This is a genomic window from Stutzerimonas stutzeri KOS6, from assembly GCF_000307775.2.
Classification (GTDB): domain Bacteria; phylum Pseudomonadota; class Gammaproteobacteria; order Pseudomonadales; family Pseudomonadaceae; genus Stutzerimonas; species Stutzerimonas stutzeri_B.
Genome location: NZ_KK020676.1, coordinates 209,945 through 266,157 on the forward strand (window position 1 = coordinate 209,945; position 56,213 = coordinate 266,157).

A 56,213-nucleotide genomic window follows, 5' to 3' on the forward strand; every position below is an offset into this window, starting at 1 on the left:
CCGACTTCAAACCTCGAAAGCTCGACGGATGGCCGGTTCCGGGCGAATGAATTCGCCCCTACGGGCAACGTCAGACGCGGGTGCTGTGGGGCCAACTCGTTCGCCGACTTCAAACCTCGAAAGCTCGACGGATGGCCGGTTCCGGGCGAATGAATTCGCCCCTACGGGCATCGCCAGGCGCGGGTGCTGTCGGGGCCAACTCGTTCGCCGACTTCAAACCTCGAAAGCTCGATGGATGGCCGGTTCTGGGCGAATAAATTCGCCCCTACGGGCACGGCCGGGCGCTGACGCCGTAGGGGCGAACTTGTTCGCCCGTTTGCAAACCTGGAAAACCGGCCCTTGCGTGCTCTTCGCCTCAGCGCGGTCGCACCCCATCGAGAATCAGCGCCTGCAGGCTCTTGAGCGTCTCGTCGAAAAACGCCGGGTCGTCCAGGGTCCTGCCGGCGACGGCCTCGACCTGCACGCGGAAGTCGGCGTAGTGCTGGGTAGTGGCCCAGAGTGAAAAAATCAGGTGATGCGGCTCGACCGGGGCCAGCTTGCCGGCATCGATCCAGGCCTGGATCACCGCGACCTTGTTCTCGACGAGCTCACGCAAAGGCTGCTCCAGCTCACCCAGCAGCAGCGGCGCGCCCTGCATGATCTCCATGCAGAACAGCCGCGACTCGGCGGGATGGTCGCGGGACAGTTCGAGCTTCTCGCGCAGGTACTCGCCGATCGCCTCGATCGGATCCTGATCGACTGAAAACGCCTGCAACGGCCGCAGCCAGACTTCCAGCAGCTGCCGCAGGACGTTGACGTAGAGCTCTTCCTTGCTGCCGAAGTAGTAAAGCAGGTTGGTCTTGGAGACATCCGCCTGAGTCGCCACCTGATCGAGGCTGGTGCCATGCAGGCCGAAGCGGGAGAACAGCTCCAGCGCGGCCTGGAGGATGCTGGCACGCTTGCTCTCGATCATGCGCAAACGGCGGTTCTGCGCGCTGGCGCTGGGCTCGCGGACAGTGCCCTTCTGGCGGGGCGTCTTGCTGGCGGTCAAGCGTTTGCGGGGTGCTACGGGAGGCTGGTCTGTCACGGGATTACCGGCGGGGCACGAACGAGTCGCTACTTTAACGCGACGAGCACGCTGCGCACGAGCGGCGCCTGTCGATGGGCGGACGGCGCGCCATGGCTGCACGATCTTCGTGCGCCACGCACAAACCAGGTGCTCCGATTCGGACCATTTGGTCCATTTAAAATCACAAAATACATCCATCTCTTTGATTGCAAAGTGAAATCCTTTTCTGGCCTGCATCCTGCTAAAGCATCGCTGACCCTGCCCGTCATGTTCGGGCAGCGCTTTCTAGCCATTGCGTACTGAGGTGCTTCCCATGGATGTTGGTGTTTTCATTCCGATCGGCAACAACGGCTGGCTCATTTCCGAGAACGCGCCGCAATACATGCCGACCTTCGAGCTGAACAAGGCCATCGTGCAGAAGGCCGAGGGCTACGGCTTCGATTTCGCGCTGTCGATGATCAAGCTGCGCGGCTTCGGTGGTAAGACCGAGTTCTGGGAGCACAACCTGGAGTCCTTCACGCTGATGGCGGGTCTGGCCGCCGTGACCAGCAAGATCCAGCTGTTCGCCACCGCCGCCACCCTGACCCTGCCGCCCGCCATCGTCGCGCGCATGGCCTCGACCATCGATTCGATCTCCAACGGGCGCTTCGGCGTGAATCTCGTCACCGGCTGGCAGAAGCCGGAATACACGCAGATGGGCATGTGGCCGGGCGACGAATTCTTCGCCACCCGTTATCAGTATCTCGGTGAGTATGCCCAGGTGCTGCGTGACCTCTGGGCCAACGGCCGCAGCGACTTCAAGGGCGAACACTTCCAGATGGAAGACTGCCGCGTCAGCCCTAAACCCCAGGCGGACATGAAGATCATCTGCGCCGGCTCCAGCGACGCCGGGATGGCCTTTTCGGCGCAGTACGCCGACTACAACTTCTGCTTCGGCAAAGGCGTGAATACCCCCACCGCCTTCGCCCCGGCCGCCGAACGGCTGCAGGCCGCGTGCGCCACGACCGGCCGCAACGTCACCTCCTGCGTGCTGTTCATGGTGATCGCCGACGAGACCGACGAAGCCGCCCGCGCCAGGTGGGAGCATTACAAGGCCGGGGCGGACGAGGAAGCCATCGCCTGGCTCGGTGAACAGGGCGCCGCGGACAAGGGTTCCGACAGCAATATCCGGCAGATGGCCGATCCGACTTCGGCGGTGAACATCAACATGGGCACGCTGGTCGGCTCCTACGCCAACGTGGCCAGGATGCTCGACGAAATCGCCACGGTGCCCGGCATGCAGGGCGTGATGCTGACCTTCGACGACTTCCTCGAGGGCGTCGAGGCATTCGGGCAGAAGATCCAGCCGCTGATGCACAGCCGCCGCCATGTCAGCGCACTGAAGGAGTCGGCCTGATGAGCGTCGTCGAACAGATTTCGGGCTACGCCATGGGCGCAACCGATGAGCCTGTGCAACTGCCGGCGCGTCCCGAACCGCTGCTGATGAAGGCCAGCGAAACCGCGCTGATCGTGGTGGACATGCAGAACGCCTACGCGACCCTTGGCGGCTATCTGGACCTGGCAGGCTTCGACGTCTCGGCGACGAAGCCGGTGATCGAGAAGATCCGCCAGGCACTGGCTGCCGCGCGGGCCGCAGGAATTCAGGTGATATTCCTGCAGAACGGCTGGGACAACGAGTACGTCGAGGCCGGCGGCCCGGGCTCGCCCAACTGGCACAAGTCCAATGCGCTGAAGACCATGCGCAAGCGCCCGGAACTGGCCGGCACGCTGCTGGCCAAGGGCGGCTGGGATTACGCGCTGGTGGACGAACTGGCGCCGCAGCCCGGCGACATCCTGGTACCCAAGCCCCGCTACAGCGGCTTCTTCAATTCGCAGCTGGACAGCACTCTGCGCGCCCGCGGCATCCGCAACCTGGTGTTCACCGGCATCGCCACCAACGTGTGCGTGGAATCGACGCTGCGCGATGGCTTCCACCTGGAGTACTTCGGTGTGGTGCTGGCCGATGCCACGCACCAGGCCGGGCCGGAGTTCGCCCAGCAGGCCGCGCTGTACAACATCGAGACGTTCTTCGGCTGGGTCACCAGCGTCGACGCCTTCTGCCAGAGCTTCGCGACCGCGCCCAGCGTGGCGGTCGCCAGCTGATTACCCCAAGTGCCCGACCGCGGCGCCCGCAGAGGCGCCCGCCGGGCTCGCCTGAATGCCTTGCAAGGAATCAACCACATGCCCAAGCAATCCATCATCCCCGCCGGCTCCGGCAAACCGCTTGCACCTTATGTCCCGGGCTCCATGGCCGATGGCGTGATCTACGTCTCCGGTACCCTGCCCTTCGACAAGGACAACAACGTGGTCCACGTCGGCGATGCCGCCGCGCAGACCCGCCATGTGCTGGAAACCATCAAGGGCGTCGTCGAGGCCGCCGGCGGCAGCATGGACGACGTCACCTTCAACATGATCATGCTCACCGACTGGGCCAACTACGCCAAGGTCAACGAGGTGTACGCCGAATACTTCCCCGGCGAGAAGCCGGCGCGCTACTGCATCCAGTGCGGCCTGGTGAAGCCGGATGCGCTGATCGAGATCGCCAGCATCGCCCACGTCGGCAATTAGCGCCTGCAGGAGCGGGCCGGCCGGCTGCGCCTGCGGAGCGCCGGCTCGCACCTCGACCCCGCGGAGGGAATGACATGCACTACGAACTTCATGGCCGCATGGAGCCGGACGCCCCGACCCTGGTGCTCAGCTCCGGGCTCGGCGGCGCCGGTGCCTTCTGGACGCCGCAGCTCGCGGCGCTGACAGTGGATTATCGGGTGCTGGTCTACGATCAGAAGGGCACCAACCGCAGCCCGGCGAACCTGCCGGCGGGCTATTCAATCGAGTCCATGGCAGTCGAACTGCTGGAGCTGCTGGATACCCTGGGCATTCGCCGCTGCCATTTCATCGGCCATGCCCTCGGTGGGCTGGTGGGACTGCAGATCGCCCTGCTGCGGCCGCAACTGCTGCAGAGCCTGGTGCCGATCAATGCCTGGAGCAGCCCCAACCCGCACAGTGCGCGCTGCTTCGCGGTGCGGATGAACCTGCTGCGCGACAGCGGCCCGGCTGCCTACGTGCAGGCGCAATCGCTGTTCCTCTACCCCGCCGACTGGATTGCCGCCAACAGCGAACGGCTGGCACGCGACGACGCCCATGCGCTGGCGCATTTCCCGCCGAACATGAACCTTATGCGACGCATCGAGGCGCTGCTGGCCTTCGATATCGAGGCCGAGCTGCCGCGCATCACCACCCCGACCCTGCTGATCGCCAACCGCGACGACATGCTGGTGCCCTGGCAACGCTCGCAGCACCTGGCCGAGCAACTGCCTGATGCCCGTCTGGCCCTGCTGGATTACGGTGGCCACGCCTCCAGCGTCAGCGACAGCGAACCCTTCAATCGAATCCTGCTGGAGCACCTGGCGCGCATGAGCGACCAGGCGGCAACGGCAGCCTGAGGAACCGAACATGAGTCAACCACTCGACCCGCAAGCGCTGGCCAGGCTGTTCGCCGAGGCGCGCACCCACAGCGCCTGGCTCGACCAGCCGGTGCCGGACGCCCTGCTGCAACAGCTTTATGACCACGTATGCCTCGGCCCGACCGCGGTGAACAGCTGCCCGGCGCGCTTCGTCTTCGTGCGCAGCGCCGAGGGCAAGCAGAAGCTCGCGCCCTGTCTGTCCAAGGGCAACCTCGACAAGACCATGGCTGCACCGGTCACGGTGATCGTCGCCTATGACGAGGATTTCCCGGAAACCCTGCCGGAGCTGTTTCCCTTCGCCGACGCGCGCAGCTGGTACGCCGGCCAGCCAGCACTGATCACCGAGAATGCCTTGCGCAACAGCTCGTTGCAGGCCGGCTACCTGATTCTCGCCGCCCGCGCTCTAGGGCTCGATTGCGGGCCGATGTCCGGCTTCGACGGCAAGGCGCTGGACGAAGCCTTCTTCGCCGGTACCCCCTGGAAATCCAACCTGCTGATCAACCTCGGCTACGGCGACGCCAGCAAGCTGCGTGACCGCCTGCCGCGCCTGCCCTTCGACCGGGCCTGCGTCCTCGCCTGATGGAGAACCGACCATGCAACTGGCTCAATGCGAAACCGCAAGTGCATTCAGCGCCCCGCTGATCCGCCAGGACTACCGCGACGCCATGGCGCGCCTGGCTGCGGCAGTCAACATCATCACCACCGACGGCCTCGCCGGCCGTGCCGGCTTCACCGCCACTGCGGTGTGCAGCGTCACCGACGAACCGCCGACGCTGCTGGTCTGCCTGAACCGCAGCGCATCGGCGCATCCCATCGTCACCGCCAACGGGCAGCTATGCGTGAACACCCTGGCCGGCGCGCAGCGGGACTTGTCCAACCTGTTCGGCGGCAAGACGCCCATGGCCGAGCGCTTCGCCGCGGCCCAGTGGAGTACCGGCATCACCGGCTCGCCGCTGCTCGAAGGTGCGGCAGTGTCCTTCGATTGCCGCATCAGCCACAGCGCCAGCGTCGGTACCCACGACATCCTCTATTGCGAGGTGCTCGCCGTGTACCGCCGCGACAGCGCCGATGCATTGGTCTACTTCGGCCGCAACTACCACGGGCTTCCCGGCACCGTCTGATCGTCCTGCTGCGCCCCGCCACCCGAGCCCGCTGCGCGATCCGCGCCGCGGGCTTTTGCTTCGCGACATGAATGACGCGCTTAACTGTCCGCCGTTTCAACGCGCAAACGACGCTTGTATTACACCGCAATTGTTATGTTATAACTCACACATTATTCCGACACGTATCTTACGATGACCGAAGCCGAACTTCTCGCCCAACCCGCCGAGGCGTACATGAACGCCGATCAGCAGGTCTTCTTCCGCGACCTCCTGCTGCACCAGCGTGCCGAGCTGCAGGCGCGCATCGAGGAGGAATTCCAGGCTCTGCGCGAACAGGAGCCGAGCAGCGATCCCGCCGACATCGGCAGCGCCGAAGAACAGCGCCACTGGCAGCTGCGCGTGCTGGAGCGGGAGAAAAAGCTGCTCGACAAGATCGACGCCGCGCTGGACGCCATCGCCCGCGGAGAATACGGCTGGTGCGCCGAAACCGGCGAACCCATCGGCCTGCAGCGCCTGCTGTTGCGCCCCACCACGACGCTGTCCATCGAGGCGAAGCAACGCCAGGAACAGCGCGAAAAACACCAACGATCCGCCTGAGAGACCGCCATGAACCGCCTCCCCGTTACCGTCCTGTCCGGCTTCCTCGGCGCCGGCAAGAGCACCCTGCTCAATCACATCCTGAGGAACCGCGAAGGCCGCCGCGTGGCTGTGATCGTCAACGATATGAGCGAGATCAACATCGACGGCAACGAGGTGCAGCGCGGCGTCAGCCTCAATCGTGCCGAGGAGAAACTGGTGGAGATGAGCAACGGCTGCATCTGCTGCACCCTGCGCGAAGACCTGCTCGAGGAAGTCGGCAAGCTCGCCCGCGAAGGCCGCTTCGACTACCTGCTGATCGAGTCCACCGGCATTTCCGAACCGCTGCCGGTGGCCGAAACCTTCACCTTCCGCGATGAGCAGGGCCAGAGCCTGGCCGATCTGGCGCGGCTGGACAGCATGGTCACGGTGGTCGACGGGGTGAACTTCCTGCGCGACTTCCACGAAGCCGAGAGCCTGGCCAGCCACGGCGAAACCCTCGGCGAGGACGACGAGCGCTCGGTCACCGAGCTGCTGATCGAACAGGTGGAGTTCGCCGATGTCATCCTGATCAGCAAGATCGACCTGATTTCCGCCGCCGAACGCGAGGAGCTGAGCGCCATCCTCGGCCGGCTCAACACCCACGCCGAGATCCTGCCGATGAGCATGGGTCAGGTACCGCTCGAGCGAATCCTCGACACCGGCCGTTTCGATTTCGAACGCGCCGCCCAGGCGCCGGGCTGGCTCAAGGAAATGCGCGGTGAGCATGTGCCGGAAACCGAGGAATACGGCATCGCCTCCACCGCCTACCTGGCGCGCCGGCCGTTCCACCCGCAGCGTTTCTACAACTTCCTCAACCGCGAGTGGAGCAATGGCCGCCTGCTGCGCTCCAAGGGCTTTTTCTGGCTCGCTACCCGCCCCGAAGAAGCTGGCAGCTGGTCACAGGCCGGCGGGCTGATGCGCTACGACTACGCCGGGCGCTGGTGGCACTTCACCCCGGAATCGGCCTGGCCGAGCGACAGCGAAAGCCGCGCGGCGATCGTCGAAAAATCCCGCGGCGAGTTCGGTGATTGCCGCCAGGAGCTGGTCTTCATCGGGCAGAACATCGACTTCGACCGGTTGCGCCGCGAGCTGGATGCCTGCCTGCTGAACGACAGCGAATGGGCCGTGGGCGTCAACGGCTGGCAGCGTCTGCCGGACCCGTTCGGCCCCTGGCACGAGCAGGTCGCCTGATGCTGGCGCAGCGGATCGTCCCCCCACAGCCGCGCCAGCTGCTGGGCGACTCCCCGGCGATACTTGGCGAAGCGCTGAACGACGGCATCAACCTCACGGTGTGGCAGCGCCAGCTGCCGCTGCATATTGCCGAATTCGCCGAGACACTTTTGGCTCTGGGCGAGCCGCTGGCCGAGTCACTGACGCTCGAAGCGACCGGCGAGGGTGAGCTGCAGCTGTCGACCCTGGCGTCGGCTTATCGCGGCCTTGCCGGGCATGCCGGTTTCGTCGCCGATGTCGCCTGGCTGGCGAAGGCCTTCGCCTGCTTGCTTGATGCGCGGCGCATCGGTCTGCGCCTGCGCCTGCTGGAAAAGCCCATGTGTCCGCGCTTTCACGTCGATCACGTGCCGTTAAGGCTTATCACTACCTATGTCGGCGCAGGCAGCGAATGGCTTCCCGAGGACGCCATGCAGCGTCGGCGCCTGGGTGATCCGGCAGCCGAACCGAGCGATCCGGACGCTATCGAGCGGCTTGCAGCCGGCGACGTTGCCTTGTTCAAGGGGGAAAAATGGCTGGGTAACGAAGGCGCCGGGATCATTCACCGTTCGCCGCAGGCGACCAGCACCGAGCGCCGCCTGATCCTGACGCTGGACTGGCTGGCGTGAGGCAGAAGGGCCGGCAGCCGCAGCTGCGACCCTTCGCATCGACACCCGGTCAGGCCGCCATCTTCTCGCACTCTTCAGCACACTTGCGGCAGGCCTCGGCGCAGGCCTGGCAATGGTCGTGCTGGTGCTGGCCGCACTCCGCGGCACAGTCGCGACAGACCTGCGCGCAGAGCTTGCAGAAGGCTTTGGCATAGGCACTGTCGCGGGTCATCAGTATGGCTGCGATCGCGCACATATCGGCGCAGTCACGATCGAGCTCGATGCAGCGCGCCATCATTTTCAGGTCTTCTTCGCGCAGGCACGCCGCCGCGCAGGTTTCACAGACCAGGGCGCAATTGGAACAGGCCTGGATGCATGACTGGTAACTGGAATTGAGCATGGGACTTCCTCCACCTGGTGAGCCGTCGGAATGGGGCCTCGCGACTGGTGCCGGCTCTTGCGCGAGCGCCCATAAAGGTATGGGCGCCGGAAGGTCGGTCTAAGTTCAGTCCATTCGCCGGATGCCTCTTTCTAGTCACGCGCGGCGCAGCGGGGTCGGTGCCGTTACAATGGCCGACTCCATCACTGATGCCTCGTCTGCCATGCCCTTCACCCTGTCCGCGCCCTGCGAGTTGCTTGAAGTCATCAGCAAAAGCCGCTTTCTGGTCAAGGCTGCACCGGTGCAAACCCCGGAAGAAGCGCAGGCATTCATCCAGGCGGCTAGCGATCCCGCCGCCACGCACAACTGCTGGGCCTGGAAGATCGGCAACCAGTACCGTTTCAGCGACGACGGCGAGCCCGGCGGCACGGCGGGGCGGCCGATGCTCACAGCCATCGAGGGCCAGGACTTCGATCGCGTGGCGGTGCTGGTGATCCGCTGGTTCGGCGGTATCAAGCTCGGTACTGGCGGCCTGGCACGAGCCTATGGCGGTACCACCGCAAAATGCCTGCAAGCCGGGGAACGTAGCGAACTGGTATCCCGTTCGCGTTGCCGATGCCATTGCCGCTTCGCCGAACTGGCCTTGTTCAAGGCGCGGTTAGCGGAATTCGAAGCCTTGCTCGAGGCCGAGCGCTTCGATGCCGAAGGCGCGACCCTGGACATCGCTCTGCCCGCCAACCGGCTACAGACACTCGCGCAACTGCTGGCTGACATCAGCCGCGGGCGCAGCGTGCTCGAAGCTCTGGACGACTGACGGCTGCCATTGCCCACAATTACTGTGGATGCCGCTGTGGATAACGTTGGGACGACATGCTGCGAAGCCGATGCCACGGGCTCCGGAGAAAACTGCACAATTTTTGACCAATTCACCACCCAAGCCCAATGAAGGTGCGTTAAACACTTGAATTGCTGCGCTTTTTCACTGCCCGTAGCGCGACCCGAGCAGGCCGAGACGCATATTTTGCACGACACGAAGTTATGCCCGGTTAACGTGGAGAACTTTGTGGATAAGGTTGGGAACAACCACGCCGTGGCCCGTAGATGCTGGGCTGCAGACCACTGGTCAAATAATCGCCAGCGCAACCGAAATCTCATCACCCGGTCATACGACTGTCATTCTCGGCTGCTATGCCAGACGAACTGGCCCACCTGGCATATCGGTTGCTCCAACCCGTCGATAGAATGCCCGCACATCCGGACGACGAGAATTTCGCAATGCACGACTGGCTCAACAATCTACCCAAGGCCGAACTCCACCTGCACCTGGAGGGCTCGCTCGAACCCGAACTGATGTTCCGCCTCGCCGAGCGCAACAGCATCGCCCTGCCCTGGAACGACGTCGAGGCACTGCGCAGCGCCTACAACTTCGGCAACCTGCAGGAGTTTCTCGATCTCTACTACCGCGGTGCCGACGTGCTGCGCACCGAGCAGGACTTCTACGACCTGACCTGGGCCTACCTGCAGAAGTGCGAAGAGCAGAACGTGGTACACACCGAGCCCTTCTTCGACCCGCAGACCCACACCGACCGTGGCGTGCCTTTCGAGGCGGCGCTCAACGGCATCAGCGCGGCACTGGCCGACGGCCGGGAACTGCTGGGCATCAGCAGCGGGCTGATCCTGAGCTTCCTGCGTCACCTGCCGGAAGAGGACGCCTTCAGGACGCTGGAGCAGGCGCTGCCCTATCGCAACGCCTTTTTCGCGGTCGGGCTGGACAGTTCCGAAGTCGGCCATCCGCCGAGCAAGTTCCAGCGCGTGTTCGACAAGGCCCGCGCCGAGGGCCTGCTGACAGTGGCCCACGCTGGCGAGGAAGGCCCGCCGGAATACATCTGGCAAGCGCTGGACCTGCTCAAGGTCAGCCGCATCGATCACGGCGTACGCGCCGCCGAGGACCCGAAGCTGATCGCCCGGCTGATCGAGGAGCAGATCCCACTGACGGTATGCCCACTGTCCAACACCAAGCTCAAGGTGTTCGACGACATGCGCCAGCACAACATCCTCGGCCTGCTGGAACAAGGGGTGAAGGTCACGGTGAACTCCGATGACCCGGCTTACTTCGGCGGCTACGTGACGGAGAACTTCGTCGCGCTGCACGAGAGCCTGGGCATGACCGAGGACCAGGCCCGCCGCCTGGCACAGAACAGCCTGGACGCCCGACTGGCCTACTGAGCACCCACCGTCCGGTGCCATGGGGCGCTGGGCATGCGACACCATGGCTCGCTCCACGGGCCATGGCAGCACCTAGACTGTGCAACGCCCGACATCATGAGGAGAGCGCCATGAACATTCTCGTCCGCCCCCTTACTACCTTCCCCGACAGTGCCTGGCAGGTATGCCTGGACAAGCACCCTGTCACCTTCCGCAGCGAAGCCGAGGCCAAGGCCTTCGTCGAAACCCTGCGCAAGCGCCTGCGCGCGCCGCATCCGCTACCGCTGAGCGCCTGAGTCGCAAGTCACTCGGTGCTGGCACGCGCCGTACCATAGGCGACGATCATCGCCAGCAGACCGCACAGGCTCATGATCGCAGCCAGCGGTATCGCGGTACCGTTGTGCAAGGCCCCCACCGCCGAGGCGGCGATCGCCGCGATGGTGAACTGCATGCTACCGAGCAAGGCCGACGCGCTGCCGGCATTGGCACGCTGGTCGGCCATGGCGCAGGCCGTGGCGTTGGGCAACAGGCAGCCGAGGCAGGACACGCCGCAGAACAGCGGGATCAGCAGCGGCCAAAGCGCCTCGGGCTGCGCCGCCGCCACCGCCAGCAGCGCCAGCGCGCTGGCGAAGAAGACCCCCACCCAGCGCCGCACCCAGAACTCCGGCCCGCGCCAGCGCACCAGCCGCACGTTCACTTGCGCCATCAAGATGAAACCCGCCGCATTGATGCCGAACAACCAGCCGAAGTGCTCGGGCGGCACGCCGTACAGCTCGATGAAGACGAACGGCGAGCCGGTGATGTAGGCGAACATGCCGGCCATGCACAGCGCGCCGGTCAGCACGTGGCCGATGAAGAAGCGATCACGGAACAGCCGCAGGTACTGCCCGAGCGCACCGGCCATCGGCTGGCGCGCCAGCCCCGCCGGATAGGTTTCAGGCAGCCAGAGCGTCACCGCTATCAGACAGATGGCGCTGAACAGCGTCAGCAGGAGAAAGATCGACGGCCAACCGAACGCGGCCAGCAGCGCGCCGCCAGCCACCGGCGCGAGGATTGGCGCCAGGCCCATGACCAGCATCAGCTGCGAAAATACCTTGGCGCTGGTCATCGGGTCGCACAGGTCGCGCACCACGGCACGCGCCATCACCATGCCGGCACAGCCACCCAGCGCCTGCACGAAGCGAATGCCGACCAGCCAGTCCATCGACGGCGCGAAGGCGCTGGCCAGCGACGCCAGAGTGAACAGGACCACACCGATCAGCAATGGCCCGCGCCGCCCGTAACGATCTGCCAGTGGTCCATAGATCAGCTGGCCAATGGCCAACCCGACGAAATAGGCGGCCAGCGAAAGCTGAACGTGATCCACACTGGTATCGAACGCCTCCGCCAGCTTGGGAAAGGCCGGCAGGTACATGTCGATGGCCAGGGGGCCGAACGCGCTGAGCGCGCCCAGAATGAGCAGAATTCGCAGAGACATCAGAAGCTCGCTAGCAGGGACCAAGAAGTGGCGCCGAGGTCATTGAGTGGACATCGACCTCGCCAGAGGATTTGCGCCGAAGTGCAAGATGCTGTTACATACACCGCCGATTGTAAACACGCATCGCGACGAGATGCGCCGTTACACGGCCGCCCTCCATCGCTGCTGGACGCCCGAAGCAGCCGCTATCTGCCTGAATCTGCCCATGCGCCGAACCAAAGAAGAAGCCGAGAAGACCCGTATCGCCATCCTCGCCTCTGCCGAGCGACTGTTTCTGGACAAGGGGGTGGCCCACACCAGCCTCGACCAGATCGCCCGAGACGCTGGCGTGACGCGCGGGGCCGTGTACTGGCATTTTCAGAACAAGGCGCACCTGTTCCACGAGATGCTCAACCAGATTCGTCTGCCGCCCGAACAAATGAACGAACGGCTGTGCAGCTGCGATCAAGAGCAGTCGCTGGAGGCGCTGATCGCCTTGCGCAACCTGATGGTCGAGGCCATCAGCACGTTGGCCAGCAACGAGCAGAGGCGCCGGATATTCACCATCCTGCTGCACAAATGCGAATTCACCGAAGAACTGCGCGAAGCCGAAGAGCGTCACCACGCATTCATCAACCAGTTCATCGATCTGTGCGAAAGCCTGCTGCGCAACGCGTCTGTCTGCCTGCGCCCGGGCGTCACGCCGCGCCTCGCCGCGCTGTCGCTGCACGCCCTGGTGGTGGGATTGTTCACCGACTGGACGCGCGACACCGAACTGTTCGCCCCGGAAGCCGACACCAAGGCGCTGATCGACCCGCTGTTCCGCGGACTGGTCCGCGACTGGCCGGACGATCCCGACCAGCCTGCCGCGTGAGCCATCAGCTCACCTGATAACCCTCTTCGCTGATCGCCTCGCGAATCGCCTGCTCGCTGGCGCTGCTCTGCACCCGCACCGTTCCGGCCGCCAAGTCCACCTGCACCTGCGCCTGCGGGTCCAGCGCCCGGATGGCCTGGGTGACCGCACGCTCGCAGTGGCTGCAGGTCATTCCGCTCACCTTGAATACTTGCATCGTCGCTCTCCTCGTCTGGTGGAGGCGCCGATTCTCGGGCTTGCCACCCGGGCAAGGTCAAGGCACCCGCTGTCGCAGGTCATGGTGTTGACCTTGCCATAGGGTTAAGGTCGATCCTGCAGCCATCGCAATCCGAGGAGTCACTGCCATGTCCAGCGCCACCCATACGCTGCCGGTCAGCGGTATGACCTGCGCCAGCTGCGCCGGCCGCGTCGAGCGCGCTCTGCTCAAGGTGCCCGGTGTCGCCGCAGCCAGCGTCAATCTCGCCAACGAACAGGTGCGTATCGAAGGCGATGATCTGGGCGTGGCGACGCTGATCGAGGCCGTGGTAAAGGCCGGCTACGGCGTACCGCTGCAGAGCATCGAGCTGAACATCGAGGGCATGACCTGCGCCAGCTGCGTCGGCCGGGTCGAGCGCGCCCTGCTCAAGGTGCCCGGCGTGCGCAACGCGGCGGTGAACCTGGCCAGCGAGCGCGCGCATGTCGAAACGATCGGCACGCCGGACCCCGGTGTGCTGATCCAGGCAGTCGAGGCCGCCGGCTACAAGGCGAGCGCCGGCGACCAGCAGCGCCCCGCACAGGATGCCGAACGACGCCTGCAGCGCGAACGCTGGGCGGTGATCGCGGCCCTGCTGCTGGCCGCCCCGCTGGTGCTGCCGATGTTCGCCGAGCTGTTCGGCGGCCACTGGATGCTGCCGGCGTGGATTCAGTTCCTGCTCGCCACGCCGGTGCAATTCATTCTCGGCGCGCGCTTCTACGTCGCCGGCTGGAAGGCGGTGCGCGCCGGTGCCGGCAACATGGACCTGTTGGTCGCCATCGGCACCAGCGCCGGTTACGGCCTGAGCCTCTATCAATGGTGGGCGACGCCGGCCGGGCAGATGCCGCACCTGTATTTCGAGGCCTCGGCGGTGGTGATTGCCCTGGTGCTGCTGGGCAAGTACCTGGAGAGCCGCGCCAAGCGCCAGACCAGCGCGGCGATCCGCGCACTCGAAGCCTTGCGCCCGGACCGCGCGACACGGGTGATCGACGGCCGCGAGGAAGACGTCGCCATCGCCGCGCTACGCCTGGACGACCTGGTGCTGGTCAAGCCCGGCGAGCGTTTCCCGGTGGATGGCGAGGTGGTCGAGGGCGAAAGCCAGGCCGACGAAGCGCTGATCAGCGGTGAGAGCCTGCCGGTGAACAAGGCGCCGGGCGATCGCATCACCGGCGGCGCGATCAATGGCGAAGGACGGCTGCTGGTGCGCACCACCGCGCTCGGCGGCGAGACCGTGCTGGCGCGCATCATCCGCCTGGTGGAAGACGCCCAGGCGGCCAAGGCGCCGATCCAGAAGCTGGTGGACAAGGTCAGCCAGGTGTTCGTCCCGGCCGTGCTGGTGATCGCCGTGTTCACGCTGATCGGCTGGCTGCTCAATGGTGCGCCGGCCGAGGTTGCGCTGATCAATGCCGTAGCCGTGCTGGTGATTGCCTGTCCCTGTGCCCTCGGCCTGGCGACACCGGCGGCTATCATGGCGGGCACTGGCGTGGCGGCGCGCCACGGCATTCTGATCAAGGACGCCGAGGCGCTGGAAGTCGCCCATGCGGTCACGGCCGTGGCCTTCGACAAGACCGGCACGCTCACCTCGGGCAAGCCGCAGATCATTCATCTGCATGCCGTGGACGGCGACGATGCACGGATACTGCGCCTGGCCGGTGCCCTGCAGCGCGGCAGTGAACACCCGCTGGCGCGCGCCGTGCTGGAGCGCTGCGAAGCCGATGGCATCGTGGTGCCGGATGTGCAGAAGAGCCAGGCCCTGAGCGGCCGCGGCATCGCCGGGACGCTGGACGGTCAGCAGTTGGCGCTGGGCAACCGGCGCATGCTCGAGGAGTACGGGCTGCAGCCCGGCGATCTGCTGGAAACCGCCCAGCGCTGGGAGACCGAAGGCCGCACGCTCTCCTGGCTGGTGGAAAGCGCACCACAGCCACGCATTCTCGGCCTGTTCGCCTTCGGCGACAGCCTCAAGGACGGCGCCGCGGCGGCGATTGCCGCACTGGCCGCACGGCATATCCGCAGCCACCTGATCACCGGCGACAACCGCGGCAGCGCCGGTGTGGTGGCCGAGGCGCTGCAGATCGACGACGTGCACGCCGAAGTGCTGCCGGCGGACAAGGCCGCCACCGTGGCGGATCTGAAAAAGGGCGGCGCCGTGGTGGCGATGGTCGGCGACGGTATCAACGACGCACCGGCACTGGCCGCGGCGGATGTCGGCATCGCCATGGGCGGCGGTACCGACGTGGCCATGCACGCCGCCGGCATCACCCTGATGCGCGGCGATCCGCGCCTGGTGCCGGCGGCGCTGGAGATCAGCCGGCGCACTTACCGCAAGATCCAGCAAAACCTGTTCTGGGCCTTCATCTACAACCTGGTGGGCATTCCGCTCGCCGCCTTCGGCTTTCTCAGCCCGGTGGTGGCCGGTGCGGCAATGGCCCTGTCGAGCGTCAGCGTGGTGAGCAACGCCCTGCTGCTGCGTTCCTGGAAACCGGAAGAATGATCGGGAGCACGCCATGAACATCGGTCAGGCCGCCAAGCACAGCGGCCTCACGGCGAAGATGATCCGCTACTACGAATCCATCGGCCTGCTCACGCCTGCCGGGCGCAGCGCCAATGGCTATCGCCACTACAACGAGCGCGACCTGCATCAGCTGGCCTTTATCCGCCGCGCCCGCGACCTGGGCTTTTCCCTGGAGGAAGTCGGCAAACTGCTGGCGCTGTGGCAGGACCGCCAGCGCGCCAGCGCCGACGTGAAGGCCCTGGCCGGCGCGCATATAGACGAGCTGAACCGCAAGATCGAGGAGCTGGTTGGACTGCGCGACACCCTGCAGGCTCTGGTCGATCACTGCCAGGGCGATGAGCGGCCGGACTGCCCGATCCTGCAGGGCATCGAAAGCGGCTGCTGTGCGACCCGGTCCAAGTCCCTCGTTTTGCCCGCGGAAGCGGACTAAGGCTCTGTACGAAAAGTGCCTGCGCTCGGTGATGCTTCGTTAAAAACGGGTTCGGAATGCTCATTTACAGCACGTAAACTCCGCTTCCTCACCCGTTTTGCCTCGCCTGACCTTCGCTCGACGACTTTTCGTACAGAACCTAAGGCTGACCGGAACGCCGTGGCCTGGCGCAGCGGAGGCACGCCCGCGATGCAGCGGAGCATGCCGCCGTCGGCGGGTGATCGGGACGGGGATCGGCTACAGTCGATGCCGAGCCGTTTCCGGCCAGGGCGGGATTGTCAAGAGCACCGCGAGGCAGTCCATGCCTCAGGGTGCAGAGCGTCAGCCGGCCTGCGACTGCAGGTAGTTCTGCAAGCCGATGCGGTCGATCAGGCCCAGTTGCTGCTCCAGCCAGTACGCGTGGTCTTCCTCGGTGTCGTGCAGTTGCAAGGCCAAGAGGTCGCGGGTCTGGTAGTCACCGTGCTGCTCGGCCAGGGCGATGCCCTGAGCCAGCGCGGCGCGCACCTTGTATTCCAGCGCCAGGTCGTTGCGCAGCATGTCCGGCACGCTGTGCCCGGGATTGATCGGCTCCGGCGTCATGTCCGGCGTGCCTTCGAGAAAGAGGATGCGCTGCAGCAGGGCATCGGCGTGCTGCGTCTCTTCTTCCATTTCGTGGTTGATGCGCTCGTAGAGCTTGGAAAAACCCCAGTCGGCATACATCCGCGAGTGCAGGAAATACTGATCGCGTGCCGCCAACTCGCCGCGCAACAGCTCCTTCAGATAGTCGATTACCGGTGCCTGGCCTTGCATTGTGTATTCCCCATGACTGATGCGCCCTTTACCACGGCAAGCTTCCGCGCTGAGCCTGCGGTGGTCAAGCACTGCAGCGCCGCAGGCGCACAAGGCAAGCCTGGCAAAGGCGGCATCCAAAGCGACCCACCGCTGGCGCTACACGCCTCGCGTCCGCCACTCGATCTCCGGACAAGCAGCACGTGCAGCCCCGTCCCGGAGCTGCACGCCGACATTCAGCCCCGCATCCAGGGCGGTTCCGGCGGCTCGTCCTGCGGTGCGTCGTCGGCACTGCGCAAGGCATCCCGGCGCGCCTGTTCGGCCAGCGTCGCCTTGATCTCGCGCATCACCGCATCGATGTCCGCTGCATCCTCCGGCTCGGCGAACTGCCCGGTCAGCTCGGTATCCGTCGTCAGCTTGCCCTGCTCGTACAGTGCCCACATCTCCTTGGCATAGCGGGTGAACCTGAGCTCCGGCGCGAAGCGACCGAAATAGGCCGACATGTTGCCGACATCGCGCTCAAGCATTTCGAAGGCGTGGTTGTTGCCGGCCGCATCCACCGCCTGCGGCAGGTCGATGATCACCGGGCCATGCTCGTCGAGCAGCACGTTGAATTCGGACAGGTCGCCATGCACCAGGCCCGCACAGAGCATCTTGACCACTTCGTGAATCATGAACGCATGGAATTCGCGGGCATCATCGGGATGCAGTTCGACGTCGTTGAGCCGCGGCGCCGCGTCACCGTCCTCGCCAGCGATCATCTCCATCAGCAGCACGCCGTCGAGAAAGTCGTAGGGTTTGGGCACCCGCACGCCGGCATCGGCCAGCCGGAACAGAGCGGCAACCTCGGCGTTCTGCCAGTTTTCTTCCTTTTCCTTGCGCCCGTGCTTGGAGCCCTTGGCCATGGCACGGGCGTCGCGGCTGCTACGCACCTTGCGGCCTTCCTGGTATTTCACGGCCTGGCGGAAGCTGCGCTTGTTGGCTTCCTTGTAGACCTTGGCGCAGCGCAGCTCGTCGCCGCAGCGCACCACGTATACCGCTGCTTCCTTGCCGCTCATCAGCGGCCGCAGCACCTCGTCGATCAGGCCATCCTCGATCAGCGGTTCGAGTCGTTTAGGCGTTTTCATCAGCGGCTTGCAGGTCCTTCTCGGTCAGGGCGGAGCTGCAGGTTACGGCAATCGCCAGCCGGCTTCCATTCTCCCCATCGGGTTTGAAAGCACGCTTTGGATTGGCGCACAGTCCACTCAGGGCCGACAATCGCCCCATCAGCCCCTGGAGCACCGACATGCTCGATGAAGACCGCTGCTGGCAAGCGCTTTGCGAACGCGATGCCACCTTCGACGGCCGCTTCGTGTTCGCCGTGCACTCGACCGGCATATTCTGCCGCCCGAGCTGCCCGGCCCGACGGCCGGGACGAGATCGGGTCAGCTTCTACGCCAATGCCGCTGCGGCCGAGGCCGCCGGCTTCCGCCCCTGCCGGCGCTGTTCGCCGCTGGGACAGAGTTCGCACCAGCAGCTGGATGCACTGGTTGTCGCGGCCTGCCGCTTGCTCGACGAGGCCGAGGCGCCACTACCGTTGCAGCAATTGGCGGCGCGTATCGGCCTGTCGCCGACTTACCTGTCAAAGGCCTTCAAGGCCCGCACCGGTCTGAGCCCACGCGCCTGGGCGGTGGCACGACGCCGCGAGCGACTGGAGGCCTGCCTGCCCACGGCCGACTCGGTACTGGATGCGGCCCTGGCCGCCGGCTACTCCGGCACCCGCGCGCCTTACGCCGAGACGCCGTCGCTGACGCCGGCCCAGCGGCGCCGCAAGGGTGCCGGCGAACAGTTGCGCTACGCGCTGGCACCCTGCCCCCTCGGCCTGCTGCTGATCGCCAGCAGTGACAAGGGCGTCTGCGCGCTGCTGTTCGGTGACGACGAAGCGACTCTTGAACAAGAACTGCACTCACGCTTTGCTGCGGCGCAGCTCGAGCGGGATCAGCCGGGCCTGGGCGATTGGCTGCAGGCAGTGGTCAGGCAACTGGAGGAACCGCAGCGCGCCGCCCAACTGCCGCTGGATGTGCGCGGCACGGCGTTCCAGCAACGTGTCTGGCAGGCGCTGCAGCAGATTCCGGCAGGCGAGACGCGGCGTTATGGCGAGCTGGCAGCATCCCTCGGTAGCCATCCCCGTGCGGTGGCGCGGGCCTGCGCCAGCAACCCCATTGGGTTGCTGATACCCTGCCACCGCGTGGTCGGCAGCCAGCAGGCATTGACCGGCTATCGCTGGGGGCTGGCGCGCAAGGCGGCATTGCTGGAGCACGAGGCGGACGGCAAAGCGGGAGCCTGAGCGAATTTCGGCGGTCGGATATAGCATCACCACCAACTGCCGGAGCCCGCCATGAGCGAATTGAAGCCCTATCGCATCCACTACCGCATCAATGGCGAACCGGCATCGCTGCTGATGAGCTCGTTCGAACTGCCCAGCCTGGAGCAGGCCGAACTGGAGATTCTGCTACAGCATGTCCGCGAACCGCGCGCCGCTGTCGATGCACCCTGGGAGAATCCGGTTCGTCCCAGCGAAGCGAGTCGCCTGGCGGAACTTGGTGTCAGCGATATCCAGATCGAAGAGGAAAGCCGCTAACTCCGGCTGGCATTGCCGCCCCGTCCACCACTGATCGTACGGAGTCTGCTCGTGCAATTGATCGACACTCACACCCATCTCGACTTCGAACCGTTCGATGACGACCGTAGCGAAGTGCTCACCCGCAGCCTGGCAGGCGGGGTCGAGCGCATCGTGGTACTGGGTGTGCAGCAGGCGAACTGGCAACGGGTCTGGCAGCTGGCCTGCAGCGAACCGGCGATATATGCCGCCCTGGGCCTGCATCCGGTGTTCATCGACGAGCATCGGGACGCACATGTCGATCAATTGCGCGACTGGCTGCAACGCTTGCGCGGCGAAGCCAAGCTATGCGCCGTTGGCGAGATCGGACTGGACTATTACGTCGAAGACCCCGACATCGAACGCCAGCAGCAGCTGCTCGAGGCGCAGTTGGCACTGGCCGCCGAGTTCGCCTTGCCAACGCTGCTGCACGTGCGCCGTGCCCATGCGCAGATGATCGCCACCCTCAAGCGCTACCGGCTGCAGCGTGCCGGCGTCATCCATGCCTTCAGCGGCAGTTGGGAGGAGGCGCGGGAGTACCTGCGCCTGGGCTTCAAGCTCGGCCTCGGCGGTGCCGGCACCTGGCCGCAGGCACAGCGCATGCACCGGGTGCTGCAGCAGCTGCCGCTGGATGCCATCGTGCTGGAGACCGATGCGCCGGACATCCCGCCCGTAGGCCATGCCGGCGAACGCAACAGCCCGGAACTGTTGCCGGAGATCTGCCAGCGCCTGGCCGATCTCAAGGGCATCGGCGCCGATGAACTGGCTGCGGCCAGCTATCGCAGTAGCTGCGAGCTGTTCGGCTGGCGCTGACCGCGCAACACCGAGGCCTCAGACCCGGAAGGCGGCGATCAACTGCTGCAGCTGTGCGACCAGTTGGGTCAGCTGGTGGCTCGCCTGCTCGGTATGCCCGGCTCCCTCGGCGGTACGCTGCCCGGCCTCGTTGATCGCGACGATGTTGCGGTCGATATCCTGCGCCACGGCGGTCTGCTGCTCGGCGGCCGCCGCGATCTGCTGGTTCTGGTCAACGATCAGGCCTACCGCGTCGAGGATATTTTCCAGCGCCTGCACCACCTGTGCCGACTGACCGGCCGTGTTTTCGGCCAGCACGTGACTGGCGTGCATGGTCTTCACCGCGGCGCCGACACCGCTCTGCAGGCGCGCGATCATCTGTTCGATTTCCGCTGTGGATTTCTGCGTACGCTGCGCCAGCCCGCGTACTTCATCGGCGACCACGGCGAAGCCGCGGCCCTGCTCGCCAGCGCGCGCCGCCTCGATGGCGGCATTGAGCGCCAGCAGGTTGGTCTGTTCGGCGATGGTCTTGATCACGTCCAACACCTGGCTGATCGCCTTGCTGTCGCCAGCCAGCTGGTTGATCACTTCGACCGATTGTTCGATCTCGCCAGCCAAACGCTGGATGCCACCGACCTGCTCCACGACCAGCACCCGGCCGCTGACGGTTTCCTGATTGACGTTCTGCGCACTGCCGACCGCCGCCTCGGCGCTGTTGGCGACGGCCTGGGCGGTGGCCGACATCTGGTTCATCGCGGTGGCCACCTGCTCGATCTGGCCGCGCTGTTCGGACACCGTCTGGTTGCTCTCGCCGGAAACGCTTTCCACTCGTCTGGCCTGCCGCTCCACTTCGGCGACGGTCTGGCCGACCCGCTCGATCAGCTCGCGAATCTGCGCCACGGTAGCGTTGAAGACACGCCCCAACTCGCCCAGCTCGTCACGACTCTGGATCTCGTAGCGTGCGGTCATGTCACCCCCGGCGACCTTGCCCATGATCTCGCCGAGGCTGCGCAACGACGCCCGCGTCGAGGCATAGAAGCCGGCGTACAGATAGACCACCAGGCAAAGCACCACAATCAGCGCCGCAAGCAGCAGCGTCATCAGCAGACGCTTCTGCTCCAGCCGTTCGGCCAGTTCCACGCCGAGAAAATCGAGGATGGCATCGTTCAGTTGATAGGTCTTGGCCATCTCGGCGCTGATGCGTTCGTAGAACGCTTCCCACGGTCGATCCAGCGCCTCGGCCATGATCACCTCGTCCTGCAGGATGTCACTGCTGAGCTGGAGCGATTCGCGGCTGGTCGCGGCGAAACTGTCGAGTCCGCGTCGCGCGGCCTCGCTCGCACCGAGCGCATCCTGCAGTTGCGCGGTGTACTGCGTCTGCAGCTTCTCCAGCTCGAGCACGAGGTTGTCCAGCGTGTTGCTGGCAGCGGAATTGAGGTAGCCCTGGCCGAACGTGTAGGAGCCTACCGCGCGCCCCTCACCCAGCGACGCGCTGATAGCCGGGGTGACCGTGGTCAGCAGCTCGGCCAGCTGACGGACCTCGCGCTGCAGATCCTGGCTGAGCCCCGACTGGCCGGCTACCAGCTTGATCATCACCTGCGACTGGCCCAGCAGGGTTTCGGCCATGGCCGCCTTGGACTGCAGCGATTGCTCGGCCTGGGCGGCACCCAGCCCGGCCACCAGCTCGTCGCGGCGGGCGTTGAATTCAGCCACCTGCTCCGGCTCCTCACTGACCGCCGCCAGGGCCTGCAACTGTGCCGTCAGATCGTCTTCGACGCTCTTCAGGCGGCGGGCAAGCGTTTCCACATTGCCGGTCTGACCGATGATCGACTCGATGTGCACGAGGTCGTTCCAGTCTTCCATGCTGCGCCGTACCTGCAGGGTCGAACCCAGCAACTCCAGGCTCTGCAGTTCGATGCGGGTACCCACGAAGGCCCGGTACGAATCGCGCACCAGATAGTAATTGCTGAGCAGCATGGGAACGAAAAACAGGACGCTGACCAGACTGAACTTCATGCCGAAGCTCAGGCGGTTCATGAAAGCGATCGCGGGACGCAACAGACTATTCACACGACGTCTCCCAATATTATTGGTATGGGCGTGCACGCAATTGCAGCGCGCAGCAGGGCTCGTCAGAGAGGTGTCATCCACCCGGCTTATACGGGATATCGATCGCGAACTTTGTAACTTAAGGTAATGGCCAATCAGTGGCCCGCAGCCCGCCCGACGCCATCCGATCAGCGGCAGCGTCTAGCCTGCGGGGTGCAGCGCTGCCGGGCGAGCAAGGTCATACAGCGCTCATATGTACGCCCATTCAGGCGCGCGCGTCTAGGCGAGGATGGTCAGTGCCGCGATCGCCGCGTACCACAGCACACGGGCCCGCACGAGCAGCGCAGCCAGCCCGTCTAGCCGGGCAATGCCTGCCTCACCGTCGATCTCCGGCGGCAGATCGGCAGCCAGGGGGCCCGCCTCCGCCAGCAATCGACGGGCCGGCACCTCCCAGCTCAGCAGCTCATGCAGCAGCGCCCGATTGAGCGCAACGAAGTTGCCGACCAGCGCGAAGCTGCCCAGCAGCACCCGCACCGGCACCCAGTCGAAGGCATGCAGCAGTTGCTCGGCCCGCTCACGCACCCCTTCATGCCCCGCGTGTTCGGCGCACAGCGCCAGCAGCCGATAGGCCAGCGCTGCCATCGGCCCGAGCAGGAGGTACCAGAAGATGACCGCAAAGAAGCCCTCGTAGCTCTTCCACAGCAGGCGCGCCTGCACCGCCTGCAGCAGGCTCGGCGGGTCCTGCGCCAGCAAGCCGAGGTCACGCTCGGCGGCCAGCGCAGCGGCTTCCTTATCACCCCGCCGCCAGGCATCGCGAAAGGCGCCGAGCTCGGCCTTGCCATGTCCGCGACCGAGGCTGTAGAGCAGTACCAGCAGATGCAGCGGCAGGCTCAGCCAGCCATAGGCCAGCGGCTCAAGCGCCACGAGCAGCAGGCCGAGCAGCAGTACCGGAAGCAGCACCAGCAGCGACAGCACCAGCCAAGGCGCCTCGCGCGAACGCGGGCTGGCTTCGATCTGGCGCAAGCGCGCCAGCCAGGGTTCGTCATGTTGCAGGCGCGGCCGCCAATCGGAGAATTTCTCCACCAGCAGCACGAGCAGGAGCACCAGAAAACTCATCGTCCTTTCCTCAGCAGGTAATGGATGCCGCTCGCAGACGCAGCCAGTCGAACGCCGGGCCCGGATCGGTCTTGCGCCCCGGAGCAATATCGCTGTGGCCGCACACGCGCTCTGGCGTGATCGCCGGATAGGTCCGCTGCAACACCTGGCACAACTCGATCAGCGCCTGATACTGGGCCTCGCTGAACGGCTCATGATCGGTCCCCTCCAGTTCGATGCCGATGGAGAAGTCGTTGCAGCCGTCGCGGCCGTCGAAGCAGGAAACGCCTGCGTGCCAGGCACGGTCCAGGCAAGAGACGAACTGAGTGACCACGCCATCACGCTCGATGAGAAAATGCGCCGATACCTGCAGCTCGGCGATCTCCTCGAAAAAGGGGTGCTCACCGCGCGGCAGGCGGTTCTGGAAGAACTGTTGAACCTTGCCGGTGCCGAACTGAGCCGGCGGCAGGCTGATGTTGTGAATCACCAACAGCGAGATTTCACCGGCTGGGCGCTGGTTGAAGTTCGGTGACGGGCAATGGTGGACGCCATTGCACCAGCCAGTGGCGGAATCCAGATTCATCGTACGGGCCCGGGCAGACAGCAGGACCGCAGGCTATCGCCTGCAAGATGCTGCCTGCAAGCGCCGCCGCCCCTGGCAATCCCGGTTAAGTCCCGACGGCTAGTCGGTGTGGCCGAGCAGGCGGCGCGCAACGGCCTTTTCCTGCCGGCGCGATGCAAGCCGATCGGCCAGCCGCGTCGGCTCCGGCAAGCGATAGCGCGTCACGTAGCGCATCACCAGCAGCGGTGCCGTGGCGATGCTCACGCGATTGCCTGGCGAGACGATCAGCGGCCGCACCCGGTCTTTGCTGCGCAGCACACAGCCGATCACCTCGCCGGTCTTCCTGTCGCGCAAAGCCACCTGTGCGCCGCGCGCCGGGTCGAGTTCGTCATGCTCGCCGGTCAGCAGCTTCTTCGCCACGCCGATGGTCGGCAGACCAGTCACCACACCGAGATGAGCGGCGATGCCCAGCCGCCGCGGATGGGCGATCCCGTGGCCATCGGCAAAGATCAGGTCGGGCATCGCCGGCAGCTCGGCGAGGGCTTGCAACACTGCCGGCAGCTCACGAAAGGACAGCAGGCCCGGAACGTAGGGCATGTTGGTCGGGATTCGCGCCAAGCTGCTACCGACCAACTCGAGCGTCTCGGCATCCAGCAGCACGGCCGCCGCGCGGGTGATGCTGCCGCCCTCTTCGAACCCCACATCCACGCCGGCGATCAATCGCAACGGTGCAAAGTCGTCACCCACCCGTACCTGCGACGCCAGCGTTTGCTGCATCGCCCGCGCCGCTGCCGGACTGCCGTCCCAATCGCCAAATGGGTTGGCCGGATACTGACTGGTTTCACTCATGCTTAGCTCCCGTTGCATCTGCGATTCGACGCACCGGCGAACAGACGGTTCAGTCGTTTCGACTCAGCCGAGACTGGACAGCGCCGGGGAAAAATAGGACGCTCCAGCCGCAATACGGCCGTTTTACCTTATGAACTGCTCACAATAATTAGAAAACACATGCCCAACCCCGTCCCGATCCAGCACATCAGCATACTTGCCATCGAAGGAGTCTTCGCCTCGACGCTCATGCAGGCCAAGGACTTCTTCCACATGGCCAGCCTGCGCTACGGTAGACAGCTCGGCCTGAACCTGACTCCGGCTTTCGAAACCCGCCTGGTCAGCCCGGAAGGCACGCCGGTGAATACGTTCAGCGGTACTAGCATCGCGGTCGACTGCGCTCTGGACGCCGCCGACATGGTCATCCTGCCTGCATTCTGGGGCGACTTCGACGCACTCTGCGCACGCTATCGGCAAGTCGGCCCATGGCTGCGCGAGCGCCACAGCGCCGGCGCTGTCATTTGCGGTGAGGCCACCGGTGTCTTCTGGATGGCCCAGTCGGGTCTGCTGGAAGGCCGACAGGCTACCACCCACTGGCGCTTCGCCAACGAGTTCGTCGAGCGCTTCCCCGCCGTACAGTTCAGTGCCGACAAGCACCTCACCGACAGCGACAACCTCTATTGCGCCGGCGGCACCACGTCGGCCTGCGACCTGTACATGCATCTGGTGGAGCGCTTCTGTGGCGCGCAAGTGGCGCAGGGCATGGCGCGCGATGTGCTGTTCGAACTGCAACGCAGCTACAGTCCAGGAAGGCTGGGCTTCGGCGGGCAGAAGCTGCATCTGGATACGCGGATCCTGCAGATCCAGGAATGGCTGGAGGCCAATTACGCCGAGAAATTCCGCTTCGAGGACGTGGCCCGCCAGCATGGCATGAGCATTCGCAACTTCATGCGCCGTTTCCAGGCCGCTACCGGCGACAAGCCGCTGCACTACCTGCAGCGCCTGCGCATCGAAACGGCGAAGAGCCTGCTCGCCACCACCGGCAAGAGCATCAAGACGATCAGCTACGAAGTCGGCTACGACGACGCCAGCTTCTTTGCCCGCCTGTTCCGCCAACACACCGAGCTGTCACCGAATCGCTATCGGCAACAGTACCGACATAAGAACAGCTGACCAGCCGCAAGCGCGGAACGCCCAGCAGGCATTTTCCGCTTTAACTTGCGGCTTGTAGCGGCCTTCAGGGCTTGTGCGGACGCGCCAGATATTCGTGGGACTGCATCTCCAGCAAACGGCTCAGGGTCCGCTGGAATTCGAACTCCAGGCGACCACCGGTGTACAGGTCCTTGAGTTCCACCTCGGCGGAGATGATCAGCTTGACGTTGCGGTCATAGAACTCGTCCACCAGATTGATGAAGCGCCGCGCCATGTCGTCCTTGGCCACGTTCATCTGCTCGACATTGGCCAGCAGGACGGCACCGAAGATCTTGCCCAGCTCGATGTAGTCGTTCTGGCTGCGCGGCCCGTCGCACAGCTCGCGGAATTCGAACCAGGCCACGTCGTTGCCGGTCTTCACCGCCCGAATCTCACGGTTCTCGACCATCAGGACGTCCTTTTCCACGACCCGGCATTTCTCCGGCAGCAGGCTCTTGAAGCTGCGTTCCAGGCTGCGTTCGGCCTCGGCATCGAGGGGGAAGTGGAACAGTTCGGCCTGCTCCAGTGCGCGCAGGCGATAGTCGATGCCGCTGTCGACATTGACGATCTCGGTGTGCTTCTTCAGCAGTTCGATCGCCGGCAGGAAGCGCGCACGCTGCAGGCCGTCCTTGTACAGGCCATCCGGTACGATGTTCGACGTCGCCACGAGGCTCACACCGTTCTTGAACAATTCCTCGAGCAAGGTGGCGAGGATCATCGCATCGGTGATGTCGGAGACGAAGAACTCGTCGAAGCAGATCACTCGTGCCTCGTCGGCGAAGCGCTTGCCGATGATGGTCAGCGGGTTCTTCTCGCCTTTGAGGGTCTTCATTTCCTCATGCACGCGTTTCATGAAGCGATGGAAGTGCGTGCGCATCTTCTGCTCGAACGGCAGAGCGTCGAAGAAGGTATCGACCAGGTAAGTCTTGCCGCGACCCACGCCACCCCAGAAATAGATGCCCTTGATCGGCTCCTGCTGTTTCTTGCCGAACAGCTTGCCGAGCAGGCCGCTCTTGTTGCGGCCGTCGGCCACCAGATCGTCGTACAGGCGCTGCAGGTGACGCACCGCATTTTCCTGGGCCGCATCGTGGAAGAAGTCAGGACGCCGGAGGTCGGCCTGATAGCGCTCAAGAGGAGTCATAGCGGAGTCTGGGTAGTGAAACGGGGCCGACACTTTAGCCGTGCCCTCGGTGCTTGGCAATTTACTCAGGTCGTTCAAGCGTCAGCTCCTGAAAAGGCCCATTCAATGCAGGTTGCCGCGTGGCTGTCAGCGCACCCACTCGGTGCGCCCAGTATTGGCGGCTGCGTTACTCGACGAGCGTGGCCAGCGCCTCGCGCACCCGCAGCATGGCGGCATCGAGCGCTTCGGCGCTGTCGTAGCGCGGGCTGTCGGCGATGCATTCGTCGTCCAGCCACAGCGTGAACTGATCGCCTTCGTCCTCGCGAAGTTCCAAAGCATCCGGCCCGCCGGCAATCAGCCGCTGAGTCAGGCTGCCGATCGCCTTCGGATTGCTCAGCGGACGGGACAGCAGCAGCTCCTCGCCGTCGGCGGCGAAGAAGCGGAAACGGAAAGCGCCATCGGCCTCGCGGAAGCTGGCGAAGCGCGCGACCTTGCCGGCCTTTTTCTTGGCCGGCGCCGCGCTTTTCACTTCGCTGCGGAAATTGCGCAGCCCTACCGCTTCGCGCAATTGGCCGAGGAACGGCGTGGCAATCGCGCGTGCCTTGGCGGCACCAGCCTGAAGGATGTCCTCCAGTTCGGCAGGCCTGGTGATCAACTGGTGATACAGCTCGCGCGCCTCTCCCAGCTCGTTGTCGAGCAGCTCGAACAGACGCTGCTTGGCGTCGCCCCAGGCCAGGCCGCCGAGCAGCTCCTGGCGGAATTCGTCCTGCTGCTGCGCGGTTGCGAAGGCCTGGTACAGCGTGAACAGATGCGAGCTGTCCGGATCCTTGGGTTCACCCGGCAGCCGCGAATCGGTAACGATGCGCGCGATAGCGCCTTTCAGCTCCTTGGCACTGCCGAACAGCGGAATGGTGTTGTCGTAGCTCTTCGACATCTTGCGCCCGTCGAGCCCCGGCAAGGTGGCTACGCCTTCCTCGATCACTGCCTCGGGCAAGGTGAAGAACTCGCGTCCCTGACCGAACAGGTGGTTGAAGCGCTGGGCGATATCGCGGGCCATTTCCACGTGCTGGATCTGATCCCGCCCCACCGGCACCTTGTGTGCGTTGAACATGAGAATGTCCGCAGCCATCAGCACCGGATAGCTGTACAGGCCCATGGTCACGCCAGCGTCCGGGTCTTCGCCGCTCTCGACATTCTTGTCCACCGAGGCCTTGTAGGCATGGGCGCGGTTGAGCAGGCCCTTGGCGGTGACGCAGGTGAGCAGCCAGGTCAGCTCGGGGATTTCCGGGACATCGGACTGGCGATAGAAGGTCACGCGCTCGGCATCGAGGCCACAGGCCAGCCAGGTCGCGGCGATCTCCAGGCGCGAACGCTGGATACGCAGCGGGTCGTCGCACTTGATCAGCGCATGGTAGTCGGCCAGGAAGTAGAAGGAGTCGGCGGCGGCGTCCCGGCTGGCCAGGATTGCCGGACGAATCGCACCGGCATAATTGCCCAGGTGCGGCGTCCCGGTAGTGGTGATTCCGGTAAGGATTCGGGTAGTCATTCAGTTGTATCTCGATCGTTGCGCACTGCGAAAAACGAAGGCATCGGCTAGAGGCGTGGCGCGACCAGCTCTTTCAGCTCCACCAGCTTGCCGTGAAAAAAGTGACCGCATTCTGCCACCTTCAGCAGCTCGTGGGGGTGCTGCAACTCGGCAGAGAAGGCGTACACCGACTCGGCATCGATCACCTCGTCCTGCTCCGGCTGAATGATGGTCAGCTGGCAATCGCCGGCCAGCGGCAGCCCGGCCAGCCGCGAAACCGCGGGCGCCACCATCAGCAGGCGCTGCACGTTCTGCCCCTCGGCCTCCAGGCGTGACGCCAGGCTACCGGCGACGAAGCCGCCGAAGGAAAAGCCCAGCAGTGTCAACGGTAGCGCCGGATGTTGCTGGCGCAGCCAGCGCAGCACGGCCTCGGCATCATCCACCTCGCCTTCGACCATGTCGTGTGCGCCGGCACTGGCACCGACGCCACGATAGTTGAAACGCAGCGTGCAGTAACCGGCATCCCGCGCCGTACGCTGCAGGGTCGAGACGACCTTGTTCAACATGGTGCCGCCTTTGACCGGGTTCGGATGACAGATCAGCGCCAGGCCGCGTGCCTGCGGCTGATCGAAATACAACGCTTCCAGCGCCCCGCAGGGGCCGTCGAGCGTGACAGGGGTTTCGCGCTTCAACAAAACAGGAACTCCGTGACCTTGGGACGAGTCGACTCGTCTTGCTAACTAGCTGCCGATAACCGCCGCCTCGTGTTGCGGTATACAGAGCAGGGACGAGACGTTAACGTAAGCACAGCCGTTTATATAGAGGAAGGACTCGTGGAACAGACCCTCGCGACCTGGTTGCTCCCGATTGTCGGCCTGATCGCCGGCATTGCCATCGGTTATCTGGTGGCTCGCAGCAGCGCGCCGAACCGTACACAGCGTCAGGTCGACGACCTGCAAGAGCGCTTCGACACCTATCAGAGTGAAGTGGTCACCCACTTCAACACCACGGCCAGCCTGCTGCGCAAGCTGACCAGCAACTATCAGGACATCCAGGATCACCTGTCCGACGGCGCCAGCCGCCTGGCCCTTGACGAGCAGACCCGGCAGCGCCTGATGGCCGCGCTGCACGAAGAGAAAAATGGCTCGCGCGAGCGGCTCTCTTCGCCAGCCTTCACCGAGCCACCGAAGGACTATGCCCCCAAAGGCGACGACACCCCCGGTACGCTGCACGAGAATTTCGGCCTGAAGAGCCGTCACTGATCGCCCCGCCTGGCGCGACACCTGCGCCAGGCACTGCCGCCTCCATCCTACTGACGCAAGCGCATCGACAGATCCACCGCCTGGACATGCTTGGTCAGTGCGCCGATTGAGATGTAGTCCACCCCCGTTTCAGCAACGCTGCGCAGCGTCTCATCACTGATTCCGCCGGAAGCTTCCAGCTTGGTCCGCCCAGCCGCCATGCGGACCGCCGAGCGCATGTCATCCAGGCTGAGCTCGTCGAGCATGACGATATCGGCTCCTGCCCGCAGCGCCTGCTCGAGCTCGTCGAGACTCTCCACTTCTATTTCCACCGGCTTGCCCGGCGCGATGCGTTGCGCGGCGGCAACGGCCTCGGCGATACCGCCGCAGGCAGCGATATGGTTCTCCTTGATCAGGAAGGCGTCGTACAGCCCGATGCGATGGTTGTGACACCCGCCGCAGGTAACGGCGTATTTCTGCGCCAGGCGCAATCCCGGGATCGTCTTGCGCGTATCAAGCAGGCGCACTCCAGTCCCTTCGACCATATCGGCGTAGCGGCGGCAGCGCGTCGCGACGCCTGACAGCATCTGCAGAAAGTTCAGTGCGCTGCGCTCACCAGTGAGCAGAGCACGTGCCGGCCCCTCGAGATGAAACAGCACGCGATCGGCATCGACCCGCTCGCCGTCCGCAACCTGCCAATGGACGGCCACGCGCGGATCAACCTGACGAAACACGGCATCGACCCAGGCTACTCCGCTGATCACGGCGGCTTCGCGGGTGATGACAGAGGCATGGGCCAACCGCTCCGCCGGGATCAGTTGGGCAGTGATGTCACCGCCGCCGACATCCTCGGCGAGCGCACGGCGAGCATTGGCGTCGATTTCCGCCGAAAGGTCGGCAAGGGTGAGATTGGGCATGGCTGACTCCTTTGATTGGGCGGATTATAAATACTCGGAGCATCGGGCACAGCGGCAAACTGATGCCCCCATGGACAGCACCTCGTCGAGCTTTCCTTACCTCCCGGCGGAAAACCTGCGAGTATCTGTGAGCCAGGTCATGTCCGGCGCAAAACCGGGCTTGGCATGCGCCCCAGATGCTTATAATCAGCCAAGGAAAATTGACGCCACGTAAATGGCGATACCCAGCTGACGGGGTGTCGTTGTAAAACCAAAGCGCTCGGCTATGCTGCGTCTGGAATCCGGTTCGATGGACGATAACCCGCACAGGAATGCGGACTTGCCCGATACCTTCGCCTTGCCCGGCCGACCTGGCCAACTTTATCAAGTGCCGGATATCTGGCGTTGTGACCGCCCCAAGCAGGCGACCGCAGGAGAGTCTCGATGCGAACCGATGCGAAAGTGGTGCACCTTAACAAGGCCGCCCCTGAGCACAAGCCTTCCTCACCGGCTGGCCGCCTGCCCGTGGCGCTGATCAGCGTGCGCGACAAGGCCGCTCAGCAACTGCGTCAGGCCCTGCAATCACTCTTCGACAATGCCGACGACTCGCTCTTCGAGATTGCCGATCGCGCCACCAGCAACTCCGAGCAGAATGCCTTCTTCGAGGCCATGCGCGATTTGCGCATGAAACGCCGCAACATCGAACGCGGCTTCCTGCAGCAGCTGTTCGAAGCCTTCTCCAGACTCAACCAGTACGAGATAGGCAAACCGCCCGTGCCGGAAAACGTCTCTTTCGACAGCCTTTCGCTGGTCCAGAACGACGAACTGGAAGAGTCCGTCGCCGTCGACACCATGGTAGCCAAGGTCATGAGCCGCGCGGCACAACCGCTGGGGCACCTGACAACCCGCATGAATGCGCTGATCAGCAAGAAGCTCGACGACAGGAGCAACCCGCTCGGCCCGCATGCGCTCTGCGATTATTTCATCGAGGCGAGCAGCAGCCTTGGCGTGGAAATCAAGGTCAAGCTGATCATCTTCAAGCTGTTCGAAAAGTACGTGCTGGGCGATCTCGACCAGCTCTATGCCGAGGCCAACCAGACCCTCGTGGCAGCAGGCATCCTGCCAGAGCTTCAGTCCGCCTTGCCGCGGCGCCAGCAACGCCAGGGCGCCCCGGGTGGCAGCCATGCGCCAACCGCACCTCTCAACCAGGCCGCGCAACCCGACGAGGGCCTGCAGGAAGCCGCGTTCAGCGCCCTGCACAGCCTGCTTTCCGAACTTCGCGGCATTAGTGCTCTGCCCCCTCGCAACGTGCCCGGCGACGCCATACCCATCTCCAGCAGCGACCTGCTCCGCCTGTTGTCGCACATGCAGACGCGCGCCCCTCAGCCGGCGGACGACTTCGATCTTCAGCAGCAGCTTGCCAACCTGCTCAACCGAGTCAGCGCCAAGACAGGCAGGTCACGCGTGGTCGGCGAGATCGACGATGACGTGATCAACTTGGTGTCCATGCTGTTCGAGTTCATTCTCGACGACCGTACGCTGCCCGACTCGCTCAAGGCACTGATCGGCCGCCTGCAGATCCCCTTCCTGAAGGTCGCGGTATTGGACAAGACCTTCTTCAGCCGCGGCAGCCATCCGGCACGACGCCTGCTCAACGAGGTCGCCTCCGCATCGATGGGCTGGGGAGACCAGGACGAAGCCCAGCGCGACAACCTTTACCAGAAGATCGAGCAGATCGTGGCGCGCCTGCTCAATGAGTTCACCGACGACCCGACCCTCTTCTCCGAGCTGCTGACCGATTTCCTTGCATTCATTGGCGACGAACGGCGTCGCAGCGAACTGCTCGAACAGCGCACCCGCGATGCCGAGGAAGGGCGCGCCAAGGCCGAGATGGCTCGCCAGGAAGTGGAGCACGCCCTGAACCAGCGCCTGCTGGGCAAGACTCTTCCGGAAGTCGTGGTCCGCCTGCTGCAGGAGGCCTGGAGCAAGGTACTGCTCCTCACCTGCCTGAAACATGGCACCCAGTCCGCAGAGTGGCAGGCAGCCCTGGACACCATGGACGATCTGGTGTGGAGCGTAACGCCGCACGAGGACGAGGAGTCCCGGGCACGTCTGCTGGAGCTGGTTCCGAGCTTGCTCAAGGCCCTGCGCGAAGGACTGGTCAGCGCGGCCTTCGACCCCTTCTCCACCGGCGATTTCTTCACTCGCCTCGAAGCGCTCCACGTACAGACACTGCAGCGCATCCAGCCACCGCAGAGCCCGAACGAGACCGACGACATAGCTGTCGATACCGGCGCTGCTTCCTTCCCTGCAGCACCGGCAAACGAGGCAGCCCCGGCCATGGTCGAGGTCGTCGAGGAAATCGTCCTGCTGGCACCAGGCGAAAGTCGCGAACAGGAGCCGGAGATCAACCTGCCGGACAACGACGAAGCACTGGTTCAGGTCGACAACCTGCGGGTCGGCAGCTGGGTCGAGTTCCAGGAAGACGAAGAGCACAAGCTGCGCTGCAAGCTGGCTGCGGTGATCAAACCTACCGGCAAGTACATCTTCGTCAACCGCACCGGCATGAAGGTACTGGAGAAAACCCGTATGGGCCTGGCCAGCGAATTCCAGCGCGGTGCCATTCGCCTGCTGAACGATACCCTGTTGTTCGACCGCGCCCTGGAGTCGGTGATCGGCAATCTGCGCAGGCTGAAAGACACCTGACCCTCTCCCCGGCGGGCCGCTCGATCCGCCGCACGCGTCATACAGTCGCAGATGAGCCTTGGCTTTTGACCCCACGCGGCTAGAATGCGTACACCCCTTTCGAGGTGCCCATGCCCAGCCGCCTGAATCCCGAAGACCAGCAGCGCGTCGACGAATACCTCCGCGCCCCGCAGCACCAGGTCGAACGCCAGCCGTTTCGCCCCTGGCTCCTGCTGCTTGTCGTGCTGGCCGTCGTGATAGGCCTTGGACTGCTGAGCCGCCTCCTGAGCCGTCTAGTGCTTTGAGCACCGCTCGCCTTGACTGCCCCCCCGATTTCCTTGCAGCTATGAGTTACTCCCATGTCACATCGAATCGTAATCGTCGGCGGCGGCGCCGGCGGGCTAGAGCTTGCTACCCGCCTGGGTAGAACCCTGGGCAAACGCGGCACAGCCCGAATCACGCTGGTCGACGCCAATCTGACGCACATCTGGAAGCCGCTGCTGCACGAGGTTGCAGCCGGCTCGCTGAATTCCTCGGCAGACGAACTCAACTACGTAGCCCAGGCCAAATGGAATCACTTCGAATTTCAGATGGGCCGCATGGCCGGCCTGGATCGCGCCAGTAAGTGCATTCGACTGGAGGCCACGCGTGACGAGTTCGGCGTTGAGCTGGTGCCCTCGCGCGCGCTGAATTACGACACACTGGTAATCGCCGTCGGCAGCACGACCAACGACTTCGGCACCCAGGGGGCCGCAGAGCACTGCATATTTCTCGACACCCGCGAGCAGGCGGAGCGCTTTCATCGGCAGCTGCTGAGTCACTACATGCGCGCTCATGCTGGCGAGGCCGCGTCGAGCGACATCAGCATGGCTATCGTCGGCGCTGGCGCGACCGGCGTCGAACTCGCCGCCGAACTGCTGCACGCAGCCAAGGAACTGGCCGCCTATGGCCTGGACGGCATCAAACCGGAGGACGTTAAGATCACGCTCATCGAGGCCGGCCCGAAGGTACTGCCGGCGCTGCCCGAGCGCATCAGTCAACCCGTGCACCAAACGCTGCTCGATCTGGGAGTCAAGGTCCTCACCGGCGCTGCAGTCAGCGAAGTCACCGCCGAAGGCCTGCACACCAAGCAGGGCGAGTTCATCCAGGCCAGCCTCAAGGTCTGGGCCGCCGGGATCAAGGCTCCGGCCTTCTTGCACGAGCTTGATGGCCTGGAAACCAACCGCATCAACCAACTGGTTGTCCATCCGACACTGCAGAGCACCCGCGACGAGAACATCTTCGCGTTTGGCGACTGCGCCGCCTGCCCTCAACCGGATAGCGACCGCAACGTCCCACCTCGCGCACAGGCAGCCCACCAACAGGCTTCGATGCTGGCCCGTTCGATCCGCAATCGACTGGAAGGCAAGCCGCTGCCGACCTACCGCTACAAGGACTACGGCTCACTGATTTCGCTGTCGAGTTTCTCGGCGGTAGGCAATCTGATGGGCAACCTGACCGGCAACGTCATGCTCGAAGGCTGGCTGGCACGGATGTTCTACATCTCGCTGTACCGTATGCACCAGATCGCGCTTTATGGCATCCCCCGGACGCTGCTGATGATGCTCGGCGACAAGCTCAGCCGCACGACGGAGCCGCGCCTGAAGCTCCATTGATGCAGAAAAGGCGCACCCCAGGGTGCGCCATCAATGTTTCGACAAGGAATCGCAGGCGAAAAAAAAGCTGGATGCCCGCGAGGACATCCAGCCTTTCATGCTTCCAGAGAAGCTCGTATGGTGGGTCGTGTAGGATTCGAACCTACGACCAATTGGTTAAAAGCCAACTGCTCTACCAACTGAGCTAACGACCCAAAAATGGTCGGGGTAGGGGGATTCGAACTCCCGACATCCTGCTCCCAAAGCAGGCGCGCTACCGGACTGCGCTATACCCCGATTGGAATTTGGCTCCGCGACCAGGACTCGAACCTGGGACCCAATGATTAACAGTCATTTGCTCTACCGACTGAGCTATCGCGGAACAACTAGCAATTCCAGCTCTTCAGCGTTACGTTCCCGCCTCAGAGGCGCGCCATTTTACGGTTCCCGGCACCGCTGTCAACCCTAAAAACGCGATTACTGACAACAGTTTGCGCTCACCCGTTGCGTCGTCGAAAAAAACCACCGAATCGGCCACCGCTCGCGCAGCGAATCATCTCTGCGCGAGCATGGCCTGGCCGTCAGCCGAAGACGATCTGCTCGCCCTCCACCCGAGCCTTGACGCTGCTGCCCGGCGCGAACTGGCCGGCGAGTATCTGCTGCGCCAGCGGATTCTCGATCCAGCGCTGAATCGCACGCTTGAGCGGGCGGGCACCGTACACCGGGTCGTAGCCGACAGCGACCAGCTTGTCCATCGCCTCCTGACTCAGCTCCAGGCTCAGCTCGCGCTCGGCCAGACGCTTGCGCAACCGCCCAAGCTGAATCTCGGCAATCCCGGCGATCTGCTCGCGAGCAAGCGGATCGAACACCACCACTTCGTCGATGCGGTTGATGAACTCCGGCCGGAAGTGATGCGCTACCGCGTCCATCACCGCCGCACGCTGCGCATCGGGGTCGCCGACGAGTTCCTGGATCTGCGTCGAACCGAGGTTGGAGGTCATCACGATCACGGTGTTCTTGAAGTCCACCGTGCGCCCATGACTGTCGGTCAGGCGACCATCTTCCAGCACCTGCAACAACACGTTGAACACGTCGGGATGGGCCTTTTCCACCTCATCCATCAGCACTACCGAATAGGGTTTGCGGCGCACCGCTTCGGTCAGGTAACCGCCCTCTTCGTAGCCAACGTAGCCCGGCGGCGCACCGATCAGGCGTGCAACGGAGTGCTTCTCCATGAACTCGGACATGTCGATGCGGATCATCGCCTCCTCGGTATCGAAGAGGAATTCGGCCAGCGCCTTGCATAGCTCCGTCTTGCCCACCCCGGTCGGGCCGAGGAAGAGGAACGAGCCACTCGGACGATTCGGGTCGGCCAGGCCGGCGCGCGAGCGGCGAACGGCATTGGCCACCGCCACCACCGCCTCATGCTGACCGATGACACGGGTGTGCAGCATGTCCTCCATGCGCAGCAGCTTGTCGCGCTCGCCTTCGAGCATTTTCGAGACAGGAATGCCGGTCCACTTGGAAACCACCTCGGCGATTTCCTCGTCGGTCACCTTGTTGCGCAGCAGCTGGTTCTCTTTCTTGCCGTGCTGATCGACCATTTCCAGGCTGCGCTCGAGGTCCGGAATGATGCCGTATTGCAGCTCCGCCATGCGCGCCAGATCGCCCTTGCGACGTGCCGCTTCGAGCTCCGCCTTGGCCTGCTCGATCTTCTGCTGGATTTGTGCCGAGCCTTGCACCTCGGCCTTTTCCGACTTCCAGATTTCCTCCAGGTCGGCGTATTCCCGCTCCAGCCTGGCGATGTCATCCTCGAGTTTGGCCAGGCGTTTCCTGGTGGCTTCGTCGTCCTCTTTCTTCAGTGCCTCACGCTCGATCTTCAGCTGGATCAGGCGTCGATCCAGGCGATCGAGCTCTTCCGGCTTGGAATCGATTTCCATGCGGATGCGACTGCCGGCCTCGTCGATCAGATCGATGGCCTTGTCCGGTAGCTGACGGTCAGTGATGTAGCGATGGCTGAGCTTGGCCGCAGCAATGATGGCACCGTCGGTAATGGTCACCCCATGGTGCACTTCGTAGCGTTCCTTGAGGCCCCGGAGGATGGCGATGGTGTCTTCCTCGCTCGGCTCATCGACCAGGACCTTCTGGAAGCGGCGCTCCAGCGCGGCGTCTTTCTCGATGTACTGGCGGTACTCGTCGAGGGTGGTGGCACCCACGCAATGCAGCTCGCCGCGCGCAAGCGCAGGCTTGAGCATGTTGCCCGCATCCATGGCGCCCTCGGCCTTGCCGGCACCGACCATGGTATGCAGCTCGTCGATGAACAGGATCACGCGCCCTTCCTGCTTGGACAGCTCGTTGAGCACCGCCTTGAGACGCTCCTCGAATTCGCCGCGGAACTTGGCGCCGGCAATCAGCGAGCCCATGTCCAGCGCCAGCAGACGCTTGTCCTTCAGCCCGTCAGGGACCTCACCGTTGACGATGCGCTGGGCCAACCCCTCGACGATGGCGGTCTTGCCCACACCCGGCTCGCCGATCAGCACCGGGTTGTTCTTGGTCCGCCGCTGCAGGACCTGGATGGTGCGACGAATCTCGTCGTCACGGCCGATCACCGGATCGAGCTTGCCGTCCTCGGCGCGCTTGGTCATGTCCACGGTGTACTTGTCCAGCGCCTGGCGCGATTCCTCGGCGTTGGGATCGTTGACCGCCTCGCCGCCGCGCAGGTTGCTGATGGCATTCTCCAGCGCCTTCTTGCTCACGCCCTGAGCCAGCAGCAGCTTGCCCAGGCGGGTATTGCCGTCCAGCGCGGCGAGCAGCACCAGCTCACTGGAAATGTACTGGTCGCCCTTCTGCTGGGCGATGCGATCGGCCTGGTTCAGCAGGCGCGCAAGATCCTGCGACAGGTTCATGTCGCCGGTGGGATTCTGCAGCTTCGGTAGCTGGTCGAGCTCCTTGGTGAGCGCCTGGCGCAAGGCATTGATATCGAAGCCGACCTGCATCAGCAACGGCTTGATCGAACCACCCTGCTGCTCGAGCAGCGCCTGCATCAGGTGCAACGGCTCGATGGATGGGTGATCCAGGCCGACGGCAATGGACTGGGCATCGGAGAGCGCAAGCTGAAGCTTGCTGGTCAATCGATCGATACGCATGGACGTTCATCCTCAGGTAAAGCGGGCCGGCGCTGTGAATCGCGCCTTACACAAACCCGCGAGATGCAGCTTAGATGAGGATGATTGTTGGAGATTCAAGGCGGATGACATTGATGCAGGTCATGCCAGGACCTGCAGTCAATGCCCTGGCTGCGGCTATGGCTCCAGCCAGATCAGACTGGCGAAGCGCCCCGTGCGCGAGGCACGGCGGTAGGAATAGAAGCGCGGATCGCTGAAGGTGCACAGGCCTCCACCATAAACCGCGTTGACGCCAACGGCCGCCAGGCGAATACGCGCCAGCTGATAGAGATCCGCCATGAAACGCCCGGGATTGTGACTCGGCAGGAAGGCCACGGCAGCCTCGGCATGCTGCGCCAGAAAAGCCTCGCGCACCTCGCTGCCCACTTCGAATGACGCCGGCCCGATCGCCGGCCCCAGCCAGGCCAGAACCTCGTCGGGCGGCACCGCCAGCGCCTCGAGCGTCGCTTCGAGCACGCCGCCAGCCAGGCCACGCCAGCCGGCGTGAGCGGCAGCGACACGGGTCGCGCCACGATCGCAGAACAGTACCGGCAGGCAATCGGCGGTCAGCACCGTGCAAGCTTCGCCAGGCACTGCGCTCCAGCTGGCATCGGCGGTCGCACAGACGCCGCGAGCAGCCTCGATCGCCACGCTGGAATGCACCTGCGCCAACCATACCGGCTGACAGCCGAGCACCTCCTGCAGATGCCGGCGATTGCAGGCCACCGCTGCCGGATCGTCACCGACGTGATCGCCCAGGTTGAAGCTGTCGAACGGGGCAACACTGAGCCCACCTCGACGCGTCGTCACGCAGGCGCGGACGCCGGCCGGAGCCGGCCAATCGGGTGTCAGCCAGTCTTCGCCCCAGGCGTTCACCCGACGAAGGCCTCGCGATCCTGCTGCAGCAGCGTCAGCAACCAGACGAAGTCGTCCGGTAGCGGCGACTCCCACTTCATGCGCTGCCCGGTCACGGGATGATCAAGCTCAAGGAAGCGCGCATGCAGGGCCTGGCGCGGGAAGTCGCGCAACGACTGCACCAACGTCGGGCTGGCCGCCGGCGGAATACGAAAACGCCCGCTGTAGAGCGGATCGCCCACCAGCGGATAACCGAGATGGGTCATGTGCACACGAATCTGATGGGTGCGCCCGGTTTCCAGCTTGACCCGCACATGGGTGTGCGAGCGGAAGCGCTCGAGCACCCGGTAGTGGCTGACCGCCGGCTTGCCGCCCTCCACGACCGCCATGCGCTGGCGCTGCTGGCCATGCCGGCCGATCGGCGCATTGACCGTGCCGCCGGTAATGATCACGCCAATCACGATGGCCTCATAGATGCGGCTGACGCTGCGTGCCTGCAACTGCTCGACCAGGCGGGTCTGCGCCTGCAGCGTCTTGGCCACCACCATCAGGCCCGTGGTGTCCTTGTCCAGGCGATGCACGATGCCGGCACGCGGCACGTTGATCAGATCCGGAACATGGTGCAGCAAGGCGTTGAGCAGCGTGCCGTCGGCATGCCCGGCCGCCGGATGCACCACCAGGCCGGCCGGCTTGTCGATCACCAGGATCTGCTCGTCCTCGTAGACGATGTCGAGCGGGATGTCCTGGGCCACCCATTCGCCCTGCGCCTGCTGTTCGGCGCTCAGTTCGAGCAGGGCACCGGCATGCACCGTGTCGCGGGGGCGCAGCACAGCGCCATCCACCGTCAGCAGACCATCCTTGATCCAGGCGGCAAGACGCGAGCGCGAGTGTTCGGAAAAGAGCTGCGCCGCGACCTGATCGAGACGTTGCCCGCCAAGGTCAAACGGCACCTCGGCACTGAGTTGGATGGCCTGCTTGGAAGTCGTGGACATACGGCGAGATAGATTCGTCTGAGAGAGGCAGGTGACATCCGCTGATCGCAGATGAACCCGGGGACCGCAGATGGCGGAGCGGCCTTTGGTTTCGGCTACACGCTTGTGTTTAAATACGGCGTCTTTGTCCCGGCGCACCGGGGCGCTCATCATAACAGGACGGCTCCGCGCGAGACAGCCAGCCGTCACAGGGACGCAAGCCGCCATGCAAGTGAAACACCTGCTGCTGATCGCCATTTTCGCCCTAACCGCCGCCTGTTCGTCCAACGAGACCGTCGACGAGAACCTGGGTGAAGTCGAGCTGTACCAGCAAGCACAGGCCGACCTGGACAACAAGAGCTACACCAGCGCCATCAGCAAGCTCAAGGCTCTGGAGTCACGCTATCCGTTCGGCCGCTTCGCCGAGCAGGCGCAGCTCGAACTGATCTACGCCTACTATCGGAATGTCGAGCCTGAAGCCGCACGTGCCGCGGCAGAGCGCTTCATCCGCCTGCACCCGCAGCATCCGAACGTCGACTATGCCTACTACCTCAAGGGCCTGGCCTCGTTCGACCAGGATCGCGGCCTGCTCGCGCGCTTCCTGCCGCTGGACATGACCAAACGCGACCCGGGCGCCGCTCGCGATTCGTTCAACGAATTCGCCCAGCTCACCAGCCGCTATCCCAACAGCCGCTACTCGCCGGATGCCAAGACGCGCATGGTCTACCTGCGCAACCTGCTGGCGGCCAACGAAATCCACGTGGCGCACTACTACCTCAAGCGCCAGGCATATGTCGCTGCGGCCAACCGCGGGCGTTACGTGGTGGAAAACTTCCAGGGCACGCCGGCGGTGGCCGATGGCCTGGCGGTGATGACCGAGGCCTACCAGCGCCTGGGGCTCGACGACCTCGCCGAGACCAGCCTGAAGACCCTGCAGCTCAACTACCCGGAGCACGTGACGCTCGAAGACGGCAAGTTCACGCCGATCGAGCGCGAAGACGACAACCGCAGCTGGCTGAGCAAGGCGACGCTGGGGTTCATCGAGGGCGAAGCGCCGCGCCCGGATGTCTCCCAGGCCAATCGCGACGTGCTGCGCCAGTACGAAAGCGCCGAGCAGGACCTGCCCGAAGAGCTCCGCCCGGTGCTTGAGGAAGTCGAGCAGCAGGAGGCCAAGCGCTCCTGGTGGAGTCGCCTGACCTTTGGCCTGTTCGACTGAGCGAGGCCAGCCGGCACCGGGACGCTTCGCCAGGCCAGATCGGGCCCGCCATGATCGTCCCCATGCCCGCCTGATCGTAACGCTTAACCGGAAGGAATCGATATGGGTCTGTTTCGCCTGCTGTTCTGGATCGCACTGATCGGCGCAGCCTTCTGGCTGTGGCGCCGCTTTACACAGAAGAAGGCCGCTCCCAGGCAACGCCAGTCCAGCCTGCCGATGGTCCGCTGCGCGCAGTGCGGCGTGCATGTACCGCAGGACCAGGCACTCCAGTCTCAGGATCGCTGGTACTGCAGCCAGGCTCATCTGGAGCAGGACAGCACCCCCGGTGGGCACTGAAAACCTCACCTTCCTCGGCGACCAGGGACGGAGAATCCTCCGTCTTTACCATCTCTACCGCCTGACCATCGGCCTGGCACTGGTGCTGCTGATCAGCAGCGATCTGCACAGCGACCTGCTGCAGATGATCAATCCACAGCTGTTCCAGTACGGCGCCTGGCTCTACCTGATCCTCAACATCATCGTCGCCGTACTGGTGCAGAATCCGACGCGCGACCTGCCCGTGCTCAGCCTGGCGCTGATGGACGTCATCCTGCTGTCAGGCCTGTTCTATTTCGGCGGCGGCACACCTAGCGGAATCGGCAACCTGCTGATCATCGCAGTCGCCATCGCCAACATCCTTCTGCGCGGGCGCGTCGGTTTCTTCATTGCCGCCGTGGCCGCGATCGGCCTGATCTACCTGACCTTCTATCTCAGCATCAGCCGGCCGCAAGCCAGCAGCCAGTACCTCCAGGCCGGCGCGCTTGGCACGCTTTGCTTCGCTGCCGCATTCCTGGTGCAAGGCCTCACCCGCCGACTCCAGGCCAGTGAAAACCTCGCGCGCCAACGCGCTGAAGACGTGGCCAACCTCGAAGCGCTCAATTCACTGATCCTCCAGCGCATGCGCACCGGCATCCTGGTGCTGGACCCTCAGGAGCGCGTACTGCTGGCCAACCAGGGCGCCCTGCAACTGCTCGGCCAGGATTCGCTGGCCGGCGAACGCCTCGCCCCACGCTGCCCTGAGCTGCTCCAGGCACTGCAGCAGTGGCGTGGCAACCCCACGCTGCGCCCGCAGAATCTCCGGGCCACGCCAGGCGGACCAACGTTGCAGCCAAGCTTCGCTGCCTTGCAGCACGGCAACAAAGTCGACACCCTGGTGTTCCTCGAGGACATCTCGCAGATTGCCCAGAAGGCCCAGCAACTCAAGCTCGCCTCCCTTGGCCGCCTTACCGCCAGCATCGCCCACGAGATCCGCAACCCCCTGGGCGCCATCAGCCACGCAGCGCAACTGCTTCATGAATCCGAGGAACTGGACGACTCCGACCGGCGCCTGGCACAGATCATCCAGGACCACTCGCGGCGGATGAATCTGGTCATCGAAAACGTCCTGCAACTCTCACGGCGCCGCCAGGCGGAGCCACAACTGCTGGACCTCAAGTACTGGCTTCACCGTTTCATCAGCGAGTTCCGCCAGGGGCTGAGCCCGCAACAGAGCGTCCACCTGGAGGCCATCGGCAGCTCCCTGCAGACTCGCATGGACCCCAACCAGCTCACTCAGGTGCTGACCAATCTGGTGCAGAACGGGTTGCGCTACAGTGGCCAGCAACACTCGCATGCGCAGGTCTGGCTGCGGTTGTTCCGCGACGAGGAATGCGACTTGCCGATCGTGGAGGTGCTCGATGACGGCCCGGGTATCGCTGCCGAGCAACTGCAAAATGTGTTCGAGCCGTTCTTTACTACCGAGAGCAAAGGCACCGGGCTGGGGCTGTATATTTCCCGGGAGCTCTGCGAAAGCAACCAGGCCCGGCTGGACTATCGCGAGCGACCCGAGGGCGGCAGCTGCTTTCGCATCATCTTCGCCCATCCGCGCAAGCTGGGCTGAAGCGCAGGCTGCCGGCAACGCATCACACATCGACCAAAACGGCAGCCCCGGCGGCCACTGCGGGGTTAACATGCTGCCAGCCACCCCGGCGGACGACACCCGCTTCACGAATCAAGAGCAGGACCATGACCGCGCGCCAGAAAGCACTGATCATCGATGACGAGCCGGATATCCGCGAACTGCTGGAGATCACCCTCGGCCGCATGAAGCTCGATACCCGCAGCGCACGCAACCTCAAGGAAGCTCGCGAATGCCTGGCACGCGAGCACTACGACCTGTGCCTGACCGACATGCGCCTGCCCGATGGCAGCGGCCTGGAACTGGTGCAGCTCATTCAGCAGCAGCACCCGCAGTTGCCCGTGGCGATGATCACCGCATATGGCAGCCTCGATACCGCCATCGGCGCACTCAAGGCGGGGGCGTTCGATTTTCTAACCAAGCCCGTGGACCTCAATCGCTTGCGCGAACTGGTCAGCAGCGCCCTGCGTCTGCGCGAGCCTGTCGCGGAGGTTCCGGTGGACAACCGCCTGCTCGGCAGCGCTCCACCGATGAAGATCCTGCGCACGCAGATCGGCAAGCTCGCGCGCAGCCAGGCACCGGTCTACATCAGCGGCGAATCCGGCAGCGGCAAGGAACTGGTGGCCCGTCTGATCCACGAGCAGGGCTCTCGCAGCGAGAAACCCTTCGTCCCGGTCAATTGCGGCGCCATACCATCGGAACTGATGGAGAGCGAGTTCTTCGGCCACAAGAAAGGCAGTTTCAGTGGCGCCATCGAGGATAAGCCGGGCTTGTTCCAGGTCGCCAACGGCGGCACCCTGTTTCTCGATGAAGTGGCGGACCTGCCACTGCCGATGCAGGTCAAGCTGCTGCGCGCCATCCAGGAAAAGGCCGTTCGTGCTGTCGGCGGCGCTCAGGAAGTAATGGTTGATGTGCGCATTCTCTGCGCGACCCACAAGGATCTGGCCAGCGAAGTTGCCGCGGGCCGCTTCCGCCAGGACCTGTATTACCGCCTGAACGTCATCGAATTGCGTGTGCCGCCGCTGCGCGAGCGCCGCGAGGACATCGCCGTGCTGGCCGACGCCATGCTGCGCCGCCTGGCCCAGGCGTGCGGCGACGCCAGCGTCCGCCTGCACCCGGATGCACTGGCCAAGCTTGAGAGCTATCGCTTCCCCGGAAACGTACGCGAACTGGAGAACATGCTCGAGCGCGCCTACACCCTCTGCGAAGGAGAAGAAATCAAGGCTGCCGACTTGCGCCTGGCGGACGGCCCCGTGCTGCCGGACAGCGGCGATAGCAGGCTGGCACAGGTCGACAACCTGGAAGACCACCTTGAAGAAATCGAACGAAAACTGATCATGCAGGCGCTGGAGGAAACCCGCTGGAACCGCACCGCAGCGGCACAACGACTCGGCCTGACCTTCCGCTCGATGCGCTATCGGCTGAAGAAGCTCGGGTTGGATTGAGCTGCAAGCCAACGTAGGGTGGATGTCGTTTTTACATCCACCATGACTTCACTCGCCAGATCGGTGAAGCGTACCCCGGCCTGCAACTCGACGGCACCGCATCCCAGCAGGGTGGACTTCAGCCCACCACCACCAGGCCTGCAGCTCGCGACTGCCCTTACCCCTGCGACAACAGATTGCGCAGATCGATGATCGCCGCATTGGCGCGCGAGATGTAGTTGGCCATCACCAGCGAGTGGTTGGCCAGTACGCCAAAACCACTGCCATTGAGCACCAGCGGGCTCCACAGCGGTTCCTGTGCCGCCTCCAGCTCGCGAATGATCTGCCGGACGCTGATGGTGGCATTCTTCTTCGCCAGCACATCGGCAAAATCGACTTCGATGGCCCTAAGCAGATGCGACAGTGCCCAGGCCTGCCCACGCGCCTCGAAGAAGACATTGTCGATCTGCATCCATGGCGTCTCGACCACCTGCTCCTTGACCTCAGGAACGATGCCCGCCCGCTCCTGTTCCGGCGCGACATCGGCGTCCAGACGCACCCGCCCGACGGAGGCCGAAAGGCGCTGCGACAGCGATCCCAGCCGGGTCGCGGCGTCACCGAGCCAGTTGTTCAGGTTGTCGGCGCGCGTGTAGAAGAGCGCCTTGGGTGCGGGATCGCTCAGGCGGACCAGATAGCGGTCCAGTGCGCGGATGCCATTGCGGTATTCGGATTCGGACGCCGGCAGCGTCCAGCTACGATTGTCGAAGTTGAACAGCGGCTCGGCTTTGGCCAGGTCCGGATCTTCGGTGGATTGCGACTGCGAACGGGCAAAATCCTTGCGCAGTGCCCGTGCAAGGTCGCGGACCTGCACCAGCACGCCATATTCCCAGCTCGGCATGTTGTCCAGCCACAAGCCGGGCGGCGCGATATCGTTGCTCAGGTAGCCGCCGGGCTTGTCGAGCAAGGTGCTGGCAACCCGCTTGAGGGTTTCCACGGTGGTGTAACCACTGGCCAGCTGCAGTTGCGAAGCTTCGGCACTCTGACGTGCATGCTGCTGCACCGGAAACAGATCGGGCTCACGGCTCCAGTACCAGCCCAGGACCACGGTCACCAGCAGATAGATGCCGACCAGGGCGGCAAGAGCCGGCAGAAGCGGGCTGCTGCTCCGATTGCTGGCCTCACCGGCTGAGCGGCTGGAGCGACCGAGACGGGCGAAGCGATTCTTCCAGTCCAACATGGGCTATGTGTCCTTCTCGCGATTCCGAAATTCGACCACCGTACGCCGGAGACGTTGCGGTGACTGGCCGTTACTATAACGCAGCACCCCATCCCGCTCAGTGTCAAATTGAGAACCACTACCGCGCGGCGCACTTCCAAAGCGCTCAGGTGGTGATAGCATGCCGCCACTACAGAGTGCCGGGGCAGTGCGCCTGGTACACAGGGATATCGACATGTCGGATCAGGAAGAACTCAAGCAGCACTTCGCCCAGCGGGTCATCCATCAGGCCCGTGAAGTGCTGGAAGTCTGGCAACAGCTGCAACGCAGCGAATGGAACGATGGCTACCATGCGGCCTTGACCGAAGCGACGTCGCGCCTTCGAAAATTCGCTGATCGCTTCGAGCAGACCGAGCACGCCGAGCTGGCGCTGAGCATCGAGGACTGCCTCAGCGACATCAAGGACAACCGCGGCCGCCTCTCCAGCAGTACCATTTCCATGCTGAGCCAGCTGATCTACCGGCTGGCGCGGACCGGCCTGCGCCACACCGACCCACAAAACCAGTCCTTCCTGCCGCCACTGAGCAAGCCGGTGTACATCGCACTGCAGGATCAGGAGCGCGCTGACCATCTGGTGCGCCAGCTGGACTTCTTCAGCATGTCCGCCCAGGCATTCGGCAACGTCACCGCCTTCCGCGCCGCCATGCATCGCCGCCACCCGTCAGCCATCGTCATGGAGGTCGACTTCAACGGCCCCGGCGAAGGGCTGCGCCTGGCCGAGCAAGTCCAACAAGGGCTCGAGGCCAAGCTGCCGCTGCTGTTCTTCAGCCATGCCGAAACCGATACCCCGACGCGACTGGCAGCCGTGCGCGCGGGAGGCCTGGAGTTCTTCACCGGCACCCTCGATGCCAGCAGCCTGCTGGAAAAGGTCGAAATATTCACCCGCACGGCGCATTACGAACCGATCCGCGTGCTGATCATCGACGACTCCCGAGCCCAGGCGACCCACACCGAGCGCGTCCTGAACAATGCCGGCATCGTGACCCATACCCTGACCGAGCCGATTCAGGCCATCGCCACGCTGGCGGAGTTCCAGCCGGACCTGATCATCCTCGACATGTACATGCCCGAATGCCTGGGCACCGAGCTGGCCAAGGTCATCCGCCAGCACGAACGCTATGTCAGCGTGCCGATCATCTACCTGTCCGCCGAGGACGACCTGGACAAGCAGCTCGACGCGATGGGTGAAGGCGGCGACGATTTCCTCACCAAGCCGATCAAGCCAAGCCATCTGATCGCTACCGTGCGTACGCGCGCGACCCGGGCCAGAAGCCTCAAGGCACGCATCGTTCGCGACAGTCTCACCGGGCTCTACAACCACACCCACAGTCTGCAACTGCTCGAAGACGCACGCTTCCGCGCCCGCCGCGACCAGCGCCCGCTGAGCTTCGCCATGCTCGACATCGATCATTTCAAGCGCGTCAACGACACTTTCGGCCACCCAATGGGCGACCGGGTCATCAAGAGCCTGGCGCTGTTCCTGAAACAGCGCCTGCGCAAGACCGATCATATCGGTCGCTACGGCGGCGAGGAGTTCGCCGTGATTCTGCCCGATACCCCAGCTGAATCGGCCTGCAGGGTGCTCAACGACATTCGCCAGCGCTTCGCCGAAATCCGCTTTCCCGCTCCACCCCAGGATCTGAGCTGTACTTTCAGCTGCGGCATCACCGAGCTGAGCGCAGATGCCGAGGTCAAGAGCCTCACCCAGCAGGCAGACGAGGCGCTCTATCGCGCCAAGCGTGGCGGGCGCAATCGCGTCGAACGCTATTGAGCCGCCACCCGACAGGAGCACACAGCCACTTTTTGGTCCGCCCGGCAGTCGGATTCACGGCCCGAACCACTCGACCAGGCACCGCTGTCATGCAAATGACATCAAACTGCCATAGCTTTCAGTCCTCTCGATCTTTTACGTGAGGCGAGGATGCGCCTGAAGTCGCTTACCACTCTCAACACGCTACTGCTCGTAGCGGTCTGCCTCGCGCTCGGCGCCACCCTCTGGTGGTCGGAGAAGGCGCTGGAACGTCCCTACCTGCTCATGGCGCGCTACCTCGGCCTGTCCCAGCAGTTTCAGCATCAGGCGGCAGAAAACATACACGCCTACCTGGCCAACGGAGATGCGCTGCGTCACAGTCAGGCACAACAGGCCCTCGACCAGCTCGGACAGGACATCGCCGAGCTGCCCGAAGGGCTGGCGGACCAACTGCGCCCAAGCCTGCAGGAACTGACCCGCTTCACCGCCAATGACCTGCTCGCGGCCGGAAAACTGGCCGGCGATCCGCAGGGACTGCTGCTCCAGGCAGAACGTGAGATGGCCGGCACGCTATCGCAGCTGGATGACTACCGAACCGAAGCCAACCACCCTGGCGCACAGGACTACCAGCGCCCGCTTTTCGCGGCAGCCCAACAACTGCAACGCCTGGGTCACGCACGCGGCAAACTGGTGAGCAGCGGTCGCGATGAGCTGACCGGCGAGGTGGAGCAGACGCTGCACAATCTCGAGCAGGAGGCTGCAAAGCTGGAGGCGCTGCCCCTGCTGGGCGTCGAAGCGACAGGCCAGTCGGCGGCGAGCAGTTTCGCGGCGCTGCTGGACCTGGGGAGTGCCACGGATCAGAGCAGCGAGGATCGAGGCATCGCGCTCAAGCGCGAGCTCGCCAGCCTGATCAAGCGCTACCCGGCCGAGCTCCAGCGCACCCGCCAGCTGATCCGCCAACGCAGTGAGTTGCTGGACAGCAGCACGCGCAAGATCAGCGCCGTGCAACAGGCGCTGGCCGAACTGGAACCGACGGTACGCGCAGAGCATGGGCGCATCCAGGCCGAGGTGCGACTGATCCAGGGCGTCATCATCGGGCTCATTCTGCTCATAGCCCTGGCCGCGGACCGCCTGCAACGCCAGCTGACCCGCACCCTGAGCCAACTGGTACCGACCCTCTCGGCCTGGGCGGAAGGTGATTTCACCCACGATGCCCGGATCAAGTCGAAGATCCGCGAGATCACCGACATCGAGAGCTCGCTCAACCGCCTGCGCAGCTACCTGCTGCAGCTGGTCGGGACGCTTCGCGAACAGACCGTTCAGGTGGCAGACAGCAGCCGCACACTCGATGAAATGAGCAGCGACCTGCATGACAGCGCACAGCGACAGACCGGCGACACTGCGCAGATCCGCGATTCGCTGGGCGAGCTGGAAGCGACCATCCAGCAGGTAGCCGACGGCGCCGGCGAAGCCGCCGAGGCCAGCCGTGCCGCCGCGCGTGCCGTGCAGCAGGGCCAGCAGGTGATCGGCGAGAGCCTGACCGGCCTGCACGGACTGGTCAGCGAGGTGCAGGGCAACGCTGTGGCCATCGAACGCCTGGCCGATGAGACCACCACCATCGGGAACGTGCTGACGGTCATTCGCGCCATCGCCGAACAGACCAACCTACTCGCGCTCAACGCGGCTATCGAAGCCGCCCGTGCCGGCAGTCATGGGCGCGGCTTCGCAGTCGTGGCAGACGAGGTACGCTCGCTGGCGCAGCGCACCAGTGGCGCTACCGAAGAAATCCAGCAGTTGATCGGCAGCCTGCAGCAGGCCGCGCGACAGTCGGTGCTGGCGATGCGCAGCCAGGTCGAGCATGCCGAAAGCACTGCCAACCTGGCGCAGAGTGCCGATCAGGCGCTGGACGAGATCGTTTCGACCATCGCAACCATCAGCCGCATGGCGGAGCAGATCGCCCAGGCCACCGCCCAGCAAGGCGATACGGTGAGCGAGATTCGCGGCCACAGCGAACGCATTCACCAGATCGGCGATGCCAACCTGAGCCATATCAGTCGCGGGCGCGAGCAGAGTGCACAGATGCTGCGCCTGGGCAGTGAACTGGACCGGGCGACCCAGGCGTTCAGGTTCTAAAAAACGGAGCCTGACGCTCCGTTTTCTTATGCCGAGGAAGCGCTACCGCTAACGTGGCGCGACCGGGCGATTTGGCTTGCCGCCCTTGCCCGCCGGCTTGCCGCTCTTTTCCGCCTTGCGCCGGGCTTCGGCCGCGGCCTTGGCCTGCTCGCGCTTGTCCCAGGCATTGCCGTCGTGGCTGCGTGGCGGCAGGCCATTGTGCTGGGTGAGGATCTTGCCGCCCTGCCCGGCCTTCTTGCTGCCCACCGGCGTGGAATTCTTGCGCCGCGCGCTCTGATAGCCCTCGGTGGCCGGCTGGTGCGCCGGGATCAGCTGATGCTTGCCATTGCCGATCAGGTCGGCGCGGCCCATGCGGATCAGCGCCTCACGCAGCATCGGCCAACCCCTGGGATCGTGGTAACGCAAGAAGGCCTTGTGCAGGCGGCGCTGCTCCTCGCTCTTGACGATCGTCACGCCCTCGCTCTTGTAGGTCACCTTGCGCAGCGGGTTCTTGCCGGTGTGATACATCGCTGTGGCCGAGGCCATCGGCGACGGATAGAAGGCCTGCACCTGGTCGGCGCGGAAGCCGTTGGCTTTCAGCCACAGGGCGAGGTTCATCATGTCCTCGTCGGTGGTGCCCGGGTGCGCGGCGATGAAGTACGGGATCAGGTACTGCTCCTTGCCCGCCTCCTTCGAATACTTCTCGAACATTCGCTTGAAACGGTCATAGGTGCCGATGCCCGGCTTCATCATCTTGTCCAGCGGACCGCGCTCGGTGTGTTCCGGGGCGATCTTCAGATAGCCGCCGACATGATGCGTGACCAGTTCCTTGACGTACTCCGGCGACTCCACGGCAAGGTCGTAGCGCAGGCCGGAGGCGATCAGGATCTTCTTCACGCCCGGCAGCGCGCGCGCCTTGCGGTACAGTTCGATCAGCGAGCTGTGGTCGGTATCGAGGTTCTCGCAGATGCCGGGGAACACGCAGGACGGCTTGCGGCAGTGCTTCTCGATCTCGTGGCTCTTGCAGGCCAGGCGATACATGTTGGCTGTCGGCCCGCCAAGGTCGGAGACCACGCCTGTGAAGCCCGGCACGTTCTTCATTTCCTCGATCTCGTGCAGGATCGACTCGTGGGAACGGCTCTGGATGATGCGTCCCTCGTGCTCGGTGATCGAGCAGAAGGTGCAGCCACCGAAGCAGCCGCGCATGATGTTCACCGAGAAACGGATCATCTCGTAGGCCGGGATCTTCGCCCCGGCATAGGCCGGATGCGGCACGCGCGCATAGGGCGCGGCGAACACGTAATCCATTTCCTCGGTGGTCAGCGGAATCGGCGGCGGGTTGAGCCACAGCTCGCGGTCGTCGTGCCGCTGCACCAGCGCACGGGCGTTGCCAGGGTTGGTTTCCAGGTGCAGCACGCGGTTGGCGTGGGCATACAACGCCGGATCGTTGCGCACCTTTTCGAAGGACGGCAGGCGGATCACCGTGCGCTCGCGCTCGAGTTTCGGGTGCGGCAGCAGCTCGACCGGCCGGGCCTCGTTCGGGTCTTCCTGCGGCCCTTTATCCTTCTCGATGGCGCAGGCGGACAGATCCTGGGTATTGACGTAGGGGTTGATGATCTTGTCGATCTTGCCCGGACGGTCGATGCGCGTGGAGTCGATCTCGAACCAGCCCTCGGGCGTGTCCTTGCGGATGAACGCGGTGCCGCGCACGTCGGTGATGGCTTCGATCGACTCGCCGCGGGCCAGGCGCTGAGCCACCTCGACAATGGCCCGCTCGGCATTGCCGTAGAGCAGGATGTCGGCAGTGGCATCCATCAGGATCGAGCGGCGTACCTTGTCCGACCAGTAGTCGTAATGGGCAATACGGCGCAGCGAAGCCTCGATGCCGCCGAGCACCACTGGCACGTGCTTGTAGGCCTCCTTGCAGCGCTGGCTGTAGACCAGGCTGGCGCGGTCCGGGCGCTTGCCGGCCAGACCACCCGGGGTATAAGCGTCATCGGAGCGGACCTTGCGATCGGCGGTGTAGCGGTTGATCATCGAGTCCATGTTGCCGGCGGCGACGCCGAAGAACAGGTTCGGCTCGCCGAGCTTCATGAAGTCGTCTTTGCTCTGCCAGTCGGGCTGACTGATGATGCCGACGCGAAAGCCCTGCGCCTCGAGCAGGCGGCCGATGATCGCCATGCCGAAAGACGGATGATCGACATAGGCATCACCCGTGACGATGATGATGTCGCACGAATCCCAGCCGAGCTGATCCATCTCCTCCCTGCTCATCGGCAGGAACGGCGCCGGACCGAAACACTCGGCCCAGTACTTGGGATAGTCGAACAGTGGCTTGACGGCATGCATGGCTGGAAACCGGGGCAGCGAAAACGGGCGCGGAATATAGCACAAAAAATAACCAAGTCCGACCACCGCACAGGGTCTTTATCCACCCCGCGACAGCCGCGCGCAGATAACCGGCAGCGCCGGCTACGCCCGTGCGCCCCGACTCAACGCTCCGGGTCAGCCGATATAGCGCCGGGGGACCCTGCCGGTCACCTTGGTCAGCAACTCGTAGCCGATGGTGCCGCAGGCTTGGGCGAGTTCGTCGACCGGCATCTGCACGCCCCACAGCTCCACCGCGTCGCCGAGCTGTGCCTGGGGCAAGTCCGTCAGATCCACCGCGAGCATGTCCATCGAGACCCGGCCGGCAAGCGGCACCCGCTGCCCGCGGATGACTACCGAAGTGCCGGAGGGCGCGGTTCTTGGATAGCCGTCGGCATATCCGCAACTGACGGTGCCGATCCGCGACGGCCGCTGCGCCAGCCAACCGGCGCCGTAGCCGACGCTTTCACCGGCCGGCACCTCACGAACGGCGATCAGGGCGCCGGTCAGCGTCATCGCCGGCTTGAGCCCCAGCTCCCTGGCGCTCAACTCGGCAAAGGGCGTGGCCCCGTACAGCATGATGCCGGGACGGATCCAGGCCATGTGCGCCTGGGGCAACGTCAGTACCGCGGCGGAGTTGGCCAGCGAACAGTTATCGAATTGCAGCGACAGCAGTTCGGCATAGCGCTCCAGCTGAATTTCGGTCAGTGGATGGCCGCGCTCGTCGGCGCAGGCAAAGTGGCTGATCAGGTTCAGCTCGCCGACCTGGACTGCGCCCTTGAGCCGCGCATGACATTCGCGCAGACCGTCCATGCTGAAGCCCAGCCGGTGCATGCCCGAGTCCAGCTTGAGCCAGACATTCAGCGGCCGTGACAGCTCGGCGCCCAGCAGCCATTCGGCCTGACGCTGATCCTGAATGGCGATGTCCAGCCCCAGTTCCGCCGCGCGCACGTATTCGGCCGGCTCGAAACAGCCTTCAAGCAGCAGGATCCGAGCCTCGGGCGCGCTGGCGCGGATGTCTTCGGCCTCCTCCAGGCACGCCACGGCAAAACCGTCGGCGATGTCGCGCAGGGCGGTCACCGCTTGCCGCGCACCATGCCCGTAGGCATTGGCCTTGACCACGGCGAAAGCCTGGCGCTGCGGTGCGCACTGCTTGGCGAGCAGGTAGTTGTGGCGAAGTGCGGTCAGATCGACCGTAGCAACCAGCGGACGCATGGATTGGTTCCTGTACAGCGGAGGGAAAGCGGAAATCTTACTCCTGCCGGGGTATTCGCGCAGAGGCTTGGCGCTTGAGAGGATTCGGAAAGCAACTCAGCCCTTTTCGGCGCTGATAACGCAGCGGCGAGCTGCAACCCGCCTGGCTCCGCTTTTTTCGTCGAGCCCTCCAGCCTCCAGCGCCTTCAGCGACCGCTCTTCCTGCGCTTACTCGTCATCGAACTGATAACTGCCCGGCGCCAGATTCTCGAAGCGCGAGTACTTGCCCAGGAAGGCCAGGCGCGTGGTACCGATCGGGCCGTTCCGCTGCTTGCCGATGATGATTTCGGCGACGCCCTTGTACTCGGTTTCCGGGTGATAGACCTCGTCGCGGTAGACGAACATGATGATGTCCGCGTCCTGCTCGATCGCCCCGGATTCACGCAAGTCGGAGTTCACCGGGCGCTTGTTGGGGCGCTGTTCCAGCGAGCGGTTGAGCTGCGACAGGGCGATCACCGGACAGTTGAATTCTTTCGCCAGGCCCTTGAGCGAGCGCGAAATCTCGGAGATCTCGTTGACGCGGCTGTCGCCGCTGGAGCCCGGAATCTGCATCAGCTGCAGGTAGTCGACCATGATCATGGCGATTTCGCCATGTTCGCGAGCCAGACGCCGGGTCCGCGCGCGCATCTCGGAGGGGCTGATACCGGCCGTATCGTCGATGAACAGCTTGCGATCGTTGAGCAGGTTGACCGCCGAGGTCAGCCGCGGCCAGTCGTCATCGTCGAGCTTACCGGCACGTACCTTGGTCTGGTCGATGCGTCCGAGCGAGGCGAGCATACGAATGACGATGGAGTCGGCTGGCATCTCCAGGGAGAACACCAGCACCGCCTTGTCGGTACGCAACACGGCATTCTCGACGAGGTTCATGGCAAAGGTGGTCTTACCCATCGATGGACGCCCAGCGACGATGATCAGGTCAGCCGGCTGCAAGCCGCTGGTGGCTTCGTCCAGATCGGTGAAACCGGTGGATAGGCCGGTGATCGCCTCGCCGGCATTGAACAGGGTGTCGATACGGTCGATAGCCTTGACCAGGATGTCGTTGATGCCGATCGGCCCGCCGGTCTTGGGCCGCGCCTCGGCGATCCGGAAGATCAGCCGCTCGGCTTCGTCAAGGATCTCCTCGCCGGTTCGGCCCTGCGGGGCGTAGGCGCTATCGGCGATCTCGTTGCTGATGCCGATCAGCTGCCGCAGCGTGGCACGCTCGCGAATGATCTGCGCATAGGCCTTGATGTTCGCCACCGACGGCGTGTTCTTCGCCAGTTCGCCGAGATAGGCCAGCCCGCCGACCTGCGGCAGGTGACCTTCCTTGTCCAACTGCTCGGACAGGGTCACCACGTCGAACGGTGAGTTGCGCTCGGCCAGGGTGAAGATGGCGCGAAAGATGAGGCGATGGTCATGGCGATAGAAGTCGCCATCGGATACCTGGTCGAGCACACGCTCCCAGGCATTGTTGTCCAGCATCAGACCGCCGAGTACCGCCTGCTCAGCCTCGATGGAGTGTGGCGGCACCTTGAGCGCGGCGGTTTCCAGATCGTACTGCTGGGGGACACTGATGTCGTTCATGGCACTCGGAATTCGAAACGGAAAAAACAAAGGGCACGCTCCACTCGCGTGGAAGCGTGCCCGATGTTACGCGTCAGGCACCAACGGTGCCAGACGATGGCTTAGCCGGCTACGACGATCAGCTTGACGGTCGCTTCGACGTCGGAGTGCAGGTGCACGGCCACGTCGTATTCGCCGGTCTGGCGGATGGTGCCGTTCGGCAGACGAACTTCGCTCTTCGCCACTTCGACGCCAGAGGCGGTCAGTGCATCAGCGATGTCGTGAGTACCGATGGAACCGAACAGCTTGCCCTCATCGCCCGCGGTGGCGGTGATGGTGACTTCCAGTTCGGCCAGCTGAGCAGCACGAGTTTCGGCAGAAGCCTTCTTCTCGGCAGCGGCTTTTTCCAGCTCGGCGCGGCGGGCTTCGAACTCGGCGATGTTGGCCGGGGTCGCAGCAGTAGCCTTGCCTTGCGGCAGCAGGTAGTTACGGCCGTAACCGGCCTTGACGTTTACCTTGTCGCCCAGGTTGCCCAGGTTGGCGATCTTTTCCAGCAGGATGACTTCCATTTGAGTCTTACCTCTTAACTTTTAACCTTCACCGTTCGCAGGCCCCGCACCGTTCTTACCGGCTGCGCGACCGCGAAAATCAAACAGACTGTCGACAATGGCCAAAACGGCCAGTAGCGGATAAATCAACTGCATGAACAGCACCAGCGTGACGTAAAGCCCCACCAGCCAGAACCGTGGCAAGCGCCCCTGAGCCACCAGCCCGTGCATCAGCGCGATGCCGGCAAACACCAGCGGCACGCTGCACAACGGGGCCAATACGGCCAGTTGTGCGCCCAGATTCGGCCCCAGCAGCATGCCCACCAACAGCAGCATCGCCAGCGGCGCTGGAAACCGCAGCGCTCGAAACTCGCTGCCGAAACCGCCCGGGTTGTACAACAGCGCCTGCCAGTAGCGGCCCAGCATCAGGCTCAACAGGGTGACGATCTGCAGCAAAGCAGCCAGAAGGCCGGTCAGCACCGGTACCAGCAACGACTCCAACCGGCCGCGCTCATCCACCGAAAGCTGCTGATAGGCACCCGACAATGCGTCAGGCAGCACTTTCTGCAACTCGCTGGCCAGCGCCGTGATCGGCTCGCC

At 64.2% G+C, this 56,213-nt stretch carries 52 protein-coding genes and 3 tRNA genes (1 of these 55 cut by a window edge); 29 read left to right on the plus strand and 26 right to left on the minus strand.

Annotation, left to right across the window (positions count from 1 at the left end; genetic code table 11):
- Positions 1–355: 355 nt before the first annotated feature.
- Complete coding sequence (gene rutR / locus B597_RS29515; protein WP_043289778.1) at positions 356–1,066, minus strand: HTH-type transcriptional regulator RutR; 711 nt, start codon at positions 1,064–1,066, stop codon at positions 356–358.
- Positions 1,067–1,361: 295 nt separating this feature from the next.
- Here rutR and rutA point away from each other — a divergent pair, with 295 nt between their 5' ends.
- From rutA to B597_RS29560, 9 genes are all read left to right on the plus strand, one after another.
- On the plus strand, positions 1,362–2,444 hold the full coding sequence (gene rutA / locus B597_RS29520; RefSeq protein ID WP_024161775.1) for a pyrimidine utilization protein A: 1,083 nt from the start codon (positions 1,362–1,364) through the stop codon (positions 2,442–2,444).
- Complete coding sequence (gene rutB / locus B597_RS29525) at positions 2,444–3,190, plus strand: pyrimidine utilization protein B (protein ID WP_003295322.1); 747 nt, start codon at positions 2,444–2,446, stop codon at positions 3,188–3,190. The genes rutA and rutB overlap by 1 nt, the downstream gene beginning before the upstream one ends.
- A 78-nt stretch (positions 3,191–3,268) precedes the next feature.
- A complete protein-coding gene (gene rutC / locus B597_RS29530) occupies positions 3,269–3,655 on the plus strand; it encodes a pyrimidine utilization protein C (protein WP_003295324.1) in 387 nt (128 codons plus the stop codon).
- 74 nt (positions 3,656–3,729) lie between these two features.
- Entirely contained in the window at positions 3,730–4,530 is an 801-nt protein-coding gene (gene rutD / locus B597_RS29535; protein WP_003295326.1) for a pyrimidine utilization protein D, read from the plus strand.
- Positions 4,531–4,540: 10 nt separating this feature from the next.
- Positions 4,541–5,131 (plus strand): malonic semialdehyde reductase, encoded by a 591-nt coding sequence (locus B597_RS29540; protein ID WP_003295327.1) that lies wholly within the window; start codon positions 4,541–4,543, stop codon positions 5,129–5,131.
- A 13-nt stretch (positions 5,132–5,144) separates the two neighbouring features.
- Positions 5,145–5,672 carry an NADH-dependent FMN reductase RutF gene (gene rutF / locus B597_RS29545; RefSeq protein WP_003295328.1) on the plus strand — a complete coding sequence of 176 codons (528 nt, stop codon included), beginning with the start codon at positions 5,145–5,147 and terminating at the stop codon, positions 5,670–5,672.
- Positions 5,673–5,846: 174 nt separating this feature from the next.
- Positions 5,847–6,251, plus strand: a complete 405-nt coding sequence (dksA, locus tag B597_RS29550; RefSeq protein WP_003295330.1) for an RNA polymerase-binding protein DksA — start codon at positions 5,847–5,849, stop codon at positions 6,249–6,251.
- A 9-nt stretch (positions 6,252–6,260) separates the two neighbouring features.
- Positions 6,261–7,463, plus strand: a complete 1,203-nt coding sequence (gene zigA / locus B597_RS29555; RefSeq protein ID WP_003295332.1) for a zinc metallochaperone GTPase ZigA — start codon at positions 6,261–6,263, stop codon at positions 7,461–7,463.
- Complete coding sequence (locus B597_RS29560; RefSeq protein ID WP_003295333.1) at positions 7,463–8,107, plus strand: DUF1826 domain-containing protein; 645 nt, start codon at positions 7,463–7,465, stop codon at positions 8,105–8,107. The genes zigA and B597_RS29560 overlap by 1 nt, the downstream gene beginning before the upstream one ends.
- A gap of 49 nt (positions 8,108–8,156) precedes the next feature.
- Here the strand turns inward: B597_RS29560 and B597_RS29565 are convergent, their stop codons facing one another.
- The gene (locus B597_RS29565; protein WP_003295335.1) at positions 8,157–8,486 is read right to left on the minus strand and encodes a four-helix bundle copper-binding protein; all 330 of its coding nucleotides are present in this window, start codon (positions 8,484–8,486) and stop codon (positions 8,157–8,159) included.
- A gap of 202 nt (positions 8,487–8,688) precedes the next feature.
- Here B597_RS29565 and B597_RS29570 point away from each other — a divergent pair, with 202 nt between their 5' ends.
- From B597_RS29570 to B597_RS47280, 3 genes are all read left to right on the plus strand, one after another.
- A complete protein-coding gene (locus tag B597_RS29570; protein WP_024161776.1) occupies positions 8,689–9,279 on the plus strand; it encodes an IMPACT family protein in 591 nt (196 codons plus the stop codon).
- 461 nt (positions 9,280–9,740) lie between these two features.
- On the plus strand, positions 9,741–10,691 hold the full coding sequence (locus B597_RS29575) for an adenosine deaminase (RefSeq protein WP_003295339.1): 951 nt from the start codon (positions 9,741–9,743) through the stop codon (positions 10,689–10,691).
- 110 nt (positions 10,692–10,801) lie between these two features.
- Positions 10,802–10,966 (plus strand): hypothetical protein, encoded by a 165-nt coding sequence (locus tag B597_RS47280; protein WP_003295340.1) that lies wholly within the window; start codon positions 10,802–10,804, stop codon positions 10,964–10,966.
- An 8-nt stretch (positions 10,967–10,974) separates the two neighbouring features.
- On the opposite strand, the gene B597_RS29580 is transcribed toward B597_RS47280, so the two are convergent.
- Positions 10,975–12,147, minus strand: coding sequence for a Bcr/CflA family multidrug efflux MFS transporter (locus B597_RS29580; protein WP_003295341.1), 1,173 nt, complete (start codon positions 12,145–12,147; stop codon positions 10,975–10,977).
- Between the two features lie 205 nt (positions 12,148–12,352).
- On the opposite strand from B597_RS29580, the gene B597_RS29585 reads away from it, so the two are divergent.
- Positions 12,353–13,000, plus strand: a complete 648-nt coding sequence (locus tag B597_RS29585) for a TetR family transcriptional regulator (RefSeq protein ID WP_003295343.1) — start codon at positions 12,353–12,355, stop codon at positions 12,998–13,000.
- Positions 13,001–13,004: 4 nt separating this feature from the next.
- Here the strand turns inward: B597_RS29585 and B597_RS29590 are convergent, their stop codons facing one another.
- Positions 13,005–13,196: a heavy-metal-associated domain-containing protein gene (locus B597_RS29590; protein ID WP_003295344.1), complete on the minus strand. Its 192-nt coding sequence runs from the start codon at positions 13,194–13,196 to the stop codon at positions 13,005–13,007.
- A gap of 148 nt (positions 13,197–13,344) precedes the next feature.
- On the opposite strand from B597_RS29590, the gene B597_RS29595 reads away from it, so the two are divergent.
- Positions 13,345–15,723, plus strand: coding sequence for a heavy metal translocating P-type ATPase (locus B597_RS29595; protein WP_003295345.1), 2,379 nt, complete (start codon positions 13,345–13,347; stop codon positions 15,721–15,723).
- A 13-nt stretch (positions 15,724–15,736) separates the two neighbouring features.
- On the plus strand, positions 15,737–16,174 hold the full coding sequence (gene cueR, locus B597_RS29600; protein ID WP_003295346.1) for a Cu(I)-responsive transcriptional regulator: 438 nt from the start codon (positions 15,737–15,739) through the stop codon (positions 16,172–16,174).
- A 321-nt stretch (positions 16,175–16,495) separates the two neighbouring features.
- Here the strand turns inward: cueR and bfr are convergent, their stop codons facing one another.
- Positions 16,496–16,963 carry a bacterioferritin gene (gene bfr, locus B597_RS29605; protein WP_003295348.1) on the minus strand — a complete coding sequence of 156 codons (468 nt, stop codon included), beginning with the start codon at positions 16,961–16,963 and terminating at the stop codon, positions 16,496–16,498.
- A gap of 215 nt (positions 16,964–17,178) precedes the next feature.
- On the minus strand, positions 17,179–18,069 hold the full coding sequence (locus B597_RS29610; RefSeq protein WP_024161777.1) for a PA4780 family RIO1-like protein kinase: 891 nt from the start codon (positions 18,067–18,069) through the stop codon (positions 17,179–17,181).
- 158 nt (positions 18,070–18,227) lie between these two features.
- Here B597_RS29610 and ada point away from each other — a divergent pair, with 158 nt between their 5' ends.
- Genes ada through B597_RS29625 form a run of 3 tightly spaced genes read left to right on the plus strand, consistent with a single transcriptional unit; the run spans position 18,228 to position 20,393 of the window.
- Positions 18,228–19,268 (plus strand): bifunctional DNA-binding transcriptional regulator/O6-methylguanine-DNA methyltransferase Ada, encoded by a 1,041-nt coding sequence (gene ada / locus B597_RS29615; RefSeq protein ID WP_003295349.1) that lies wholly within the window; start codon positions 18,228–18,230, stop codon positions 19,266–19,268.
- 51 nt (positions 19,269–19,319) lie between these two features.
- Positions 19,320–19,562, plus strand: a complete 243-nt coding sequence (locus tag B597_RS29620; protein ID WP_003295350.1) for a hypothetical protein — start codon at positions 19,320–19,322, stop codon at positions 19,560–19,562.
- A 51-nt stretch (positions 19,563–19,613) separates the two neighbouring features.
- A complete protein-coding gene (locus B597_RS29625; protein ID WP_003295351.1) occupies positions 19,614–20,393 on the plus strand; it encodes a TatD family hydrolase in 780 nt (259 codons plus the stop codon).
- Between the two features lie 18 nt (positions 20,394–20,411).
- Here the strand turns inward: B597_RS29625 and B597_RS29630 are convergent, their stop codons facing one another.
- The 4 genes from B597_RS29630 to nfi all read right to left on the minus strand — a co-directional run bounded on the left by B597_RS29630 (position 20,412) and on the right by nfi (position 24,927).
- Complete coding sequence (locus B597_RS29630) at positions 20,412–22,442, minus strand: methyl-accepting chemotaxis protein (protein WP_003295352.1); 2,031 nt, start codon at positions 22,440–22,442, stop codon at positions 20,412–20,414.
- Between the two features lie 258 nt (positions 22,443–22,700).
- A complete protein-coding gene (gene ampE / locus B597_RS29635; protein ID WP_003295354.1) occupies positions 22,701–23,537 on the minus strand; it encodes a regulatory signaling modulator protein AmpE in 837 nt (278 codons plus the stop codon).
- A gap of 10 nt (positions 23,538–23,547) precedes the next feature.
- Entirely contained in the window at positions 23,548–24,099 is a 552-nt protein-coding gene (gene ampD, locus B597_RS29640) for a 1,6-anhydro-N-acetylmuramyl-L-alanine amidase AmpD (RefSeq protein WP_003295356.1), read from the minus strand.
- Positions 24,100–24,198: 99 nt separating this feature from the next.
- A complete protein-coding gene (nfi, locus tag B597_RS29645) occupies positions 24,199–24,927 on the minus strand; it encodes a deoxyribonuclease V (RefSeq protein WP_003295358.1) in 729 nt (242 codons plus the stop codon).
- A gap of 159 nt (positions 24,928–25,086) precedes the next feature.
- Between nfi and B597_RS29650 the strand changes: the two genes are divergently transcribed.
- On the plus strand, positions 25,087–26,079 hold the full coding sequence (locus tag B597_RS29650; protein WP_003295360.1) for a GlxA family transcriptional regulator: 993 nt from the start codon (positions 25,087–25,089) through the stop codon (positions 26,077–26,079).
- A 64-nt stretch (positions 26,080–26,143) separates the two neighbouring features.
- Here the strand turns inward: B597_RS29650 and zapE are convergent, their stop codons facing one another.
- The 3 genes from zapE to B597_RS29665 all read right to left on the minus strand — a co-directional run bounded on the left by zapE (position 26,144) and on the right by B597_RS29665 (position 29,437).
- Positions 26,144–27,238: a cell division protein ZapE gene (gene zapE, locus B597_RS29655; protein WP_003295361.1), complete on the minus strand. Its 1,095-nt coding sequence runs from the start codon at positions 27,236–27,238 to the stop codon at positions 26,144–26,146.
- Between the two features lie 166 nt (positions 27,239–27,404).
- Positions 27,405–28,763 carry a tryptophan--tRNA ligase gene (locus tag B597_RS29660; RefSeq protein ID WP_003295362.1) on the minus strand — a complete coding sequence of 453 codons (1,359 nt, stop codon included), beginning with the start codon at positions 28,761–28,763 and terminating at the stop codon, positions 27,405–27,407.
- A gap of 47 nt (positions 28,764–28,810) precedes the next feature.
- The gene (locus B597_RS29665) at positions 28,811–29,437 is read right to left on the minus strand and encodes an alpha/beta hydrolase (RefSeq protein WP_024161779.1); all 627 of its coding nucleotides are present in this window, start codon (positions 29,435–29,437) and stop codon (positions 28,811–28,813) included.
- Positions 29,438–29,575: 138 nt separating this feature from the next.
- Between B597_RS29665 and B597_RS29670 the strand changes: the two genes are divergently transcribed.
- Positions 29,576–30,004, plus strand: coding sequence for a Z-ring associated ZapG family protein (locus B597_RS29670; protein WP_003295365.1), 429 nt, complete (start codon positions 29,576–29,578; stop codon positions 30,002–30,004).
- Positions 30,005–30,051: 47 nt separating this feature from the next.
- On the opposite strand, the gene nadC is transcribed toward B597_RS29670, so the two are convergent.
- Positions 30,052–30,900, minus strand: coding sequence for a carboxylating nicotinate-nucleotide diphosphorylase (nadC, locus tag B597_RS29675; RefSeq protein ID WP_024161780.1), 849 nt, complete (start codon positions 30,898–30,900; stop codon positions 30,052–30,054).
- Between the two features lie 423 nt (positions 30,901–31,323).
- On the opposite strand from nadC, the gene B597_RS29680 reads away from it, so the two are divergent.
- The 3 genes from B597_RS29680 (at position 31,324) to B597_RS29690 (ending at position 35,219) form a co-directional block, all read left to right on the plus strand.
- Complete coding sequence (locus tag B597_RS29680; protein ID WP_003295370.1) at positions 31,324–33,585, plus strand: DUF1631 domain-containing protein; 2,262 nt, start codon at positions 31,324–31,326, stop codon at positions 33,583–33,585.
- 110 nt (positions 33,586–33,695) lie between these two features.
- Positions 33,696–33,869: a DUF3094 family protein gene (locus B597_RS29685; RefSeq protein WP_003295371.1), complete on the plus strand. Its 174-nt coding sequence runs from the start codon at positions 33,696–33,698 to the stop codon at positions 33,867–33,869.
- Between the two features lie 54 nt (positions 33,870–33,923).
- Positions 33,924–35,219 carry an NAD(P)/FAD-dependent oxidoreductase gene (locus tag B597_RS29690; RefSeq protein ID WP_003295373.1) on the plus strand — a complete coding sequence of 432 codons (1,296 nt, stop codon included), beginning with the start codon at positions 33,924–33,926 and terminating at the stop codon, positions 35,217–35,219.
- Between the two features lie 118 nt (positions 35,220–35,337).
- Here B597_RS29690 and B597_RS29695 read toward each other — a convergent pair.
- The 6 genes from B597_RS29695 to rluD form a co-directional block, all read right to left on the minus strand.
- Positions 35,338–35,413: transfer RNA gene (locus B597_RS29695), tRNA-Lys, on the minus strand.
- Between the two features lie 5 nt (positions 35,414–35,418).
- Positions 35,419–35,495, minus strand: a tRNA-Pro gene (locus B597_RS29700).
- Between the two features lie 9 nt (positions 35,496–35,504).
- A tRNA-Asn gene (locus B597_RS29705) sits at positions 35,505–35,580 on the minus strand.
- 199 nt (positions 35,581–35,779) lie between these two features.
- On the minus strand, positions 35,780–38,344 hold the full coding sequence (clpB, locus tag B597_RS29710; protein WP_003295376.1) for an ATP-dependent chaperone ClpB: 2,565 nt from the start codon (positions 38,342–38,344) through the stop codon (positions 35,780–35,782).
- 156 nt (positions 38,345–38,500) lie between these two features.
- Complete coding sequence (pgeF, locus tag B597_RS29715; protein WP_003295377.1) at positions 38,501–39,238, minus strand: peptidoglycan editing factor PgeF; 738 nt, start codon at positions 39,236–39,238, stop codon at positions 38,501–38,503.
- Positions 39,235–40,209 carry a 23S rRNA pseudouridine(1911/1915/1917) synthase RluD gene (gene rluD / locus B597_RS29720; protein WP_003295379.1) on the minus strand — a complete coding sequence of 325 codons (975 nt, stop codon included), beginning with the start codon at positions 40,207–40,209 and terminating at the stop codon, positions 39,235–39,237. Before rluD ends, pgeF begins: the two co-directional genes overlap by 4 nt.
- Positions 40,210–40,414: 205 nt before the next feature.
- Here rluD and B597_RS29725 point away from each other — a divergent pair, with 205 nt between their 5' ends.
- The 4 genes from B597_RS29725 to B597_RS29740 all read left to right on the plus strand — a co-directional run bounded on the left by B597_RS29725 (position 40,415) and on the right by B597_RS29740 (position 44,785).
- Positions 40,415–41,404 carry an outer membrane protein assembly factor BamD gene (locus B597_RS29725; protein ID WP_003295381.1) on the plus strand — a complete coding sequence of 330 codons (990 nt, stop codon included), beginning with the start codon at positions 40,415–40,417 and terminating at the stop codon, positions 41,402–41,404.
- A 102-nt stretch (positions 41,405–41,506) separates the two neighbouring features.
- The gene (locus B597_RS29730; protein WP_003295383.1) at positions 41,507–41,740 is read left to right on the plus strand and encodes a PP0621 family protein; all 234 of its coding nucleotides are present in this window, start codon (positions 41,507–41,509) and stop codon (positions 41,738–41,740) included.
- Complete coding sequence (locus B597_RS29735) at positions 41,730–43,322, plus strand: sensor histidine kinase (RefSeq protein ID WP_003295385.1); 1,593 nt, start codon at positions 41,730–41,732, stop codon at positions 43,320–43,322. The genes B597_RS29730 and B597_RS29735 overlap by 11 nt, the downstream gene beginning before the upstream one ends.
- A 125-nt stretch (positions 43,323–43,447) precedes the next feature.
- Positions 43,448–44,785, plus strand: coding sequence for a sigma-54-dependent transcriptional regulator (locus B597_RS29740; protein WP_024161782.1), 1,338 nt, complete (start codon positions 43,448–43,450; stop codon positions 44,783–44,785).
- 157 nt (positions 44,786–44,942) lie between these two features.
- Here B597_RS29740 and B597_RS29745 read toward each other — a convergent pair whose 3' ends face one another.
- Positions 44,943–46,001 carry a DUF2333 family protein gene (locus B597_RS29745; RefSeq protein WP_003295389.1) on the minus strand — a complete coding sequence of 353 codons (1,059 nt, stop codon included), beginning with the start codon at positions 45,999–46,001 and terminating at the stop codon, positions 44,943–44,945.
- A 214-nt stretch (positions 46,002–46,215) separates the two neighbouring features.
- On the opposite strand from B597_RS29745, the gene B597_RS29750 reads away from it, so the two are divergent.
- Together B597_RS29750 and B597_RS29755 are read left to right on the plus strand one after the other, a co-directional pair.
- Complete coding sequence (locus tag B597_RS29750; protein ID WP_003295390.1) at positions 46,216–47,811, plus strand: response regulator; 1,596 nt, start codon at positions 46,216–46,218, stop codon at positions 47,809–47,811.
- Between the two features lie 150 nt (positions 47,812–47,961).
- Complete coding sequence (locus tag B597_RS29755; protein WP_003295391.1) at positions 47,962–49,923, plus strand: methyl-accepting chemotaxis protein; 1,962 nt, start codon at positions 47,962–47,964, stop codon at positions 49,921–49,923.
- A 48-nt stretch (positions 49,924–49,971) separates the two neighbouring features.
- On the opposite strand, the gene B597_RS29760 is transcribed toward B597_RS29755, so the two are convergent.
- The 5 genes from B597_RS29760 to B597_RS29780 all read right to left on the minus strand — a co-directional run.
- Entirely contained in the window at positions 49,972–52,251 is a 2,280-nt protein-coding gene (locus tag B597_RS29760; RefSeq protein ID WP_003295392.1) for a YgiQ family radical SAM protein, read from the minus strand.
- Positions 52,252–52,407: 156 nt separating this feature from the next.
- Positions 52,408–53,484, minus strand: a complete 1,077-nt coding sequence (gene alr, locus B597_RS29765) for an alanine racemase (RefSeq protein ID WP_003295393.1) — start codon at positions 53,482–53,484, stop codon at positions 52,408–52,410.
- Between the two features lie 207 nt (positions 53,485–53,691).
- Positions 53,692–55,086 (minus strand): replicative DNA helicase, encoded by a 1,395-nt coding sequence (gene dnaB / locus B597_RS29770; RefSeq protein ID WP_003295394.1) that lies wholly within the window; start codon positions 55,084–55,086, stop codon positions 53,692–53,694.
- 101 nt (positions 55,087–55,187) lie between these two features.
- Complete coding sequence (rplI, locus tag B597_RS29775) at positions 55,188–55,634, minus strand: 50S ribosomal protein L9 (protein ID WP_003295396.1); 447 nt, start codon at positions 55,632–55,634, stop codon at positions 55,188–55,190.
- Between the two features lie 21 nt (positions 55,635–55,655).
- Positions 55,656–56,213 carry the 3' portion of a hypothetical protein gene (locus B597_RS29780; protein WP_024161783.1) on the minus strand. 336 nt of this gene lie beyond the right edge of the window, so only the last 558 of its 894 coding nucleotides appear in the window; its start codon lies beyond the right edge, outside the window — the gene reads right to left on this strand; it ends in the stop codon at positions 55,656–55,658.

Excerpts from the sequence above, each read along its gene's own strand:
- rutA (WP_024161775.1), top strand. The coding sequence starts at position 1,362 with ATGGATGTTGGTGTTTTCATTCCGATCGGCAACAACGGCTGGCTCATT.
- rutB (WP_003295322.1), top strand. The coding sequence starts at position 2,444 with ATGAGCGTCGTCGAACAGATTTCGGGCTACGCCATGGGCGCAACCGAT.
- rutC (WP_003295324.1), top strand. The coding sequence starts at position 3,269 with ATGCCCAAGCAATCCATCATCCCCGCCGGCTCCGGCAAACCGCTTGCA.
- rutD (WP_003295326.1), top strand. The coding sequence starts at position 3,730 with ATGCACTACGAACTTCATGGCCGCATGGAGCCGGACGCCCCGACCCTG.
- B597_RS29540 (WP_003295327.1), top strand. The coding sequence starts at position 4,541 with ATGAGTCAACCACTCGACCCGCAAGCGCTGGCCAGGCTGTTCGCCGAG.
- rutF (WP_003295328.1), top strand. The coding sequence starts at position 5,145 with ATGCAACTGGCTCAATGCGAAACCGCAAGTGCATTCAGCGCCCCGCTG.
- dksA (WP_003295330.1), top strand. The coding sequence starts at position 5,847 with ATGACCGAAGCCGAACTTCTCGCCCAACCCGCCGAGGCGTACATGAAC.
- zigA (WP_003295332.1), top strand. The coding sequence starts at position 6,261 with ATGAACCGCCTCCCCGTTACCGTCCTGTCCGGCTTCCTCGGCGCCGGC.
- B597_RS29560 (WP_003295333.1), top strand. The coding sequence starts at position 7,463 with ATGCTGGCGCAGCGGATCGTCCCCCCACAGCCGCGCCAGCTGCTGGGC.
- B597_RS29565 (WP_003295335.1), bottom strand. The coding sequence starts at position 8,486 with ATGCTCAATTCCAGTTACCAGTCATGCATCCAGGCCTGTTCCAATTGC.
- B597_RS29570 (WP_024161776.1), top strand. The coding sequence starts at position 8,689 with ATGCCCTTCACCCTGTCCGCGCCCTGCGAGTTGCTTGAAGTCATCAGC.
- B597_RS29575 (WP_003295339.1), top strand. The coding sequence starts at position 9,741 with ATGCACGACTGGCTCAACAATCTACCCAAGGCCGAACTCCACCTGCAC.
- B597_RS47280 (WP_003295340.1), top strand. The coding sequence starts at position 10,802 with ATGAACATTCTCGTCCGCCCCCTTACTACCTTCCCCGACAGTGCCTGG.
- B597_RS29580 (WP_003295341.1), bottom strand. The coding sequence starts at position 12,147 with ATGTCTCTGCGAATTCTGCTCATTCTGGGCGCGCTCAGCGCGTTCGGC.
- B597_RS29585 (WP_003295343.1), top strand. The coding sequence starts at position 12,353 with ATGCGCCGAACCAAAGAAGAAGCCGAGAAGACCCGTATCGCCATCCTC.
- B597_RS29590 (WP_003295344.1), bottom strand. The coding sequence starts at position 13,196 with ATGCAAGTATTCAAGGTGAGCGGAATGACCTGCAGCCACTGCGAGCGT.
- B597_RS29595 (WP_003295345.1), top strand. The coding sequence starts at position 13,345 with ATGTCCAGCGCCACCCATACGCTGCCGGTCAGCGGTATGACCTGCGCC.
- cueR (WP_003295346.1), top strand. The coding sequence starts at position 15,737 with ATGAACATCGGTCAGGCCGCCAAGCACAGCGGCCTCACGGCGAAGATG.
- bfr (WP_003295348.1), bottom strand. The coding sequence starts at position 16,963 with ATGCAAGGCCAGGCACCGGTAATCGACTATCTGAAGGAGCTGTTGCGC.
- B597_RS29610 (WP_024161777.1), bottom strand. The coding sequence starts at position 18,069 with ATGAAAACGCCTAAACGACTCGAACCGCTGATCGAGGATGGCCTGATC.
- ada (WP_003295349.1), top strand. The coding sequence starts at position 18,228 with ATGCTCGATGAAGACCGCTGCTGGCAAGCGCTTTGCGAACGCGATGCC.
- B597_RS29620 (WP_003295350.1), top strand. The coding sequence starts at position 19,320 with ATGAGCGAATTGAAGCCCTATCGCATCCACTACCGCATCAATGGCGAA.
- ampE (WP_003295354.1), bottom strand. The coding sequence starts at position 23,537 with ATGAGTTTTCTGGTGCTCCTGCTCGTGCTGCTGGTGGAGAAATTCTCC.
- ampD (WP_003295356.1), bottom strand. The coding sequence starts at position 24,099 with ATGAATCTGGATTCCGCCACTGGCTGGTGCAATGGCGTCCACCATTGC.
- nfi (WP_003295358.1), bottom strand. The coding sequence starts at position 24,927 with ATGAGTGAAACCAGTCAGTATCCGGCCAACCCATTTGGCGATTGGGAC.
- B597_RS29650 (WP_003295360.1), top strand. The coding sequence starts at position 25,087 with ATGCCCAACCCCGTCCCGATCCAGCACATCAGCATACTTGCCATCGAA.
- zapE (WP_003295361.1), bottom strand. The coding sequence starts at position 27,238 with ATGACTCCTCTTGAGCGCTATCAGGCCGACCTCCGGCGTCCTGACTTC.
- B597_RS29660 (WP_003295362.1), bottom strand. The coding sequence starts at position 28,763 with ATGACTACCCGAATCCTTACCGGAATCACCACTACCGGGACGCCGCAC.
- nadC (WP_024161780.1), bottom strand. The coding sequence starts at position 30,900 with ATGCCCAATCTCACCCTTGCCGACCTTTCGGCGGAAATCGACGCCAAT.
- B597_RS29680 (WP_003295370.1), top strand. The coding sequence starts at position 31,324 with ATGCGAACCGATGCGAAAGTGGTGCACCTTAACAAGGCCGCCCCTGAG.
- B597_RS29685 (WP_003295371.1), top strand. The coding sequence starts at position 33,696 with ATGCCCAGCCGCCTGAATCCCGAAGACCAGCAGCGCGTCGACGAATAC.
- B597_RS29690 (WP_003295373.1), top strand. The coding sequence starts at position 33,924 with ATGTCACATCGAATCGTAATCGTCGGCGGCGGCGCCGGCGGGCTAGAG.
- clpB (WP_003295376.1), bottom strand. The coding sequence starts at position 38,344 with ATGCGTATCGATCGATTGACCAGCAAGCTTCAGCTTGCGCTCTCCGAT.
- rluD (WP_003295379.1), bottom strand. The coding sequence starts at position 40,209 with ATGTCCACGACTTCCAAGCAGGCCATCCAACTCAGTGCCGAGGTGCCG.
- B597_RS29725 (WP_003295381.1), top strand. The coding sequence starts at position 40,415 with ATGCAAGTGAAACACCTGCTGCTGATCGCCATTTTCGCCCTAACCGCC.
- B597_RS29730 (WP_003295383.1), top strand. The coding sequence starts at position 41,507 with ATGGGTCTGTTTCGCCTGCTGTTCTGGATCGCACTGATCGGCGCAGCC.
- B597_RS29740 (WP_024161782.1), top strand. The coding sequence starts at position 43,448 with ATGACCGCGCGCCAGAAAGCACTGATCATCGATGACGAGCCGGATATC.
- B597_RS29745 (WP_003295389.1), bottom strand. The coding sequence starts at position 46,001 with ATGTTGGACTGGAAGAATCGCTTCGCCCGTCTCGGTCGCTCCAGCCGC.
- B597_RS29750 (WP_003295390.1), top strand. The coding sequence starts at position 46,216 with ATGTCGGATCAGGAAGAACTCAAGCAGCACTTCGCCCAGCGGGTCATC.
- B597_RS29755 (WP_003295391.1), top strand. The coding sequence starts at position 47,962 with ATGCGCCTGAAGTCGCTTACCACTCTCAACACGCTACTGCTCGTAGCG.
- B597_RS29760 (WP_003295392.1), bottom strand. The coding sequence starts at position 52,251 with ATGCATGCCGTCAAGCCACTGTTCGACTATCCCAAGTACTGGGCCGAG.
- alr (WP_003295393.1), bottom strand. The coding sequence starts at position 53,484 with ATGCGTCCGCTGGTTGCTACGGTCGATCTGACCGCACTTCGCCACAAC.
- dnaB (WP_003295394.1), bottom strand. The coding sequence starts at position 55,086 with ATGAACGACATCAGTGTCCCCCAGCAGTACGATCTGGAAACCGCCGCG.
- rplI (WP_003295396.1), bottom strand. The coding sequence starts at position 55,634 with ATGGAAGTCATCCTGCTGGAAAAGATCGCCAACCTGGGCAACCTGGGC.